57 protein-coding genes, 1 tRNA gene and 1 other RNA gene (2 of these 59 cut by a window edge) are annotated in these 54,480 nt (G+C 57.0%); 37 read left to right on the forward strand and 22 right to left on the reverse strand.

Annotation, left to right across the window (positions count from 1 at the left end):
- From AAC637_RS10935 to recN, 9 genes are all read left to right on the forward strand, one after another.
- On the forward strand, positions 1-264 hold the end of the coding sequence (locus tag AAC637_RS10935) for a hypothetical protein (RefSeq protein ID WP_340303590.1). It extends 1,248 nt beyond the left edge of the window; the window shows 264 of its 1,512 coding nt (coding positions 1,249-1,512); the start codon falls outside the window, past its left edge; it ends in the stop codon at positions 262-264.
- Positions 265-458: 194 nt separating this feature from the next.
- A complete protein-coding gene (murB, locus tag AAC637_RS10940) occupies positions 459-1,379 on the forward strand; it encodes a UDP-N-acetylmuramate dehydrogenase (RefSeq protein WP_340303591.1) in 921 nt (306 codons plus the stop codon).
- A gap of 147 nt (positions 1,380-1,526) precedes the next feature.
- A complete protein-coding gene (locus tag AAC637_RS10945) occupies positions 1,527-2,405 on the forward strand; it encodes a D-alanine--D-alanine ligase (RefSeq protein WP_445322735.1) in 879 nt (292 codons plus the stop codon).
- Positions 2,393-3,328 (forward strand): cell division protein FtsQ/DivIB, encoded by a 936-nt coding sequence (locus tag AAC637_RS10950; RefSeq protein WP_340303592.1) that lies wholly within the window; start codon positions 2,393-2,395, stop codon positions 3,326-3,328. Before AAC637_RS10945 ends, AAC637_RS10950 begins: the two co-directional genes overlap by 13 nt.
- On the forward strand, positions 3,328-4,662 hold the full coding sequence (gene ftsA, locus AAC637_RS10955; protein ID WP_340303678.1) for a cell division protein FtsA: 1,335 nt from the start codon (positions 3,328-3,330) through the stop codon (positions 4,660-4,662). The genes AAC637_RS10950 and ftsA overlap by 1 nt, the downstream gene beginning before the upstream one ends.
- Positions 4,663-4,912: 250 nt before the next feature.
- The gene (ftsZ, locus tag AAC637_RS10960; protein ID WP_340303593.1) at positions 4,913-6,493 is read left to right on the forward strand and encodes a cell division protein FtsZ; all 1,581 of its coding nucleotides are present in this window, start codon (positions 4,913-4,915) and stop codon (positions 6,491-6,493) included.
- Between the two features lie 249 nt (positions 6,494-6,742).
- A complete protein-coding gene (lpxC, locus tag AAC637_RS10965) occupies positions 6,743-7,663 on the forward strand; it encodes a UDP-3-O-acyl-N-acetylglucosamine deacetylase (protein ID WP_340303679.1) in 921 nt (306 codons plus the stop codon).
- Between the two features lie 97 nt (positions 7,664-7,760).
- Complete coding sequence (locus AAC637_RS10970) at positions 7,761-8,654, forward strand: outer membrane protein assembly factor BamD (protein WP_340303594.1); 894 nt, start codon at positions 7,761-7,763, stop codon at positions 8,652-8,654.
- A gap of 23 nt (positions 8,655-8,677) precedes the next feature.
- Positions 8,678-10,336: a DNA repair protein RecN gene (gene recN, locus AAC637_RS10975; RefSeq protein ID WP_340303595.1), complete on the forward strand. Its 1,659-nt coding sequence runs from the start codon at positions 8,678-8,680 to the stop codon at positions 10,334-10,336.
- Here the strand turns inward: recN and AAC637_RS10980 are convergent.
- A complete protein-coding gene (locus AAC637_RS10980) occupies positions 10,333-11,544 on the reverse strand; it encodes a UbiH/UbiF family hydroxylase (protein ID WP_445322736.1) in 1,212 nt (403 codons plus the stop codon). The genes recN and AAC637_RS10980 overlap by 4 nt on opposite strands.
- A gap of 283 nt (positions 11,545-11,827) precedes the next feature.
- Here AAC637_RS10980 and ftsY point away from each other — a divergent pair, with 283 nt between their 5' ends.
- From ftsY to AAC637_RS10995, 3 genes are read left to right on the forward strand one after another with little or no spacing between them, the layout of a single operon-like run.
- Positions 11,828-13,090: a signal recognition particle-docking protein FtsY gene (ftsY, locus tag AAC637_RS10985; protein ID WP_340303596.1), complete on the forward strand. Its 1,263-nt coding sequence runs from the start codon at positions 11,828-11,830 to the stop codon at positions 13,088-13,090.
- A gap of 18 nt (positions 13,091-13,108) precedes the next feature.
- Complete coding sequence (locus AAC637_RS10990) at positions 13,109-14,011, forward strand: EamA family transporter (protein ID WP_340303597.1); 903 nt, start codon at positions 13,109-13,111, stop codon at positions 14,009-14,011.
- 15 nt (positions 14,012-14,026) lie between these two features.
- Positions 14,027-14,632, forward strand: coding sequence for an inner membrane-spanning protein YciB (locus AAC637_RS10995; RefSeq protein WP_340303598.1), 606 nt, complete (start codon positions 14,027-14,029; stop codon positions 14,630-14,632).
- On the opposite strand, the gene AAC637_RS11000 is transcribed toward AAC637_RS10995, so the two are convergent.
- Complete coding sequence (locus tag AAC637_RS11000; RefSeq protein ID WP_340303599.1) at positions 14,607-15,482, reverse strand: pseudouridine synthase; 876 nt, start codon at positions 15,480-15,482, stop codon at positions 14,607-14,609. The two genes, AAC637_RS10995 and AAC637_RS11000, sit on opposite strands and share 26 nt — an antisense overlap.
- Before the next feature lie 63 nt (positions 15,483-15,545).
- Here AAC637_RS11000 and AAC637_RS11005 point away from each other — a divergent pair, with 63 nt between their 5' ends.
- Positions 15,546-16,001 carry a nucleoside deaminase gene (locus AAC637_RS11005; protein WP_340303600.1) on the forward strand — a complete coding sequence of 152 codons (456 nt, stop codon included), beginning with the start codon at positions 15,546-15,548 and terminating at the stop codon, positions 15,999-16,001.
- A gap of 13 nt (positions 16,002-16,014) precedes the next feature.
- On the opposite strand, the gene rnpB is transcribed toward AAC637_RS11005, so the two are convergent.
- The 5 genes from rnpB to gatC form a co-directional block, all read right to left on the reverse strand.
- Positions 16,015-16,396, reverse strand: an RNA gene (rnpB, locus tag AAC637_RS11010) — RNase P RNA component class A.
- A gap of 12 nt (positions 16,397-16,408) precedes the next feature.
- Positions 16,409-17,101 (reverse strand): N-acetylmuramoyl-L-alanine amidase, encoded by a 693-nt coding sequence (locus AAC637_RS11015; protein ID WP_340303601.1) that lies wholly within the window; start codon positions 17,099-17,101, stop codon positions 16,409-16,411.
- Positions 17,098-17,976 (reverse strand): hypothetical protein, encoded by an 879-nt coding sequence (locus AAC637_RS11020; RefSeq protein ID WP_340303602.1) that lies wholly within the window; start codon positions 17,974-17,976, stop codon positions 17,098-17,100. The genes AAC637_RS11015 and AAC637_RS11020 overlap by 4 nt, the downstream gene beginning before the upstream one ends.
- 15 nt (positions 17,977-17,991) lie before the next feature.
- Complete coding sequence (gene gatA, locus AAC637_RS11025) at positions 17,992-19,476, reverse strand: Asp-tRNA(Asn)/Glu-tRNA(Gln) amidotransferase subunit GatA (protein WP_340303603.1); 1,485 nt, start codon at positions 19,474-19,476, stop codon at positions 17,992-17,994.
- Positions 19,476-19,763, reverse strand: a complete 288-nt coding sequence (gene gatC / locus AAC637_RS11030; protein ID WP_317655207.1) for an Asp-tRNA(Asn)/Glu-tRNA(Gln) amidotransferase subunit GatC — start codon at positions 19,761-19,763, stop codon at positions 19,476-19,478. The genes gatA and gatC overlap by 1 nt, the downstream gene beginning before the upstream one ends.
- A gap of 167 nt (positions 19,764-19,930) precedes the next feature.
- Between gatC and chrA the strand changes: the two genes are divergently transcribed.
- Positions 19,931-21,196 carry a chromate efflux transporter gene (chrA, locus tag AAC637_RS11035; protein ID WP_340303604.1) on the forward strand — a complete coding sequence of 422 codons (1,266 nt, stop codon included), beginning with the start codon at positions 19,931-19,933 and terminating at the stop codon, positions 21,194-21,196.
- Between the two features lie 90 nt (positions 21,197-21,286).
- Complete coding sequence (gene rpmG / locus AAC637_RS11040; protein ID WP_111731977.1) at positions 21,287-21,454, forward strand: 50S ribosomal protein L33; 168 nt, start codon at positions 21,287-21,289, stop codon at positions 21,452-21,454.
- A gap of 132 nt (positions 21,455-21,586) precedes the next feature.
- Here the strand turns inward: rpmG and AAC637_RS11045 are convergent, their stop codons facing one another.
- Complete coding sequence (locus tag AAC637_RS11045) at positions 21,587-22,327, reverse strand: Bax inhibitor-1/YccA family protein (protein ID WP_340303605.1); 741 nt, start codon at positions 22,325-22,327, stop codon at positions 21,587-21,589.
- A gap of 194 nt (positions 22,328-22,521) precedes the next feature.
- Positions 22,522-23,493: an NADPH:quinone oxidoreductase family protein gene (locus AAC637_RS11050; protein WP_340303606.1), complete on the reverse strand. Its 972-nt coding sequence runs from the start codon at positions 23,491-23,493 to the stop codon at positions 22,522-22,524.
- A 313-nt stretch (positions 23,494-23,806) separates the two neighbouring features.
- On the opposite strand from AAC637_RS11050, the gene AAC637_RS11055 reads away from it, so the two are divergent.
- From AAC637_RS11055 to AAC637_RS11065, 3 genes are all read left to right on the forward strand, one after another.
- The gene (locus tag AAC637_RS11055) at positions 23,807-24,172 is read left to right on the forward strand and encodes a helix-turn-helix domain-containing protein (protein ID WP_317655204.1); all 366 of its coding nucleotides are present in this window, start codon (positions 23,807-23,809) and stop codon (positions 24,170-24,172) included.
- A gap of 72 nt (positions 24,173-24,244) precedes the next feature.
- The gene (gene hisN, locus AAC637_RS11060) at positions 24,245-25,069 is read left to right on the forward strand and encodes a histidinol-phosphatase (RefSeq protein ID WP_340303607.1); all 825 of its coding nucleotides are present in this window, start codon (positions 24,245-24,247) and stop codon (positions 25,067-25,069) included.
- 18 nt (positions 25,070-25,087) lie between these two features.
- Entirely contained in the window at positions 25,088-25,546 is a 459-nt protein-coding gene (locus AAC637_RS11065; protein WP_340303608.1) for a CAP domain-containing protein, read from the forward strand.
- Positions 25,547-25,551: 5 nt separating this feature from the next.
- Here AAC637_RS11065 and AAC637_RS11070 read toward each other — a convergent pair whose 3' ends face one another.
- Both AAC637_RS11070 and ilvC read right to left on the reverse strand, forming a co-directional pair.
- Complete coding sequence (locus tag AAC637_RS11070) at positions 25,552-26,466, reverse strand: DMT family transporter (protein WP_340303681.1); 915 nt, start codon at positions 26,464-26,466, stop codon at positions 25,552-25,554.
- 133 nt (positions 26,467-26,599) lie between these two features.
- On the reverse strand, positions 26,600-27,622 hold the full coding sequence (ilvC, locus tag AAC637_RS11075; protein ID WP_317655201.1) for a ketol-acid reductoisomerase: 1,023 nt from the start codon (positions 27,620-27,622) through the stop codon (positions 26,600-26,602).
- A 138-nt stretch (positions 27,623-27,760) separates the two neighbouring features.
- On the opposite strand from ilvC, the gene AAC637_RS11080 reads away from it, so the two are divergent.
- The 8 genes from AAC637_RS11080 (at position 27,761) to AAC637_RS11115 (ending at position 33,322) form a co-directional block, all read left to right on the forward strand.
- Complete coding sequence (locus AAC637_RS11080; protein ID WP_340242252.1) at positions 27,761-28,216, forward strand: Lrp/AsnC family transcriptional regulator; 456 nt, start codon at positions 27,761-27,763, stop codon at positions 28,214-28,216.
- Entirely contained in the window at positions 28,213-28,671 is a 459-nt protein-coding gene (locus tag AAC637_RS11085) for an Lrp/AsnC family transcriptional regulator (RefSeq protein WP_340303609.1), read from the forward strand. The genes AAC637_RS11080 and AAC637_RS11085 overlap by 4 nt, the downstream gene beginning before the upstream one ends.
- An 18-nt stretch (positions 28,672-28,689) precedes the next feature.
- On the forward strand, positions 28,690-28,845 hold the full coding sequence (locus AAC637_RS11090) for a DUF2256 domain-containing protein (protein ID WP_340303610.1): 156 nt from the start codon (positions 28,690-28,692) through the stop codon (positions 28,843-28,845).
- A 127-nt stretch (positions 28,846-28,972) separates the two neighbouring features.
- On the forward strand, positions 28,973-31,117 hold the full coding sequence (locus AAC637_RS11095) for a malate synthase G (protein ID WP_340303611.1): 2,145 nt from the start codon (positions 28,973-28,975) through the stop codon (positions 31,115-31,117).
- Positions 31,118-31,377: 260 nt separating this feature from the next.
- Positions 31,378-31,539, forward strand: coding sequence for a hypothetical protein (locus tag AAC637_RS11100; protein WP_340255481.1), 162 nt, complete (start codon positions 31,378-31,380; stop codon positions 31,537-31,539).
- A 63-nt stretch (positions 31,540-31,602) separates the two neighbouring features.
- On the forward strand, positions 31,603-32,022 hold the full coding sequence (locus AAC637_RS11105) for a GlcG/HbpS family heme-binding protein (RefSeq protein WP_340242257.1): 420 nt from the start codon (positions 31,603-31,605) through the stop codon (positions 32,020-32,022).
- Positions 32,019-32,423 carry a RidA family protein gene (locus AAC637_RS11110; RefSeq protein WP_340301153.1) on the forward strand — a complete coding sequence of 135 codons (405 nt, stop codon included), beginning with the start codon at positions 32,019-32,021 and terminating at the stop codon, positions 32,421-32,423. The genes AAC637_RS11105 and AAC637_RS11110 overlap by 4 nt, the downstream gene beginning before the upstream one ends.
- Positions 32,424-32,542: 119 nt before the next feature.
- The gene (locus AAC637_RS11115) at positions 32,543-33,322 is read left to right on the forward strand and encodes a gamma-glutamyl-gamma-aminobutyrate hydrolase family protein (RefSeq protein WP_340303612.1); all 780 of its coding nucleotides are present in this window, start codon (positions 32,543-32,545) and stop codon (positions 33,320-33,322) included.
- Here AAC637_RS11115 and AAC637_RS11120 read toward each other — a convergent pair.
- Positions 33,319-33,984 (reverse strand): pyrimidine 5'-nucleotidase, encoded by a 666-nt coding sequence (locus AAC637_RS11120; protein ID WP_340303613.1) that lies wholly within the window; start codon positions 33,982-33,984, stop codon positions 33,319-33,321. The two genes, AAC637_RS11115 and AAC637_RS11120, sit on opposite strands and share 4 nt — an antisense overlap.
- A 92-nt stretch (positions 33,985-34,076) precedes the next feature.
- On the opposite strand from AAC637_RS11120, the gene AAC637_RS11125 reads away from it, so the two are divergent.
- Positions 34,077-34,718: a GntR family transcriptional regulator gene (locus AAC637_RS11125; RefSeq protein ID WP_317655191.1), complete on the forward strand. Its 642-nt coding sequence runs from the start codon at positions 34,077-34,079 to the stop codon at positions 34,716-34,718.
- A gap of 227 nt (positions 34,719-34,945) precedes the next feature.
- On the opposite strand, the gene carA is transcribed toward AAC637_RS11125, so the two are convergent.
- Positions 34,946-36,085, reverse strand: a complete 1,140-nt coding sequence (gene carA, locus AAC637_RS11130; protein ID WP_340303614.1) for a glutamine-hydrolyzing carbamoyl-phosphate synthase small subunit — start codon at positions 36,083-36,085, stop codon at positions 34,946-34,948.
- Positions 36,086-36,281: 196 nt separating this feature from the next.
- Between carA and AAC637_RS11135 the strand changes: the two genes are divergently transcribed.
- Positions 36,282-36,740: a GatB/YqeY domain-containing protein gene (locus tag AAC637_RS11135; protein WP_340301148.1), complete on the forward strand. Its 459-nt coding sequence runs from the start codon at positions 36,282-36,284 to the stop codon at positions 36,738-36,740.
- Between the two features lie 14 nt (positions 36,741-36,754).
- Here AAC637_RS11135 and AAC637_RS11140 read toward each other — a convergent pair whose 3' ends face one another.
- The 3 genes from AAC637_RS11140 to lipB form a co-directional block, all read right to left on the reverse strand.
- Entirely contained in the window at positions 36,755-37,300 is a 546-nt protein-coding gene (locus AAC637_RS11140) for a DUF2244 domain-containing protein (RefSeq protein ID WP_340303615.1), read from the reverse strand.
- A 32-nt stretch (positions 37,301-37,332) separates the two neighbouring features.
- Positions 37,333-38,997: a cytochrome c oxidase subunit I gene (ctaD, locus tag AAC637_RS11145; protein ID WP_340303616.1), complete on the reverse strand. Its 1,665-nt coding sequence runs from the start codon at positions 38,995-38,997 to the stop codon at positions 37,333-37,335.
- A gap of 204 nt (positions 38,998-39,201) precedes the next feature.
- Positions 39,202-39,954 carry a lipoyl(octanoyl) transferase LipB gene (gene lipB, locus AAC637_RS11150; protein ID WP_340303617.1) on the reverse strand — a complete coding sequence of 251 codons (753 nt, stop codon included), beginning with the start codon at positions 39,952-39,954 and terminating at the stop codon, positions 39,202-39,204.
- A gap of 144 nt (positions 39,955-40,098) precedes the next feature.
- On the opposite strand from lipB, the gene AAC637_RS11155 reads away from it, so the two are divergent.
- A tRNA-Leu gene (locus AAC637_RS11155) sits at positions 40,099-40,185 on the forward strand.
- A 366-nt stretch (positions 40,186-40,551) separates the two neighbouring features.
- Here the strand turns inward: AAC637_RS11155 and AAC637_RS11160 are convergent.
- From AAC637_RS11160 to AAC637_RS11175, 4 genes are all read right to left on the reverse strand, one after another.
- Positions 40,552-41,790, reverse strand: coding sequence for an aspartate kinase (locus tag AAC637_RS11160; protein ID WP_340303618.1), 1,239 nt, complete (start codon positions 41,788-41,790; stop codon positions 40,552-40,554).
- Between the two features lie 68 nt (positions 41,791-41,858).
- Positions 41,859-43,667 carry a glutamine--fructose-6-phosphate transaminase (isomerizing) gene (glmS, locus tag AAC637_RS11165; protein WP_340303619.1) on the reverse strand — a complete coding sequence of 603 codons (1,809 nt, stop codon included), beginning with the start codon at positions 43,665-43,667 and terminating at the stop codon, positions 41,859-41,861.
- A 5-nt stretch (positions 43,668-43,672) separates the two neighbouring features.
- Complete coding sequence (gene glmU, locus AAC637_RS11170; RefSeq protein WP_340303620.1) at positions 43,673-45,025, reverse strand: bifunctional UDP-N-acetylglucosamine diphosphorylase/glucosamine-1-phosphate N-acetyltransferase GlmU; 1,353 nt, start codon at positions 45,023-45,025, stop codon at positions 43,673-43,675.
- 39 nt (positions 45,026-45,064) lie between these two features.
- The gene (locus AAC637_RS11175) at positions 45,065-45,211 is read right to left on the reverse strand and encodes a hypothetical protein (protein WP_340303621.1); all 147 of its coding nucleotides are present in this window, start codon (positions 45,209-45,211) and stop codon (positions 45,065-45,067) included.
- Here AAC637_RS11175 and AAC637_RS11180 point away from each other — a divergent pair.
- The 5 genes from AAC637_RS11180 to AAC637_RS11200 all read left to right on the forward strand — a co-directional run bounded on the left by AAC637_RS11180 (position 45,200) and on the right by AAC637_RS11200 (position 50,101).
- The gene (locus tag AAC637_RS11180; RefSeq protein WP_340303622.1) at positions 45,200-45,928 is read left to right on the forward strand and encodes an HAD hydrolase-like protein; all 729 of its coding nucleotides are present in this window, start codon (positions 45,200-45,202) and stop codon (positions 45,926-45,928) included. The two genes, AAC637_RS11175 and AAC637_RS11180, sit on opposite strands and share 12 nt — an antisense overlap.
- Before the next feature lie 41 nt (positions 45,929-45,969).
- On the forward strand, positions 45,970-47,169 hold the full coding sequence (locus AAC637_RS11185) for a DegT/DnrJ/EryC1/StrS family aminotransferase (protein WP_340303623.1): 1,200 nt from the start codon (positions 45,970-45,972) through the stop codon (positions 47,167-47,169).
- Positions 47,170-47,367: 198 nt separating this feature from the next.
- Entirely contained in the window at positions 47,368-47,682 is a 315-nt protein-coding gene (locus AAC637_RS11190; protein WP_340303624.1) for a DUF3572 family protein, read from the forward strand.
- Between the two features lie 31 nt (positions 47,683-47,713).
- Positions 47,714-48,415, forward strand: a complete 702-nt coding sequence (locus AAC637_RS11195; RefSeq protein WP_340303625.1) for an HAD family hydrolase — start codon at positions 47,714-47,716, stop codon at positions 48,413-48,415.
- Positions 48,416-48,538: 123 nt separating this feature from the next.
- Positions 48,539-50,101 (forward strand): trimethylamine methyltransferase family protein, encoded by a 1,563-nt coding sequence (locus AAC637_RS11200; RefSeq protein ID WP_340303626.1) that lies wholly within the window; start codon positions 48,539-48,541, stop codon positions 50,099-50,101.
- Positions 50,102-50,306: 205 nt separating this feature from the next.
- Here AAC637_RS11200 and AAC637_RS11205 read toward each other — a convergent pair whose 3' ends face one another.
- Complete coding sequence (locus AAC637_RS11205) at positions 50,307-50,669, reverse strand: OB-fold nucleic acid binding domain-containing protein (RefSeq protein WP_340303627.1); 363 nt, start codon at positions 50,667-50,669, stop codon at positions 50,307-50,309.
- Between the two features lie 147 nt (positions 50,670-50,816).
- On the opposite strand from AAC637_RS11205, the gene AAC637_RS11210 reads away from it, so the two are divergent.
- The 3 genes from AAC637_RS11210 to AAC637_RS11220 all read left to right on the forward strand — a co-directional run bounded on the left by AAC637_RS11210 (position 50,817) and on the right by AAC637_RS11220 (position 53,845).
- Positions 50,817-51,140, forward strand: coding sequence for a 2Fe-2S iron-sulfur cluster-binding protein (locus AAC637_RS11210; RefSeq protein WP_340255532.1), 324 nt, complete (start codon positions 50,817-50,819; stop codon positions 51,138-51,140).
- A 149-nt stretch (positions 51,141-51,289) separates the two neighbouring features.
- Positions 51,290-53,068: an aspartate--tRNA ligase gene (aspS, locus tag AAC637_RS11215; protein WP_340303682.1), complete on the forward strand. Its 1,779-nt coding sequence runs from the start codon at positions 51,290-51,292 to the stop codon at positions 53,066-53,068.
- Positions 53,069-53,134: 66 nt separating this feature from the next.
- Positions 53,135-53,845: a GNAT family N-acetyltransferase gene (locus AAC637_RS11220; protein ID WP_340303628.1), complete on the forward strand. Its 711-nt coding sequence runs from the start codon at positions 53,135-53,137 to the stop codon at positions 53,843-53,845.
- Here AAC637_RS11220 and AAC637_RS11225 read toward each other — a convergent pair.
- Positions 53,840-54,480, reverse strand: partial view of a response regulator gene (locus AAC637_RS11225; protein ID WP_340303629.1) — the 3' portion only. It continues 55 nt past the right edge of the window; only the last 641 of its 696 coding nucleotides appear in the window; its start codon lies beyond the right edge, outside the window; it ends in the stop codon at positions 53,840-53,842. The genes AAC637_RS11220 and AAC637_RS11225 overlap by 6 nt on opposite strands.

Here is a 54,480-nt window from a genome sequence, read left to right on the forward strand (position 1 = left end):
GAGGGGCAGGCGATCTTGGCTGATATGTTGCGCGAGTTATTCGAATGGCGCGCGCGCGTCTCTCAGGCGTCAGACGATCAAATGCGTGAAATTTTCGATCAGCGATTCGCAGAAGCAACGGGTGCCACGGGTTTGGCATTGTTGAGGTTTTGGCAGAAGCGGGCGCCTCAAATTGGGAAACTTGCTGATGGGATGGTGAAGATTGGAAACGCGGCTAATGCCCTTGGCGATATCGTTGAAAGTGTGACGAACTTGTCCAACTAAATGATCGTGGCAGCCTAACAATAAAACCCGCTCAAAGCGGGTTTTGTCGCGCACGACCTGCCCCTACGGGGCGGGCGCGGCAGTGCCGCTCCCACCCCTCGGGCCGTGCGCCACAAAACCCTAAAGGGGGCGCAAACTCCTACCTCTCTGCCAAAACCCTTGCGCGGGGGAATCGCAACCGCTACTTCCCCTATATGACCCAAAGCCTTCCAATCCCGCGCGGCACTTTGACCCCAGATCGCCCTTTAGCGGATCTGACTTGGCTGCGCGTGGGTGGGCCTGCGGAGTATCTGTTTCAGCCTGCGGATCTTGACGATCTGCAATCCTTCTTTGCCGCGCTTGATCCCGCCATTCCTGTTTTTCCCATCGGTGTCGGCTCCAACCTCATCATCCGCGATGGCGGGATGCGCGGTGTGGTGATCCGTTTGGGGCGCGGGTTTAACGATATTCGCATCGAAGGGGATCAGGTCATTACAGGGGCGGCGGCGCTTGATGCCCATGTCGCGCGGCGCGCGGGCGAGGCGGGGTTAGACCTGACCTTTCTGCGCACCATTCCTGGCACCATCGGCGGGGCCTGCCGCATGAATGCGGGCTGCTATGGGGCCTATGTGGCGGATCATTTGACCACGGCCCGCGCGGTGACGCGGGCGGGCAGGGTGGTCACGCTTGCCCCTGATGATTTCCAATTTGCCTATCGCCAGACGGGGCTTGACTCCGATCTGATCTTGATCGAGGCGCGGTTCACCGCGCCGCGCGCCAAACCCGATGAACTGGCCGCCAAGATGGACGACCAACTGGCGCGCCGCGATGCCAGCCAACCGACCAAAGACCGCACGGCAGGCTCGACCTTTCGCAACCCTGCGGGGTTTTCCTCGACTGGGCGCACCGATGACAGCCACGAGATGAAAGCGTGGAAGCTGATCGAGGATGCAGGTCTGCGCGGGCATCGTCTGGGCGGCGCGGTGATGAATGAGAAACATCCCAACTTCCTGACCAATGCAGGCGGGGCCACCGCCAAGGAATTGGAAGATTTGGGCGAATATGTGCGAAAAAAGGTTTTCCAAAACAGCGGATTGCAGCTAGAATGGGAAATTATGCGCGTGGGTGATCCGTAACGGATCGTAAGCGCGCCAATAACAGCCCGCCGCAAGATGCGGGCAACGCGGTGGCCAAGGGGCGCAAAGACCCTGAAGGCCGATTGAGGCAAGAGGCAAGATTTGGGTGGTTCTGCTGCAAAAGCATCCCCCCGTATTGCGTTATTGATGGGTGGCCCCTCGGCAGAGCGCGAGGTGTCTCTTTCATCGGGGCGCGAATGTGCCAAGGCACTGGCGGGCGAAGGCTATGAGGTGATCGAGGTCGATGCAGGCCCCGATTTGGCTATGCGTCTGTCTGAAATTTCCCCTGATGTTGTGTTCAACGCGCTTCATGGCCGCTTTGGCGAAGATGGTGTGGTGCAAGGCATGTTGGAATGGATGCGTCTGCCCTACACCCATTCGGGCGTTTTGGCCTCTGCGCTTGCCATGGATAAACAGCGCACCAAAGATGTGTTGCGCGCCGCAAACCTGCCCGTCATGGACAGCCAGATCGTGGCGCGGGACGATGTCGCGCGCGCCCATGTGATGCCGCCGCCCTATGTGGTAAAGCCCAATAACGAGGGCAGTTCGGTCGGGGTGTATCTGGTGATGGACGGGACCAATAGCCCCCCCGTGCTTGGCCCTGAGATGCCAGATCAGGTGATGGTGGAAACCTATGCGCCCGGTCGTGAATTGACCACCACAGTGGTGGGGGATCGCGCCCTTGGCGTGACCGAGATTATCACGACAGGGTGGTATGATTACGATGCGAAATACAAGCCCGGCGGGTCGCGTCATGTGATCCCTGCCGATATTCCCGCTGAGATTACGCAAGCCTGCCTTGATATGGCGATTGCCGCGCATCGCGCGCTGGGTCTGCGGGGGGTCTCGCGCAGCGATTTCCGTTGGGACGATGCGCGCGGCTTGGCTGGTTTGGTGATGCTTGAGGTCAATACGCAACCCGGCATGACCCCAACCTCACTGGCACCCGAACAGGCGCAGGCCGTAGGGATCAGTTTTGGCGCTCTGTGTCGTTGGATGGTGGAGGATGCCTCATGCGACCGCTAGGCCCCGCGCAGCGCCCAAGCGCGCCGCAACATGGCGCAAGCGCCTCAAGCCCGCGCCAAAAGCGCGACCCCGCCCCATCGGTGATGGCCTATCGTTTTCAGCGCCTTTGGCTGACGCCCGTCTTTCGCGTTTTTATGCGCTATGGTCTGCCTTTGATCATCATCGTTGGGGGCAGCGCCGCCTATCTGTCGAACCCGCGCAATATGGATCAGCTGACCGCGCAGGTGGAAGATCTGCGCCGCACCATTGAGGCGCGCCCAGAATTTCGAGTGACGCTGTTGTCAGTGAATGGTGCAAGTCCCGCTTTGGCGGATGAAATCCGCGGGCGTTTGTCGCTTGATTTCCCGCTCTCCTCCTTCGATCTCGACTTGCCCCAGATAAAGGCGCAGATCGAAGAAATACCCGCAGTGCGCAACGCCCAACTGCGCATCGCGGCAGATGGGGTCTTGCAATTGGATATTGAGGAGCGGATGCCTGAATTGATCTGGCAAACGCGCGAGGCGTTCTTGTTGATTGATGGCGATGGCGTGGTCATTGATGATTTGATCAGCCGACCCATTTCGCAGGCCTTACCGTTGATCGGCGGGGAAGGGGCGGATCTTGCCGCGCGCGAGGCCTTGAACCTTGTGCGTATCGCGGCCCCTTTGGCCGATCAGTTGCGCGGTTTCGTGCGTGTGGGCGAGCGGCGCTGGGATGTCATCCTTTCTGATGGGCGCAAGATTATGCTGCCCGAGGAAAATGCCAGTTTTGTCTTAGATCGGGTGATCGCCTTGGATCAGGCGCAGGATATCCTGAGCCGCGATATCCTCAGTATAGATATGCGCAGGCCAGACCGGCCCACATTACGCCTCAGCGCAGGGGCCAAAGATAATTTCGACATGTTGCGTGGTCAGTTGGTGGTGAGTGGAGAACGGCAAGGATGATGAACAATCTGTATCATATGCAGCGCGCAATGCGCGCCAAACGCCAAGAGGCTCTCAGGCGCGGTGTCATGGCGGTTTTGGATGTGGGCAGTTATAAAATCTCCTGCCTCGTGCTGCGGTTTGATGAGACGGGCATGGCCTATTCCACAGATCGCCAAGCGGCCCTTGCGGGGCAGTCTGCCTTTCGGGTGATTGGCATGGGCACAACGCGCTCGCGCGGTGTGCGTTTTGGCGAGATCGACACGGTTCAAGAAACCGAACGCGCCATTCGCACCGCTGTCCAGACCGCGCAAAAAATGGCCCATACCCGCGTGGATCACGTAATGGTGGCTTTTGCAGGGGCGCGTCCGCGCTCCTATGGCATGGCGGGCGAGACGATTGTTCAAGACAAGACTGTGCAAGATGATGATGTGGCCCGCGCCTTGGCCAGTTGTGATTTGCCTGATTTGGGCGAAGGACGCGAGGTTTTGCACGCGCAGCCTGTCAATTTCTCATTGGATCATCGCACAGGCCTATACGACCCCCGTGGTCAGGTTGGCGAACGTCTGGCGGTGGATATGCATCTTCTGTCGGTCGAGGCCAATGCCATTGAGGCGCTGCTCTACTGCGTGAAACGCTGTGATTTGGAACTCGCAGGTCTGGCCTCTTCGCCCTATGTGGCGGGGGTGTCGAGCCTTGTCGAGGATGAACAGGAATTGGGCGCGGCTTGTTTGGATATGGGCGGCGGTGCCACGGGCCTGTCTATTTTCATGAAAAAGCATATGATCTATGCCGATACCGTGCGCATGGGCGGGGATCATGTCACCTCGGATATTTCGCAGGCGTTGCAAATTCCCATGACCCATGCCGAGCGGATCAAGACCCGCTTTGGGGGGCTTGTTGCCACGGGCATGGATGATCGCGAAATGATCGAATTGCATGGCAATACAGGCGATTGGAATTACGACCGCCGTCATGTCAGCCGTGCGGAATTGATCGGTGTGATGCGCCCGCGCGTTGAGGAAATCCTTGAAGAGGTGCGCGCCCGCCTTGATGCCGCAGGGTTTGATCATCTGCCCAGTCAGCGCATTGTTTTGACAGGTGGGGGCAGTCAGGTGCCGGGTCTTGATGGTTTGGCTTCACGCATTTTGGGCAATCAGGTGCGGCTTGGCCGCCCGATGCGGGTGCAAGGTTTGCCGCAATCGGCCTGTGGCCCCGCGTTTTCAACATCGGTTGGTCTGTCGCTGTTTGCGGCCTATCCACAAGATGAATGGTGGGATTTCGACATTCCCGCCGAAAGCTATCCTGCCCGCTCGCTGAAGCGCGCGGTGCGTTGGTTCCGCGACAATTGGTGAGAAACCGCCCCGCTTGACGCGTCAAACACTAGCGAAATTGCCCCCTCGCACCACAGAATGCGGGGGGTGTCGGCAAGATCACGCCGAAGGTCACAGATAAGCCACTCTATTTTGTGGTAAATTCGCAATTTTCTGATGACGCGGCGCAGATTTATCGTTACTGTGATCCAAAAGAAACACGAGGCAGTCAAACCCCAAGGTATCTGGCGCAAGATCAGATCAGGGACGACAAAACAGGTGGACCGAGCAGATGACCTTGAACCTTTCCATGCCCGACACAGGGACAGAGCTAAAACCACGGATCACCGTGTTCGGTGTGGGTGGCGCAGGCGGCAATGCCGTGAACAACATGATTGAGCAGGCCCTTGATGGCTGCGAATTCGTTGTCGCGAATACCGATGCCCAAGCCTTGCAGCAATCCAAAGCACCGCAGCGCATCCAGATCGGTGCGCGCGTGACCGAGGGTCTTGGGGCAGGGGCGCGCCCTTCTGTTGGGGCAAGCGCGGCAGAAGAATCCATCGAAGAGATCGTGGATCAATTGGCAGGCTCACATATGTGCTTCATCACCGCGGGCATGGGCGGTGGCACAGGCACGGGTGCGGCGCCAATCATCGCGCAAGCGGCGCGTGAACTGGGCGTATTGACAGTGGGTGTGGTGACAAAGCCCTTCCAATTCGAAGGCGCTAAGCGGATGCGCCAAGCCGAAGAGGGCATTGAGCAGCTGCAAAAGGTTGTTGATACGCTGATCATCATTCCGAACCAAAACCTGTTCCGTTTGGCCAATGAGAAAACCACCTTCACCGAAGCCTTCGCGATGGCGGATGATGTTCTCTATCAGGGCGTCAAAGGTGTGACGGATCTGATGGTGCGTCCGGGCCTGATCAACCTTGACTTCGCGGATGTCCGCGCCGTCATGAACGAGATGGGCAAGGCCATGATGGGCACGGGCGAAGCCGAAGGTGAAACACGCGCCATTCAGGCCGCTGAAAAGGCGATCGCCAACCCGCTCTTGGATGAAATCAGCCTCAAAGGTGCAAAAGGCGTCTTGATCAATATCACAGGCGGCTATGATCTGACCCTGTTTGAATTGGACGAGGCCGCAAACCGCATTCGTGAAGAGGTTGACCCTGACGCGAATATCATCGTCGGCTCGACCCTTGATACCTCGATGGAAGGTCGGATGCGTGTGTCTGTTGTGGCAACAGGTATCGATGTTTCTGAAATGCAGATGTACCAGCCAGAGCGCAGCTACACAGCCACGCCTCAGCCTGTTGCAGAAGTTGTTGAAGAACAGCCTGCACCTGCCGAAGAATTCGCAGCAGATCAATCGCCTGAGCCGTTCTTGTTCGATGATCTTGACCGTGAAGTTACCTCTGAGCCCGCCCCGATGATGGAGGTGGATCACAACGAGGTTCCCGTGCCTTTGTATGACAGCGCGATGAGCAGCCCCGCCCCTGTCGCGGCTGACCCTGAGCCTGTTTATGAACAAGAAGCGGCCAGCTTTACCGCCCCGATGCGTCCTGCAGCAGGCACACCAAGCCCGCAGGCCTTGGATCGTCTGAAAAATGCAATCGCAACGCATAATGCAACGACAGCACGCCCAACTGCGCCGCGCCCCGCATTGACGGAGAAACCCGCCGGGCCCCGCCGTGCCTTTGGGATTAATTCGCTGCTTGAGCGGATGACGGGTCAAAGCAACACAGACGCCCCCGTGAATCGCAGTCGCCCTGACCTCAGCGCGCAGCATCAGCCGATAATGGAGGATGACGCAGTCGACCCAGAACAGGAGCGCATCGAAGTTCCTGCATTCCTGCGCCGCCAAGCGAATTAAATTTTCGAAAATATGACAGCGAAAAGGCCGATCTTGTGTCGGCCTTTTTCGTTTTTAATCAAATGATTAGATGAGTATCCTGTGGTCTTTGGCAAGATTTTGCCGATGCGTTTTTGCATTGTTGCAGAGAGTCACAAAGCTTGAATTGTCTCGCCCCCGCTCAGTTTGTATCACAGACTTGCAGTCAGATGGGGTGGCGGTATTGGGGGCGCCCACGATTGTGGGCACATGACGACAGAAAGGTTTGCTGTGCAAGCAACGCTGAAAAAATCTGCAAGTTTCAAAGGTGTAGGCCTTCATGGGGGAAAGCCTGTTACCTTGACCATCCATCCAAGCGTGGCCGATAGCGGCATTTGGTTCAATCGGGTGGATGTGCGCGATGCTGATCCGCTGATCGCCGCGCGCTATGATGCGGTTCCAGAAAGCCGCCTTTGCACAAAGATTTGCAACGCTGATGGGGTGTCCGTTTCGACCATTGAACATTTGATGGCGGCACTGGCGGGCTGTGGTATCCACAATGCGCGTGTCGATATTGATGCCGAGGAAGTGCCCATTTTGGATGGCTCGGCGGTTGAATTTGTACGCGGCCTTCTTGCTGCGGGTATCGCGCCGCAAGATCGCCCCATCTATGCGATTGAAATCCTGAAGAAAGTGACTGTGCGTGATGGCGATAGCGAAGCATCGCTTTCTCCTGCCTCGCATCTGACAATGGCGTTTTCGATTGATTTCCCTGACCCCGCGATTGGGGTGCAGCATCGCCACGCGGATTTGGCCAATGGGCGTTTCGTGCGCGAACTCTGTGACAGCCGCACATTCTGTCGCCAATCCGATGTTGAGGCGATGTGGAATGCGGGTCTGGCCCTTGGTGGATCCTATGACAACGCTGTGGTTGTGGATGGTGATGATGTGCTGTCCCCCGGTGGTTTCCGTCATGCGGATGAGGCTGTGCGCCACAAAATGCTTGATGCTCTTGGTGATTTGGCCTTGGCAGGCAATCCGATCCTTGGCCATTACGAAGGCGTGCGTGCAGGCCATATGTTGACCAATCGCCTGCTGCGCGCGCTATTTGCGATGCCTGCTGCGATGCGTTTGGTGCAATGTGACGCCAAGACGGCCGCCCATTTGCTCGGCATGGGGGTTGGCCAACATGATTTGGCGCATGTTGCCTGAGGCAATCTGACGTTTTGCCCTTCCGATTAATGTGCTAACACCCTAGGAATAAGATACCCAAGATTTGGGGTTGGGCGGATTTCTACAGGGTAGATAGATGAACGACACGTCACGCGCGCATGGATTTTCACGAAAGCTTGGGCTTGGTCTGCTGATCCTGTCGCTTGGGGTGACGGCCTGTGGCCCGCGCGCCGATGGTGAGCCGCGCCGTGGTCTCTTTGGGCCGCGTGTGGTGGAACAGCCCCTTGAGGCCCTGACCGCCGAAGAAATTTACAACCGGGCCGAGTTTGAGCTTGAAAATAACGATGATCCAGAGGCAGCCGCGCCTTTGTTCCTAGAGGTTGAACGCCTGCATCCCTATTCGGAATGGGCCAAGCGCGGGTTGATCATGGCCGCCTTCAGCCATCACGAGGCGCGCCAATACGAAGAGGCGCGGGTTGCCGCACAGCGCTTTATCGAATTTTACCCTGCCGATGATGATGCCGCCTATGCGCAATATCTTTTGGCGTTGAGCTATTATGATCAGATTGAACAGGTAGGCCGTGACCAAGGTTTGACCTTTCAAGCCCTGCAAGCCTTGCGCGCGGTGATCGAACTTTACCCTGATAGCGAATTCGCCAATTCCGCCGCTTTGAAATTCGATTTGGCTTTTGATCATTTGGCAGCAAAAGAAATGGAAATTGGCCGCTACTATCTTGAGCGCCAACATTACATAGCGGCAATCAACCGCTTTCGTGTTGTTGTCGAAGAGTTCCAAACAACATCGCACACGCCTGAGGCGCTGATGCGCTTGGTTGAGGCCTATCTTTCTTTGGGTCTGCCGGATGAGGCGCAAACCGCGGGCGCGATATTGGGCTATAACTTCCAATCTTCGCCCTTCTACGAAGATGCTTATCGTCAATTGCAGGGGCAGGGCCTCGAGCCTGAACCGCAAGGCGAGGGTTGGTTGCGCGGCATTTGGAACAACACGATCCGTGGGGCGTGGCTCTAGGTCACTGAACGGGGGCATGGCCGATGCTGCGGCATCTCGAAATTCGCGATCTTCTGTTGATTGATCATCTCAGCCTTGAGTTTCAGGCGGGGTTGAATGTTTTGACGGGGGAAACAGGCGCGGGGAAATCCATTCTTCTTGACGCGCTTGGCTTTGTCTTGGGCTGGAGGGGCCGTGCCGATTTGGTGCGCCAAGGTGCAGAACAGGGCGAGGTATCCGCCGTATTTGATCTGCCCAGGGATCACCCTGTTCAGGCGATTTTGGCGGAGGCGGGCCTGCCCTCTGGCCCCGAATTGATCTTGCGCCGTATCAACACCCAAGACGGGCGCAAGACCGCATGGGTGAATGATCGCCGCGCAAGCGGTGATGTTCTGCGTGCCCTGTCGGATGTTTTGGTGGAATTGCACGGCCAACATGATGATCGCGGTCTGCTTGACCCGCGCGGACATCGTGCGCTGCTCGATGAGTTTGGCGGCCATGGCGATGATTTGGCCGCGTTGAGCGCGCTGTGGCGGGCGCGCAGCAAGGCCGCATCCGCCCATAAAGCGGCGCTAGACGATCTCGAAAAAATTCGCGCTGAGGAAGATTTCCTGCGCCACGCTGTAGCCGAGTTCGAATCCCTCGCCCCCGTAGTCGGTGAGGAAGATGCGCTTGATGCCAAACGCCGCCTCATGCAAGGGGCGGAGCGGTTGCGGGAAGATGTGGCACGGCTTATCGCCACCTTGTCGGATCAGGGGGCAGAGGGCCAGATCGGCGATGCGCTGCGGCTTGTCGCGGGCCTGTCGGATCGCAGTGATGGTGCATTGGACGAGGCACTGGCCGCCCTAGAGCGCGCCAATCTGGAATTGGGCGAAGCGCAGCGGGTGGTGGGCGATTTCGCAGATCGTTTGATTTTTAATCCGCAGGATTTGGAAGAAACAGAAGATCGTCTTTTTGCCTTGCGCGCTTTGGCCCGCAAACATGGCGTTCTATGTGATGCCTTGCCAGAGATGTGGCAGGATTTGCAAACTCGCCTGAGCGCGATTGAAGGGGGGGATGCGCATTTGGCTGCCCTTGCCGCCGCCGAGGCCGCCGCAGATCAGTCCTATCACGCGGCAGCCGTTGCCTTGCGCAGCAAACGTGAGGCTGCGGCGCGCGCCCTTGATGCGGCGATGGCGGGGGAATTGACCCCGTTGAAAATGGAACGCGCGGTCTTCACCACCGCGCTCACCGATGCCCCCGCAGGGCCAGAGGGGATTGATGCCGTGACCTTCACTGTGGCCACCAATCCTGGCGCGCCTGCAGGGCCCTTGAACAAGATCGCTTCGGGCGGGGAATTGTCGCGGTTTCTCTTAGCGTTAAGAGTGTGTCTCACGCGGCAAGCATCCGATATAACAATGATTTTTGATGAAATCGACCGCGGTGTTGGCGGGGCGACCGCCGATGCCGTAGGGCGCCGTTTGGCCGCGTTGGCGCAAGGGGGGCAGGTCTTGGTTGTGACCCACAGCCCGCAGGTTGCGGCCCTTGGCGCGCATCATTGGCGCGTCTCAAAGGCGGTTGAAAATGAGACCACACTCAGCACCGTGACACCGCTCGATGCGGGTGCCCGTGTCGATGAGATTGCGCGCATGATTTCTGGGGATGTCATTACAGATGCCGCGCGCGAGGCGGCGCGGGCCTTAGTGTTCCAAGCCCAGCTTTAGCGCGCTGCCCGCGCGCCAAGCCCCGCGCGCATCAAGATTTGGCGCACAGGTTTCACCGAGTAGAAACTGTTCAGCGCCTTCATCCGCAAATCGCGCAAGCCTTGATCATCGGCCATCGAGGCACGATTGAGCGCATCCACCCCCGCCACGCGGGCGGCAATCTCGGCATGGCGTGCGCGTTCATATTTTTGCAACATGGCAGCCTCACCCAATCGGTCAGGCGCGGCCTTGGCCAGATCAAGCAGGGACGCCATATCGGCAAGGCTCATATTGAGGCCCTGCGCGCCAATCGGGGGAACCACATGCGCGGCCTCGGCCACCAAGGCCAGACGCTCGCCTGTCAGGCGATGCGCCACTTGCGAAATGATCGGCCAGATCGTGCGCTGTGAAATCAGATGCAGCGGCCCATAAAGGTCGGCAGAGCGCGTGCGCATTTCATCCTCAAACGCGGATTGAGGGAGGGCATAGAGGCGTTCCGCCTCTGGCCCGCGCTCCATCCAAACCACGGCGGAGGAGGGTTTGCCTTCGTAATCTGGCAATGGCACAAGGGTAAATGGCCCGCCCGAGCGATGCACCTCGGTCGAGATATTATCATGCGGGTGATTATGGCTGACCGCAAAGGCCAAGGCCTTTTGGCCATAGCGCAAGGTCGTCACAGGGATGCCTGCGGCCTTGCGCATGGGGGAATTGCGCCCGTCTGCGGCAATCACCAGACGCGCGCGCGCACGGGTGCCATCGGTGAGGGTGACGCGCGCCTCTGCGCTGCGGGTAAGCAAGGATTTCGTGCCAACGCCCGCCCGAAAGGTGACATGATCCAATTCGGCAATCCGTGCCAAACCTTCACGGCGCAACATCCAATTGGGCAGGTTCCACCCAAATGGCAAATCCGAGATATCGCTTGCGTTGAAATCATGCGCGCTGCGCGCCACGGCCTCGACCCCGCCTGCGTCCACGATGCGCATGATCTGCAAGGGCATCGCATGCGGTGCAAAATGCCGCCACAGCCCCGCCTGATCGAGAAAGTCGCGCGAGGGCTGCAAAAACGCGGTGCTGCGCAGATCGGAACCTTTTGCATCGCGGGTGGTAATCGGCGCGCTTGGGTCTACGCAAAGAACGGAAAAACCTGCTGCACCAAAGGCAGAGGCGGCAATCAGCCCTGCAATGCCGCCACCCGAAATCAGAATATCTGTGTCGATCATATCGCTCATGATCTCTTAAATAGGCCGCGCCCTGCCGGGCGTCCAAGCGTCATTTTCGCGCGGCCTATCGTGCTGCACGCGGATCCATCACGCGCCGCCACAGCGGCAGCAGCGTTGCGCCTGCGAATAGAACAATGGGCGGAAGCTTCATTCCCGCAAAACCCCGTTTGTGATCTGGCCAAATCAACTGCTGAAAACTTACCCGCAGGGGCCAATCAGTGCAAAGCCTTTGCAATGCCCCGCGCGGCGTATTAGGGGAAGGGGCGGAAGGTAAAAGGCGGTTTTTGAGCGAATGTCATTTTTCAAGAAAATGAAAGAGCGGCTCTTTAAGTCTTCGTCCAAGATTGACGAAGGGTTAGAGGCTTTGGTGGCCGAAGGCGCCACTGACGATATGGCCCCTGAGATAGTCGAAGAAACTGCCGAAGTAGTTGAGCGCGGAAGTGAGGTGCTGAAGGCACCAGAGCATGAACCTGCGCTCGAGGAACCTGAAACACAAGTCGACCCAGAGCCAGAGCAAAGCCAAGACCCTGAGGATGCCCCTGCGGATGCTGCAGAACCTCCCACGGTGGAAGAACCGCAGCCTCAACCAGCAGCCCGCCCCGCGACTGAGGGCGCGAAGGCAGAGGCGGCGAAAGCACCTAAATCTGCGCCCGAACCTGCACCAAAGCCAAGCCTGTTGCGCCGCTTGGTAGGGGGGGGCGCTGCACCTGTTGCCAAGCGCGTGATTGATGATGAGATGATCGAGGAATTGGAAGAAATCCTCATCAGTGCGGATTTGGGGGTGGAAACCGCCCTTGCGCTTTCGTCAAATCTGGCCTCCGAACATTTTGGCCGCCGCATGAGCGTGGCCGAGATCAAAGCGGCGCTTGCCCGCGATGTGGCCCGCGTTATGGAAGCTGTGGCCAAGCCGATGCCGATTTACCCCAAACGGCCGCAGGTGGTGTTGGTGGTTGGTGTAAACGGGTCTGGCAAGACGACAACCATCGGTAAATTGGCCAGTCAATTCAAAGCTGCGGGGAAATCCGTTGTCATTGCCGCCTGCGATACATTTCGTGCGGCAGCGGTTGAGCAATTGGAGATTTGGGGCAATCGCGCGGGCGTACCCGTGCTGCGTGCCGAAACGGGTGGCGACCCCGCGGCCTTGGCCTTTGATGCAATGGCACGGGCCGAAGCCGATGGGGCCGATTTGCTGCTTATCGATACGGCGGGGCGGTTGCAGAACCGCGCGGATTTGATGGAAGAATTGGCCAAAATCGTGCGAGTGATCCGCAAAAAAGACCCTGATGCGCCGCATAACACGCTGTTGGTTCTTGATGCGACCACGGGCCAAAACGCGCTCAGACAGGTCGAAGAATTCCGTAAGATATCGGATGTCAGCGGGCTTATCATGACCAAGCTTGATGGCACAGCCAAGGGCGGTATTCTTGTGGCATTGGCCGATAAATTTGGCCTGCCCATTCACGCCATTGGTTTGGGCGAGCAGATTGACGACCTTGCCCCCTTTGATCCCGAAGAATTTGCAAACGCTCTTATGGGGTTGGAGAGCAATGCGTAACAGGGTGGAGGGTCGCCCTTGGGGGATCTGATCATCGCCCTTGAGGGCACGGCGGCGGGTGAACAATTGGCCCTGATCTTGGCCTTATGCGCGGCGCTGCTGCATGCGATATTTGGCGCGTTGCAAAAGGGGCGGCATGACCCCCTGTTGTCACGCGGTGCGATTGATGCGGCGATGGTGGTTTTGGCAGGGCCTGTTGCCCTGTTCATCGTGCCATGGCCCGAGCCGCATATGTGGCCTATTTTTGCGGGCATGTTCATCATCCATGCAGGCTATAAATGGGCGGTGCTGTCGGCCTATTGGCGTGGGGCCTATACGGTGGTTTATCCCGTGATGCGTGGCACAGGCCCGCTCTTTACTGTGATCGGAGCGGGCATCTTGTTTGGCGAGGTCTTTACCCTTGGCCAATGGATCGGGGTGGGCGTTTTGATCACGGGGCTTTATGGGCTTGCCGCCTATAATATCGCCACGGTGACGATTGACCGCGAAACGCTGATCCCCGCCTTCGGATTTGCAGTGCTGACAGGGTTATTTGTGGCGCTTTACACCAATTATGATGCCTACGGCATTCGCGCCACCGCCGACCCTTTTACCTTTCTGGCATGGTTTTTCTTTATTGATGGCTTTGCCATGCCTGGTTTTGCCTATGTCGCGTGGCGGCGTATGGCAAACCCGCCTGCGCTCTCAGGTTTGGCTTTGCGCGGGGTCATCGGGGCCTTGGTGGCATTCGGGTCTTTCGGGTCGGTCATGTTGGCCACGCGCCTTGATCATGTGGGCGAGGCGGCTGTGCTGCGCGAGACATCCACCGTGTTTGCCGCGCTGATTGGTTGGATTTTCCTCAAGGAAACCGTTGGCCCGCGGCGTTTGGCCCTTATGGGGTTGATTGCAGCGGGCGCGGTGATAGTTGAGGCAGCAGGCTAGAAAAGGAACAGACCCATGCAAAACGGAAAACCCATCGCGCCATGGTTAAAAACCACGCTAGAGCTTGGGCCTGTTCTGGGGTTTTTCGTGCTGTATCTGTGGATCAAAGATCAGACCTTCACCATTGCGGGGGTGGAGTATTCAGGCTTCATCATGGCGACCGCGCTGTTCATCCCTGTGATTGGCGCGGCAATCGCGGCCCTTTGGTATCTGACCGGGCATATCTCGCGCATGCAGATTTTCACCTTGGTTATGGTCGTGTTCTTTGGGGGGCTGACCATCTGGTTCAATGACGAGCGGTTTTTCAAGATGAAAACCACGCTTGTTTACGCAGTGTTTGCGGCCTTGTTGGGGATTGGCCTTCTGCGCGGGCAAAGCTGGCTGAAGGTGTTGATGGGTGAATTTCTCAAGATGCGGGATGAAGGTTGGATGATCATCACCCGCCGTTTGACAGCCGTTTTCGCCGCAATGGCAGTTGCCAATGAGATCGTCTGGCGCAATTTTTCGGAACAGTTTTGGGTAACCTTTGAAACCTTCGCGCTGCCCGCCTTTTTGTTCCTGGCCTTTATGGCGCAGGCAAAGGTGATTGAGCGCTTCAGCGAACCTTCGGACGAGGCTTAAACCCGCCCCGTTTGGCCGTCCCACCATCGCGCGTGGGGGGCGCAGATTTTTTGGGCGGCGCTTTGCGCAGCTTTCCCGTTTTGGGGCCAGTTTTGGCCTTCGCATGCCCCTCAACCCGCACTTCTAGGCCCAGTTGATCCGCCAAAACGCGCGGTTTGATCTCTTCAACCTCGCCCGCTTTGAGTTCGCCCAAGCGAAACGGGCCGTAAGAGATACGGATCAACCGGTTCACCTCAAAACCAATCGCCTCCATCGCGCGGCGAATTTCGCGGTTCTTTCCTTCGCGCAGGCCAATGGTGAGCCATGCATTGGCCCCTTGTTGGCGATCCAGTGAGACGCTCATGGGTTGAAATGTTTCGCCCTCGATGCTAAGGCCCTTGCGCAGAGGGGCAAAGGCCTCATCATTGGGTTTTCCCTTAATGCGCACGCGATATTTGCGAAGCCATCCTGTGGAAGGCAATTCAAGTTTGCGCTTTAGGCCGCCATCATTCGTCAATAAAAGCAGACCTTCGGAATTCAGGTCGAGCCGCCCTACGGACATCACCCGCGGCAGTGTATCTGGCAAAGCGTCAAAGACGGTCTTACGCCCCTTTTCATCCGCGGCGCTTGTGATCAGCCCCGCAGGTTTGTGATAGAGCCACAGGCGCGGGGCGGCGATCTCCGGCAGGGGGGCGTTGTCCACCTCAATGCGATCTTGCGCGGTCACATTCAGGGCAGGGCTGTCGATGACTTTGCCATTCACGCTGACGCGACCCTCGGCAATCATCCGCTCCGCCTCGCGGCGCGAGGCAATCCCTGCGCGGGACAGGCGTTTGGCGATCCGCTCGCCCTGTGGTGTGCTTGTGTTCATGTGTCCTCCCTAAGGGTTTGGCTTCTGCTTGGAAAGAGGCAGAAACTGGGGCATGAAGGGAATATGAACGAATTTCACAGCCATATGCCCCGCGCGCTTGATCTGGCGCGACAGGCCGCCTTGCAGGGTGAGGTGCCTGTTGGTGCCGTGATCATCAAGGATGGCTTTGTGATCGCCGAAGCCTGCAACGAGATGCGCGCGCGTCATGACCCGACCGCCCATGCCGAGATGCTCGCCATTCGTGCCGCTTGTGCCGCATTGGGGCACGAACGCCTTACAGGCTGCGATATTTGGGTCAGTCTTGAGCCTTGCCCTGCCTGTGCGGGGGCCATTGCCGCAGCGCGCCTGTCTCGCCTCTATTACGCGGCTTCTGATCCGAAATCGGGCGGCGTGGCGCAGGGGCCATGTGTCTTTGATCACCCCCAATCGCATTGGAAGCCTGAGATATATTCTGGCATAATGGAGAATGAGGCAGCCGCACTCTTGCGCGCGTTCTTCGCAGCCAAGCGAGACGGGTGATGGCCGACAGAATATGCGCGGAGGGCCTATAAGCCGGATTCTGTCTTGCCCCTTTCGGGGCATGGATGACCATTCCTCTGGGCGATCTGTTGCCAGATCACTCTAGCTGCCAACCCGGATCGCACGGGGCAGAAGCGGCCCTGAAAGGTTGCCCTTTCCAACGATCCCTATTTGGCATTGCTCCCGGTGGGGCTTGCCGTGCCGCCCGTGTCACCACGCGCGCGGTGGGCTCTTACCCCACCGTTTCACCTTTTCCCAAGGCCGAAGTCTTGGGTAGTTTCATTTCTGTGGCGCTTTCCGTCAGATTGCTCTGCCTAGGCGTTACCTAGCACCGTTGCCTCTTGGAGTCCGGACTTTCCTCGAACATTGCTGCCCGCAGTCATCCAGCCCTCCGCGCAAGAGGCGCTTTAGGTGACGCGGCCCGCGCGGTCAACGCCAAAGCGCGCCGCCAAATCAGCCGCAATCGCGCAATCCCATCCGTCAAGCGGGGCGGCCTTTGTCAAAGCATGTGGACGATACCTGCGCCGCAGCGTGTCGCGCATGAGGTCAAGATCATCCACATGGTACCCAATTTGCGTGCAATCCCGCATAAAGCGCTGCGGGTCTATCGCCAAAGCCCCGCGCGCTTTCGGCATAACGGCGAGGCCTTCATGCGCAAGCCGTGCCCAGTCAAATCTTGGGCCTGGGTCAATCTTGCGCCCTGCGGCCAGATCAGAATGGCCGATAACGCCTTCGGGCGGAATATCCCAACGGGCCATGATCCCGCGTAGCAGATCACCGAGGCAGGCCATTTGTGGTTCGGAAAACGGGCTAAATCCGCAATTGTCCAATTCAATTCCGATAGAGTGGGAATTTACGTCCGCGATCCCGCGCCAAGCCCCTGCGCCCGCATGCCACGCCCGCATCGCCTCATCCACCAAAGCGTAGCATGCGCCGTCACGCCCAATAAGATAATGCGCCGAAACCTCGCGGGATGGGTCGCAGAGCGCGCGCGCTGCCCCCTCGCAATCCTCCATCGCGGTATAATGGATTACGATCAAAGAGGGGGTTGCCCCCTCGCGCCTTGGCCCGAAATTCGGGCTTTGGCGGGACAGGCTCATTGCGTCGCACGCGCGGCTTGGGCCGCCGCGCGATAGGGTGCAGGATCCCATCCGCAGGCATAGCCATCCCCATCAGGGTCAAGCACGATTGGGTCGCGATTGGGCCCGCCGCGCGCTAAGAAATCTTCTTGCGCGAGATCATCCCCGCGATAGGCCGCACAGTTTTCCGCATGTCGCCCCCGACCTAAGGGGGAACGGGCATAAACCCGTTGCCCTATCGGATGGTTCGTTGCCAAGGCGTAATTCAACACCGATGGCCCAACCGTTTGGGGGCGCTCAGGCACGGGTTCAGGTGCTACCACCACCAATTGTTGCTGCATCCGCGCGCGCCGTTCGGCGTCTGATTCAATCGTCTCACGCGCGGAGACCGCGTTGAAATCCTGTTCGTCAGAAATCCCACGGGGTGTTGCAGATGTCGGGGGTGCAGATACGGGTGCCGCAGAGGCAATTGTTGTCACCGCGACAGGTGGCGTGGATGCCGCAGGCGCGGGGGCGGCGATAGCGCGCGCGCCCTGTTGCGATGCCGCCTGTGGCGCGGCGGCGTCAATCGCCGCGCGGGCGCGGGCCGCCAAAATTTGATCTTGCGTCAAAACCGGTGCTGCGGATGGGGCAGCATTGGCCACGATCGGCGCCGTTTGTGGCGCGGTGATCACCTGTGGCGGTGTGCGCAAGGCCTCGCGCCGTGCGGCCTCGGCGGCGAGATAGCTTTGATAATCGTTGAACCCAACCCCTTGGGCGCCATCATTGGGGGCAGAGACGCATCCACCTCCCCCAATTCCTATGGCCACAGGCAATGCCCCCACGCGCAGCTTGTCCCGCAAATTTGCGGAATGCCCGACCTTAAACCCCATCACTGCCTCATAAGCTTTTTGCATATTTATGCAGAAAGCTTACCACCATTTATTGGGTTTGGCTACAAATCCCGCCGCAGTTTCCAGCGCATAGGCGGTGTTGAGCAAATCACCCTCTTCAAACGGGCGGCCGATCAATTGCAGACCCAAGGGCAGGCCCGCACTGCTCAACCCTGTCGGCAGGGCCACACCTGGCAGGCCCGCAAGGTTCACGGTGACTGTGAACACATCGTTGAGATACATCTCAACAGGGTCAGCCACCTCTTTACCCAACTCAAACGCCGCAGATGGAGTGGCGGGTGTCAGGATTGCATCAACGCCTGCGGCAAATACCTCGTCAAAGTCGCGTTTGATCAGGCTGCGCACACGGCGCGCGCGGTTGTAATAAGCATCGTAAAACCCTGCTGATAGCACATAGGTGCCGATCATGATCCGCCGCTTTACCTCGGCACCAAAGCCTTCGGCGCGGGTTTTCTCGTAGAGTTCTGTAATGCCGTCCCCTTGGGACAGCTCCGCGCGATAGCCAAAGCGCACCCCATCATAGCGCGCAAGGTTTGAGGAGGCCTCGGCTGGTGCGATCACGTAATAGGCGGGCAGGGCGTATTTTGTATGCGGCAGCGAGATGTCGCGCAGCTCCGCACCAGCATCTTTCAGCATCGCAGCGCCATCGGCCCAAAGTTTCTCAATCTCTTCGGGCATCCCATCGACCCGATATTCGCGCGGGATGCCGATGGTTTTGCCCCGAACGTCACCCGTCAGAAGCGCCTCGAAATCGGGAACGGGCAGATCGGCGGATGTGCTGTCTTTGGGGTCATGCCCCATCATCGCGGCCCCCATGATTGCGGCGTCCCGCACCGTTTTGGTCATTGGCCCTGCCTGATCAAGGCTAGAGGCAAAGGCAACAATCCCCCACCGCGAGCAGCGCCCATAGGTGGGTTTCAGACCCACTGTGCCGGTGAAGGCGGCGGGTTGGCGGATCGAGCCGCCCGTATCCGTGCCAGTGGCCCCAAGACAGAGGTCAGCCGCAACAGCGGCGGCCGATCCCCCAGAAGACCCACCGGGCGTCAGGTTTTGATCGCTGCTCTTTGCGCGCCACGGGTTAACCGCTGGCCCGTAAACAGAGGTTTCGTTGGACGACCCCATGGCAAACTCATCCATATTGAGTTTGCCCAACATGACCGCGCCTGCATCGCGCAATTGCGCTGAGACGGTCGATTCATATTCAGGCCGAAAGCCTGACAGAATTTTTGATGCGGCTTGGCTCTCGACCCCTTCGGTGCAGAACAGGTCTTTGATCCCAATCGGAATGCCGCAAAGGGCGGGCGTATCTCCCGATTTGATCCGCTGATCTGCGGCCTCGGCGCGGGCAAGCGCAAGATCGGGGGTGTTATGGACGAAGGCGCCAAGCGCGCTGCTGCCCCCAATCGCGCTGAGGCAGGCATTGGTCAATTCAACTGCTGTGGTCTCGCCACGGCGCAGGGCATCGCGCGCCTCGGCAATGGTCAATTTGTTCAGATCAGACATCACTCAACCACCTTTGGCACGGCAAAAAATCCTTCGCGCGCATCGGGCGCGTTCGACAAAACCTTGGATTGTTGATTGCCATCCGTCACCTCATCTACACGCGCCTTCAGGCGTTGTGGCGTGACCGATGTCATCGGCTCAACATCGCTGACATCCAGTTCTGAGAGTTGCTCAATAAAGCCCAAGATCGCGTTGAATTCGGACGCTAGGCTTGGCAATTCGGCAGGGTCAACCTTTATGCGGGCAAGTTTCGCCACGCGGGCTGCGGTGTCGGTGTCAATTGACATCGTGATATCCCTTCTGTTCTGTCAGGCGCGGGTTTAGCGGGGCAGGGGCAGCACTGCAAGCGGCCACGCACAGAAAACCCGTTAGGTAAACCGAACACTTGGCGGGTCGTCATCTGACTGTCACAGTGTCACGCCATAGCCGTGATCCGTAGTATAGGTGCGCCAGCATGAGCGAAAATCAACACCCCCCCAGTCTGAGCGCGCTTTTCGCGGTTTTTGCGCGCATTGGGGTTTTGTCCTTTGGCGGGCCTGCCGCGCAAATCGCCTTGATGCATCGTGAGTTGGTCGAGCAGCGCAATTGGTTGAGCGAACGACAATTTCTTGCGGCACTGTCCTTCACCATGCTTTTGCCCGGGCCAGAGGCTATGCAACTGGCGACCTATGCAGGGTGGCGCTTGCGCGGCACTTTGGGTGGCTTGATCGGTGGGGGGCTTTTCGTCTTACCGGGTGCGGCGGTGATCATGGCCTTAAGCGCGCTTTATGTGGGCTTTGGTCAGCTGCCGCTTATGGCGGCGCTGTTCTTGGGCATCAAGGCAGCGGTGATTGTGATTGTCATCCAAGCCTTTTTGAACCTGTCAAAGCGCGCCTTAAAGGGGGCCGTTGCCGTGTGGATTGCGGGACTGGCATTTACGGCACTGTTCGTATTAGATCTGCCCTTTCCTTTGGTGATCGCAGGGGCGGCGCTGATTGGCTATTTGGGTTGGATCACGCCGATTGCGGCGGTGGCAGACCTGCCGCAAAGGCGCCCGTCCAACAGCCTTGCTCATCTCGCGATCTGGGGCGGGTTGTGGGCCGCGCCCTTGGGGCTTTTATACCTGATTGCGCCTGAGGGGCTGTTGTTGGAGGTTGGGCTTTTCTTCTCGAAACTGGCGCTTGTGACCTTTGGCGGGGCTTACGCGGTCTTGGCCTATATGGTGCAGCAAGTTGTCGGGGATTTTGGATGGCTCACCACAGGGCAGATGATGGATGCTTTGGGCTTGGCTGAAACCACGCCCGGGCCGCTGATATTGGTGACGCAATTTGTGGGCTTCCTTGCGGGGTTTGGCGCCTATGGGTGGGCAGGTGCGGTCACTGCCGCGCTTTTGACCCTTTGGGTGACGTTCATACCCTGCTTCTTGTGGATATTCCTATTCGCGCCACAAGTGGATCGCTTAGTTGCATGGCCCAAGCTACAGGCCGCGCTTGACGGGGTTACGGCGGCGGTTGTTGGGGTTATTGCCAATTTGTCTGTGTGGTTCGCGCTGCATGTCTGGTTTGAAACGGTCACGCGCGACAGCGGGCTGTGGCTGCCTGATTGGGCGAGCCTTGATTTGGCTGCCGTGATCTTGACCCTTCTCGCGGCAATCTTACTGCTGTGGCAGAAGATAGGCCTGATCCGCGTTCTTGTGATTATGGCGGGGGCGGGCGCGCTTATTTCCCCGTTTTTCGGTTGACACCTGCCGTCCCGTCAGTAAAAGCGCCCAAACATAGTTATCTCGCGCGCGGATTCTCGCGCCGATCAACGCCGTTCAAGGAGCAACGCCATGGCGAAGCCGACCACGATTAAAATCCGCCTGAACTCCACGGCGGGCACGGGCCACTTCTATGTGACCAAGAAAAACGCACGCACAATGACCGAGAAAATGACAGCGCGCAAATACGACCCAGTCGTGCGCAAGCATGTCGAATACAAAGAAGGTAAGATCAAATAAGATCTGCCTCTCTCGGATATACATAAAAAAGCCGCGCCTGATTGCGCGGCTTTTTTATTGGCGTGATACAGCAATGAAAAAGGGCCGCACTGTTCATGCGGCCCTTCATTTTTGGATATGTGCCCTGCAGGCTTATTCGCGGTTGCCCAAGAATTGCAGCAGGAACATGAACATATTGATAAAGTCGAGATAGAGGCGCAACGCCCCCATAATCGCGGATTTGTTCAGCCATTCCTGATCGCCATGCACGGCATGGTCGACATATTCTTGTTTGATGGACTGGGTGTCATAGGCAGTCAGACCTGCGAAGATCAGCACGCCCAAGATGGTGATCGCGAAATGGATCGCGGGTGAGCCCAAGAAAATATTGATGATCGAGGCTACAATCAGGCCAATCACACCCATCATCAAGAATGTGCCCAAGCCGCTGAGATCCTTTTTGGTTGTATAGCCGTAAAGGCTAAGCCCCGCAAAGGCGATGGCGGTGGTCAGGAAGGTCTGTGTAATGGACACGCCTGTGAACACAGCAAAGATCCACGAGATGGAGATACCCATCACGGCAGCGAAGGCATAGAAGAACAACTGCGCTGCTGCGGCAGACAAGCGGTTCACCGCCGCGCCAAAGGCAAAGACCATGATCAGCGGCGCGAACATGGCAATCCAGCCAAGGATATTGGGCTGCATCGTGATCGGGTCGCGGAACAGGGCGTTCAGCGCAGGGTTGCTGCCGATTGCCCAAGCAGCGCCTGCGGTCATGACCATGCCTACGGACATGGTGCCGTAGACCTTGTTCATATGGGCGCGCAAGCCCTGATCAATCTGCGCTGCATTGGCCGAGGCCGCCGCTGAGCGCATCGTTTGATATGGTGCCATTGATCCCTCCTACAGAGATGGCTGTGACGATCAAAAAGGGTGGCAGAGCCGACCCTTGGGGTCGCAGGCGGCACTCTGCCGCCCGTCCTAGGCCTTAATATTGGCAACAAAGGCTATTTTTTCAAGTGAAAGCTATGCAAAACACACTCAAAGGTTTGATAGTTTTTTCCTATCACGTAAGCCTGTGATAGGTGTTAAAGGGTCTTTGCAATTTCGATCACCACTTTGCCCGTGGATTTGCGCGATCTAAGTGCGTCAAGGGCTGCAGGCAGGGCGTCAAACGGGTAAGTTGCACCAATATGAGGCTTGAGGCCGCCTTGTGTGTAAAGGCCAAAAACCTGCTCAAGGGAGTGTTGCAAGGCCTCTGGATTAAAGCGCAGATACCCGCCCCAATACAGGCCCATAACATCAAGATTTTTGACAAGCAGATGATTGGCGGGGATTTGCGGAACGGTGCCGCTGGCAAAGCCGATGCTTAAAATCCGCCCTTCGGGCCGCATAGCGCGAAATCCTGCCTCAAATCCCGCGCCGCCAACCGCATCATAAAGCACATCAACACCGCCAAGGGCGCGCAATTGGTCGCGCAGATCGGGGGCGTCTGCGTCAATCACATGATCCGCACCAGCGCGTTTGGCAATTTCAAGCTTGGCTTGCCCGCGTGCCACCGCGATGACCTTGGCCCCAAGGCTTGCGCCGATTTCCACCGCGGTCAGGCCGACCCCACCTGCCGCACCTAGCACGGCAAGGGTTTCCCCCGCAGCCAGACGCGCACGCCGCGTCAATGCCAGATGCGAGGTGCCATAGGCGATCAAAAATCCTGCGGCCTCGGTCAAGGGCATGTGATCTGGCAGGCGCAGGGCGCGCTGTGCGGGAAAGCATCCATATTCTGCCAAACCGCCTTGGCCCGCATAAACGGCCACAGGATCCCCCACCGCGTGGGTTGTCACCCCACCCCCAAGCGCATCCACCACGCCTGCCAATTCCAACCCCATTACCAAGGGCGGGGTCGGGGTGTCTTGGTATTTTCCCTCAATCATAAGCAGATCGGCAAAGTTCAGACCACAGGCCGCAATGCGTACCCTGATCTCGCCTTTGTTAGGGCGTGGCATCGGAAGTTCACGGATTTCTGGCGCGGTGTTAAAGGCGCTCAACTCCCATGCTTGCATGGCAAAATCCTTTCCCAATCATCCAAGCCCCTGATCTTGCACAGTTAAGACATCGCGCCAAGCCGTCAAAGCGCCGCGCGCTTTTTCGTTAGGAAAAATTCGCCTTATGCGGTATCATGGGGCTCCGAGCGCAGGTTGTGTGACCGGCTTTGGCGCGTGAATTATCGGGTCTGCCTCTCCCCTTTCTTGACCGATATTCGTTGCGCCCTATCTTGCAATCGGTGCCGCATGGGTTGAGTGATGTCTTGCGAACTCGCTTGGCTTTTGTGGTCGTTTGTTGCCAAACACCAATCGCAGTCGCAGGAGTAACCAAGTGACACATCCCGTAGACATTCATGTCGGCAAGCGCGTTCGTCATCGCCGTTGGATGGTGGGTATGACCCAGCAACAGCTCGCGGCCCATGTTGGGATCAAATTCCAACAGATCCAAAAATACGAAACTGGCATGAACCGCATCAGCGCCTCGCGCCTTTGGGATATTGCGGCAACGCTTGGCGTGCCTGTGCAGTATTTCTTTGAGGGATTGGACGAAGCCAACACCACCGCCGCAAATCAGCCCGATGATCTTTTGGCGGATAAGGAAGCGTTGGATTTGATCCGCTCTTATTACGCGATCCCAGAAAATCAGCGCCGCCGTTTGTTTGATTTGGCGCGGGTTCTGTCGGACGCGGCCGCTTGACCTAGGGCGGTTTTGCGTGGCACTGCGCGGGGGCGGGGCAGAAGGCCCTGCTGCCACCAGTGAGATGCCATCATGACCGCGACCCGCAATTTGCCCAATGTGACCGATGTCGAAGCGGCCGAGCTGATTGCCTTGGCCCATGATCTGGCGGATGCTGCGCGCAAAGCGACCTTGGCCCGATTTCGTCAAGCGGGGCTTTCAACCGAAAACAAGGCCAACGCGGGATTTGATCCCGTAACCGAAGCCGACCGCGAGGCCGAGGCAGCGATGCGCGCCTTAATCGAGGCACGCCGCCCGCAAGATGCGATATTGGGCGAGGAATTTGGCGCAAAATCGGGGCAATCGGGCCTGACATGGGTGCTAGACCCAATTGACGGCACGCGTGGATTTATGACGGGCACACCCAGTTGGGGGGTGTTGATTGCCCTGTTGAATGAGACAGGCCCAATTTTCGGGGTCATTGACCAACCCTATATTGGCGAGCGTTTTATCGGCGGTTTGAGGCAAAATTACATGACTGGCCCGCAAGGCGAAATGATCTTGCGGACAAGCGCGCGCAAATCTTTGGCCGAAGCGCGGCTCTTTTCGACTTTTCCAGAAATCGGCGCGATCTCCGAGCGTCTCGCCTTCGAAGCAGTGCGCGATCAGGTGCTTTTGACGCGCTATGGGATGGATTGCTACGCCTATGGTTTGGTGGCCTTGGGGCAGGCAGATTTGGTGATTGAGGCGGGTCTCCAATCCTATGACATCGCCGCCCCGATTGCCGTGATTGAGGCGGCGGGGGGCATTGTCACCAATTGGCAAGGCGGCCCTGCCCATCAGGGCGGGCAGGTCTTGGCTGCAGCCAATCGCGATTTACATCAGGCGGCATTGGTGCTTTTGTCTGAGCAATCTTGATCTTTTATGGGGTGCGTCATGCGTAAATTTCTTTCGCTTGGTCTCGTGGTTGCGGCCCTTGCGGCCTGCGCGCCAAACGCGCCGCAAAACGGGCCTGATCAAGATGGTCGTCTCTCCCTGCGCCAATCCTCGGAAATTGGGCGTGTGGGCACCTATCTAGCCATCGCGCGCGCGGATGCGGGGCTGACCATTCCGCTGCGCCATTCACCGAAATTGCAAGGTGTCGCCGCCGCGCGTGCGGTTGATCTCGCTTCGGGTGGGCTGGCCCCCTTGTCGGATCGCATTGCGCAAGCGGGCTATTCTGCCTGTTTTAGCGCCGAGGCGGTGGCGCGCGATGCGGCCGATTTGCGCACGGGCGTAGATCAAATGTTGGCAGATCCCGCCGCCCGCGCAGCGATCCTATCCGCAAGCCCAAGCGAGTTTGGCTTCTTGCGCAATGGGGCAGAGCAAATTTTGATCCTTGCGCGCCCCTGCTAAGGGGATCAGGCGCGTGGGCCGAGGATACGGATCACGGTTTTCCATTGGCTGATTGCGACCCCGCACAAGATTAATCCAAGCGCCACAAAAAAGCGCAAAGGCAGATCTTCTGACAGGATCAGCCAGCCAAAGAACACCGACCACAGCGGCACTTGATAATTGACCAAGGTCATAAACACCGCGCCCGCGCTGCGGATCACAGACACCCGCAAAAGCGCGGCAAGCGCGGTGGGAAAGAGGCCAAGCACGATGATGGCCCCACCTGAGCGAAGGCCTTGCCATTGCGGCAAACCTTCAACGATCAGCATCGCAGGCAGGATCAAAACCGCCCCAACAGCAAGGGTCGTTCCCGCAAGGCTGATGGGGTCAACCGCAGGGCAGGTGCGGGTCATCACCGAGGACACGGCGTAGGAAATGGTCGCGGCCAAACAGGCGAGGGGGGCCAACACCTCCCATCCTTGTGAGGTGCCCGTTTGAAACGCCGCGCCAAGGTTTGGGCCCACCAAAGTTAGTGCGCCCAAAAAGCCCACAGTCACGCCAATCACGCGGCGGCGATCCATTTTTTCATCACTAGAGACATGTGCCAAAGGCAGCACGAACAGGGGCAGCGCGGCCATGGAAATACCTGCAAAGGCCGAAGGCACATATTGCTGGCCCCACGACAGAAGTGAGAAGGGCAGCGCGGAATTGAGCGCACCAATGATCAGAATATAGGGCCATGCGGCGCAGGTGGGCAGGGGGCGGCGAAGGGCCACCATCAATCCAAGCAAGGCCAACGCCCCCAATGTGGTGCGCGCAGCCGCAACAGTGAGCGGGCCATAGCCCTCAAGCGCGATGGAGACGACCATAAATGTGCCGCCCCAGATCACACCAAGCGCGGCGATCGAGGCCCAATTAGAGGCACTGGGGCTGTCGGATATACGGATTTCGGTCATGATGTTCTGCTCCTGCCAAAGCAGGTTCTGCCGCCTTCAGGGGGCATGTGCAATGGGGCGACAGAAAAAAGGCCCGTCTTTGCGGACGGGCCTTTGATCGGTTGAGCTGCTAAGCGATTTAGTTCTTCGCTTTGTCCACCATCTTCCCTGCGGAAATCCAAGGCATCATGCCGCGCAGTTTTTCGCCCACTTCTTCGATCTGGTGTGCGTCATTGATGCGGCGTGTCCCTTTGAAGAAGGGCTGGCCCACGGTGTTTTCGGTCATGAAGTCACGAACGAATTTACCTGTCTGAATATCAGTCAGGACCTCTTTCATCCGCGCCTTGGTTTCATCGTAAGGCAGGATGCGGGGGCCAGAGACATATTCGCCATATTCGGCCGTGTTCGAGATCGAGTAGTTCATGTTTGCGATGCCGCCTTCGTAGATCAGGTCAACGATCAGCTTCACCTCGTGCAAGCACTCGAAATAGGCCATCTCAGGGGCGTAGCCCGCTTCGACCAAAGTCTCAAAGCCCATGCGGATCAGTTCAACCAAGCCACCGCACAACACGGCCTGTTCACCGAAGAGGTCGGTTTCGCACTCTTCTTTGAAATTGGTTTCGATGATGCCCGAACGGCCACCGCCAATGGCGGAGCAATAGGACAAGCCGATTTCCAAGGCTTTGCCGCTTGCATCATTGTGAACGGCCACAAGGCAAGGCACGCCGCCGCCTTTGGTGTATTCGCCGCGCACTGTGTGGCCTGGGCCTTTGGGCGCCATCATGATTACATCAACGCCGGGCTTAGGCTCGATGAGGCCGAAATGCACGTTCAGGCCGTGGGCGAATGCAATCGCCGCGCCTTCGCGCAGATTGTCATGGACGTATTTCTTATAGGTTTCGGCCTGCAATTCATCGGGCATGGTGAACATGATCAGGTCGCACCAAGCGGCGGCTTCCGCGATCCCCATAACCTTGAGGCCTTCGCCCTCGGCCTTCTTGGCAGAAGGGGAGCCCTCGCGCAGGGCCACAACAACATTCTTCGCCCCGCTGTCGCGCAGGTTCAGCGCGTGCGCATGGCCTTGGCTGCCATAGCCCAAGATAGCAACTTTTTTGTCTTTGATTAGGTTCACATCGCAATCGCGATCGTAATAGACGCGCATCGGCTTTCTCCTTGCTGGCTGCAAATTACATCTGCCGTTGGTATAAGCGCGGTTTGCTGCGAAGTGCGGATGAATATTTGATTAATTTGAGTATTATATGATAAGATCATTCGTGTATATTTATATTTGGATTATTTCATGCTTGATGATCTAGATCGCCGCATTTTGCGTCATCTACAGTCTGACCCTGACCAACCTGTGGCGCGGGTGGCCAAAGCGGCGGGTGTGCCTGTGGCGACCTGCTATAAACGGCTTGATCGCATGCAGGCGATGGGCGCGTTGCGCGGGACGCGCGCTGTTATTGATTGGCGGGCACTTGGCTATGCGGTTCAGGTGTCGTTGCGGATCTCATTGGATAAAACAGATCCACGCGCCTTTGATGAATTTATCGCCGCCGCGCGCGCCGTGCCAGAGGTGACCGAAATTCAAACATTCTTGGGCCGTGTTGATGTGCGCCTTGAGGTGATTGCGCGCACCATGCCGCATTACCAAGAAATTTACCGCGACCGCATTCTAAGCCTGCCGCATATCGCAGATATCGAGGCCCTGATGCATGTCGCGGCAATCAAAGACAGCGAAAGCTTGCCCTTATGATTGATCTTGATCCGATTGACCGCCAAATTTTGCGCGCTTTGCAGGAGGACGCCACGCAAAAGGCCGCCGAGATCGGGCGGCGCTTTGGCTTAAGCCAACCCGCAGCATGGCGGCGCATCAAGCGCCTGACTGATGCAGGTGTGATCACCACCCGCCGTCTTGATCTTGATGCTGAAAAGCTGAGCTTTGGCGTGACAGTGTTTTTGGGGGTGAAATTGGCCACCAAGGGGCGCGTCAGCCTTGAGGATTTCGAGCGCGCGGTGACCGCCATCCCTGAGGTGCAGTTGGTGCAGCATGTTCTGGGCCTGTATGATTACAGGCTGCGCATCATTGCCCGCGATCTGCCAGATTTTGAGCGTGTGCTGCGCCGCCGTATCATGACCCTGCCTGGGGTTGGGAATGTCGAGGCGAATGTGCTGTTGTCAGAGGAACGCCGCCCTGGCCCCTTGGGATAAGCGCGCTAAATTTCAGCTATGCCCAAAATGAAACGCAAATCAGACCTGCCTCAAAAAACCTGTGCCACCTGTGGTCGTCCCTTCGTGTGGCGGCGCAAATGGGCCAAGGATTGGGAGGAGGTGCGCTATTGCTCGGACAAATGCCGCGCGGCGCGCAAGTCGGCCAAAGCGTAATTTACCTTTCCTTGATAATTGGTCTGTTTATTTTACCAGATCGCTTGCCTCTCGTCTGATTTTTGGCTAACGCGAGGGAAGGGACGCGGGCTGCTTTTGTGCAGCATGAAGAGAGGAGACCTCGCAAATGACCAAACGTGTAGAGCGTGCAGGCCTGCAAGTGGCGCAGGTTTTGGCGGATTTCATCGAGACTCGGGCCTTGGTTGGCACTGGCGTGGCCGCTGATGCATTTTGGACGGGGTTTTCTGATCTTTTGCATGGCAAAGTCGATAAAAACCGCGCCCTTTTGCAAAAGCGTGAAGATTTTCAGCGTCAGATTGATGATTGGCATATTGCGCGCCGTGGTCAGCCCCATGATGGCGATGCCTATCAGGCCTTTTTGCGTGAGATCGGGTATCTCTTGCCTGAGGGGGAACATTTCCAGATCGACACGGATCGCGTTGACCCTGAGATCGCCACAGTGGCAGGCCCACAATTGGTTGTGCCCATCACCAATGCGCGATTTGCCTTGAACGCGGCCAATGCGCGTTGGGGCAGTTTCTATGATGCGCTTTATGGCACGGATGCTATGGGCAGCCTGCCCCCCAAAGGTGGCTATGATCGCGGTCGTGGATCGCGCGTTGTGGCGCGCGCGCGGGTCTTCCTTGATGACAGCTTCCCCATTGAGGGGGCAAGCCATGCCGATATCCGCCGCTATAGCGTGGATAAGGGGCAGTTGATGATGGATGACAAGCCCCTCGCAGATCCTGCGCAGTTCAAGGGCTATACGGGCAATGCAAAGGCGCCTGATGCCATCCTTCTGTGCAACAATGGCCTGCATGTTGAATTGGTCTTTGACCGCGCCCATCCGATTGGCAGCCGTGATCAAGCCTTGCTTGCGGATATCCGTTTGGAATCTGCGGTTTCGGCTATCATGGATTGCGAAGATTCCGTGGCCTGTGTCGATGCCGAGGACAAGGTTTTGGCCTATTCCAATTGGCTTGGTTTGATGCAGGGCGATTTGGTGGAAAGCTTTAAGAAGGGTGGGCGAACCATGACCCGCCGCTTGGCCGCTGATAAAACCTATACCGCGCCCGATGGCAGCACGTTTGACGTGAAAGGCCGCGCTTTGATGCTGGTGCGCAACGTGGGTCATTTGATGACCAACCCTGCGATTTTGCTCAAAGATGGCAGCGACGCTTACGAGGGCATGATGGATGCGATGATCACCGCATTGATCGCTATGCATGACCTGAAGAAAGCGGATGGTCTGCGCAACAGTCATGCAGGGTCGGTCTATGTGGTGAAGCCCAAGATGCACGGGCCTGAGGAAGTTGCCTTTGCGGACGAGATCTTCACCCATGTTGAGGGCGTTTTGGGTCTGAAACCAAATACGGTCAAACTGGGTGTCATGGATGAAGAGCGCCGTACCTCGGTTAACCTCAAGGAATGTATCCGCGCAGCCAAGCATCGCTTGTGCTTTATCAACACAGGCTTCCTTGATCGCACGGGTGATGAAATTCACACCTCCATGGAGGCAGGGCCATTCAGCCGCAAGGATTTCATCAAGCGCAAATCGTGGATCACCGCCTATGAAAACCAGAATGTGGATATTGGTTTGGAATGCGGGTTGCGCGGTCGCGCGCAGATCGGCAAGGGAATGTGGGCTATGCCCGATGCCATGGCCGCGATGCTAGAGCAAAAGATCGAGCATCCGCGCGCGGGCGCAAATTGCGCTTGGGTTCCAAGCCCGACTGCCGCGACCCTGCACGCCACCCATTATCACCGCGTGAATGTGGCTGCGGTGCAGGAGAAACTGGCCGCAGGTGGTCGCCGTGCCTATGTGACGGGTCTGTTGGATATTCCAATGGCCAGCTATCGCCGTTGGTCGCAAGACCAGATCACCCGTGAATTGGACAATAACGCCCAAGGGATTTTGGGCTATGTTGTGCGTTGGGTGGATCAGGGTGTTGGCTGCTCGAAAGTGCCAGACATTAACAATGTGGGCCTGATGGAAGACCGCGCCACCTGCCGCATTAGCGCGCAGCATATCGCGAATTGGCTGCATCATGGTGTCGTCAGCGAGGATCAGGTCATGGCCGCCATGCGCCGTATGGCCGAGGTGGTTGATCGCCAAAATGCAGGCGACCCTGCCTATAGCCCAATGGCGCCCGGGTTTAACGGCATCGCCTTTGCGGCGGCTTGTGATCTGGTATTCAAGGGCCGTGTGCAACCCTCTGGCTATACTGAGCCAGTCTTACACGCCCGCCGCCTTGAATGGAAAGCGGCCTAACGCGACCCGATTTTATCGGTTTATCTCTGCCTCCCGTGCCTGTCGGATCGCTGGCACGGGGGTTATTTTATCGTGGAACCCGCGCGAAAAAGGGGGGGCTTGCCTGCCACAAGACGGGTGTCTTTACTTTCGATAGACCGCCGCGCGTCTTTTGAGGGGTCGTGATACCTCTGCGCGGCAGACCTAACCCTCCGCCCATCTGCACAAAGCCCGAAAATGTCGTTGTCACTGTCAAACACTGTGTTTGAAGAGTGCAAGTCATGGATCGTCTTGCCTTTCAGCTAGAGGGGCTATCGGTGATGGAGGCGTTGAGCCTCTCGTGCGAAGAAACGGATTTGATTTTGAACTACGGCCTAGGCTCGGTCGTTTTATCAGGTCAGGCTGAGGCAGAGCTGACAGAAGACCATTTCCTCTTTGTTTGAACGTGCTATCTGAAGAGGCGGGGGCTATGGCCCCAAGATCAAGACAAGAGGGACAAGACCAAGATGATCACACTCGATCAGGCACGCACAATCATTTCTGCAACCCGCGCCAAAGGCGGCGAGATGGGGCTAAAGCCCCTTTCGGTCGTTGTTCTCGATGCAGGCGGCAATATTCAAGCCTTTGAGCGCGAGGATGGCGCAAGCCCAGGTCGGTTTGAGATTGCGCGCGCCAAGGCCTATGGCGCGGTTATGTTGGGCATGGGCGGCAAGGCGCAAATGGCGCGGGCCGAGGCGCAGGCCTATTTCGTCAATGCGGTCAACGGGGCCTTTGGGGGCCGTGTCGTGCCTGTGCCCGGTGGTGTTCTGGTCAAGCGGGATGGCGTTGTGATCGGCGCAGTTGGGGTCACGGGTGACACATCCGATAATGACAGCGATGCAGCTGTGGCGGGTATTGCCGCAGCAGGGCTTGACGCAGAACCATGAGCGCGGATGCCCCATCAGGGCGGCGCCTGATTTCCTCAGGCTCGCCCTTTGAAGCCGAGATCGGATATAGTCGGGCAGTTGTGCAAGGTGATTGGATTTTCGTGTCGGGAACCACGGGATTTGATTACAGCACCATGCAAATTGATGCCGATATCGCGGCCCAAGCCGAGCAATGCTTTGCCAATATTGACACCGCCCTGCGGGCAGGCGGTGCGTCAATCTCCGATGTGGTGCGGGTGCATTACATCGTGAACGATGCCGCCCTTTGGCCCGCGTGCTGGCCTGTCACGCAAAAATGGCTTGGCGCAGTGCGCCCTGCGGCCACAATGTTTGTGGCAGGCCTGCAAGACCCACGCATGAAGATTGAGATCGAGGTGACAGCCTATCTTGGCTCAAAATGAGGATAAATTTATCGAAAGCCGCCCCGCTAAATTCTTGCGGTGAGTTGGGCGAAGGCCTATAGATTTGAGGAACAGATTTTTCCTAACGGCGTCCCCAAAAGCCTGAAGGAGAGGATATCATGGCCCGCCCGGTCATTGGAATTATTGGAAATTTTCATCTGATCAATGATCAATACCCCGCGCATACAGTGGGGACTATGGACTGTTGTGCTGTATCGGATGTCGCCAAATGCACGCCCTTGGCCATTCCTGCCAATCCAAATTTCGTCAATTACGAAGACCTGCTTGAGATTTGTGATGGGTTTTTGTTCACGGGCGGTCGCCCGAATGTTCATCCCGAGGAATATGGCGAGGAAGAAACAGAGGCGCATGGCGCCTTTGATCGCAACCGTGATGCTGTGACATTGCCCCTGATCCGCGCGGCGGTCGAGCGGGGCTTGCCTATCCTTGGTGTTTGCCGTGGGTTCCAAGAGGTGAACGTGGCCATGGGGGGCAGTCTTTACCCCGAAATCCGCGATTTACCCGGACGGATGAACCACCGCATGCCGCCCGATGGCACCTTGGAGGAAAAATTCGCACCGCGCCATGTCGTGCGCTTCACGCAAGGAGGGCCGTTTCAGCGGCTCTATAACAGCGCCGAGGTGACCACCAACAGCTTGCATGGTCAGGGGTTAAAGACCTTAGGCCGTGATGTGGTGGTTGATGGATGGGCCCCTGATGACACGCCTGAGGCCATCTACATCAAAGGCGCGCGGGGGTTTACCCTCTCGGTGCAATGGCATCCTGAATATCGCGCCGCAGAAGACCCTGTCTCGCGCCTATTATACGAGGCTTTTGGTTGCGCGGCCCATGCATGGCAGGCCGATGGCAAGCCCATGCCAGTCGCGGATGTGGCTTAATCGAGATCACCCAATATATGGCCTAAAAACCATGGTAGATCGTGGGTCTGGTGATGGATGTGGGCACTTGGGCCCTCATGGCTACCCTCTTCGTCAATCAAGATCGTCCGCAGGCCCAATTCATGCGGCACGGCCAGATTGCGCGGGTCATCCTCGAACATCGCGGCGCGCGTTGGGCTGAGCCCGTCTTTGCCAAATATCATTGCAAAGGCATCAGGGTCTGGTTTTGGGCGATAATTGGCGTCCTCGACCCCGTAAATCGCGTCGAATAGGCCCGACAAACCCCGATGGTGCAAAACATTACGGGCATAATCAGCGGTGCCATTGGTGTAGACGATACGCCGCCCCCTCAGGCGCGTGATACGGTCTGCCAAAATCGGATCTGGTTTGAGGATGCTAAAATCTATCTCATGCACCTCGTCCAAATACGGATAGGGCGGGATATTATGCTGTGCCATCAGCCCCGCCAGGGTTGTGCCATGGGCGCGCCAATAGGTGTGGCGGATACGATCCGCCTCCTGCGCATCGACATTCAAGGCGCGCATGACAAACGCGGACATGCGGATATTGATCTGATCAAACAGTGCCATTGAGGCGGGATAAAGCGTGTGATCGAGATCGAACACCCATGTGTCGACATGTTGGAAATCTGCGTGTTTCATGGCCGCTACACTAGCCTTAGGTGCTTTTGCTTGCCAAGGGGGGCGGGGCTGCTTAGCTTTGGCAGCGTTAAGAATTGGAAAGACCCCACGCGATGCACAGCAAGCCACAGCAAAAAGACGCCTATGATATGATTTTGGATGCGATAGATGGCGGCATCTATCGCCCTGGATCGCGTTTGGTGGAATCGGAATTGGCCGAGCGGTTCGGTGTCAGCCGCACACCCGTGCGCGAGGCGTTGCAGCGGTTGGAAACCCAAAGCCTGCTCACCCGCGATGGGCGCAGTCTGATTGTGGCCTCATTGGATCATGCACAGATGGCCGAACTTTATGCCGTGCGCACCGAGTTAGAGGCCTTGGCCGCCCGTTTGGCCGCGCAACATGCCGCAACCGAGGAGGTGCGCGTCTTGCGCGAAATGGCACAGGCGGATCGCAAATTATTGAATGATCCGCAGGCGCTGAGCCGTGCAAACCGCCGCTTTCATAAGCAAATCCATCTTGCCAGCCATAATCGTTATTTGGTGCAGCAATTGGATCTTGTTCATCGCTCAATGGCGTTGATGGCCACCACATCCTTGGCCGCAAAAGGGCGGGGCGAAAAAGCCTTGGACGAGCATGATGATATCGTCAACGCCATTGCCGCGCGTGATGGGGATGCAGCGGCCGATGCATTGCGGCGACATCTTTCCATTGCCTTTGAGGTGCGCCTCAAGGAGGAGGCGGGCGCGGTCAGCTAGGTTTGCGTGTCACCACCGTGCCACCAAAAACCCCATGCTTTGTTTTAGCCCAATGAAACGGGGGCCCGCACCCCTGATGGCCGACTTGAAATCTTCGCGTTTCAAGCCCCGTTAGGGAAGCGCTGCGATGGTTAACAAAATCCTAATCGCGGATAATTTTTTACGAAAATTCAAAGATTTCCGCGTTATACAGCCTTGGGTTTAGGGGGCTTTTACCCCCTTCAACTTTAGCGTGTTGCCATGGCGGCTGCGAAGCGCTCGAACAGGTAATAGCTGTCTTGTGGGCCGGGGCTGGCTTCGGGGTGGTGCTGAACGGAAAAGATCGGGCGATCCTTGACGCGGATGCCGCAATTTGACCCATCAAACAAGCTGACATGAGTTTCCAAAACATCATAAGGCAGGGTTTGGCTGTCGACAGTGAACCCGTGGTTCATCGAGGTGATTTCGACTTTGCCCGTTTCCAAATCTTTGACAGGGTGGTTTGCGCCATGATGCCCGTGGTTCATTTTCACGGTTTTCGCCCCAAGCGCCAAAGCCAGCATTTGGTGGCCAAGGCAAATCCCAAAAACGGGCAGGTCTTTTTCCAAAATCGCACGGATCATCGGCACGGCATATTCCCCCGTTGCGGCAGGGTCGCCTGGCCCGTTCGACAGAAATACACCATCGGGGTTTTGCGCAAGGATTTCTTCGGCGGTGGTGCTGGCGGGCATCACGGTGACATCACATCCGGCACTTGCGAGACAGCGCAGGATATTGCGCTTGGCACCGTAATCAATCGCCACCACTTTGGGGCCAGTGCCCGTGCGCTTGCTATAGCCCTCAGGCCATGACCAACGCATCTCGTCCCAACGATAGGATTGCGCGCAAGTCACCTCACGGGCGAGGTCGAGCCCCTCCAGACCCTGCCATGCGCGCGCCTCCTTCAGCATCGCCTCAATGTCGAAATTACCCTCAGGATCATGCGACAAGCAGACATGTGGCGCGCCTTGTTGGCGGATCGCGCGGGTGAGGCGGCGGGTGTCAACATCGCCCATTCCGATGCGGCCCCGTGCGGACAGCCATGTGGTCAGGTTCTGCTCCATCCGCCAATTGGAGGGCTCTGTTGGATCCCGTTTCACAATCATCCCTGCCGCAACTGGATCGGCGGTCTCGTCATCCTCGGCGGTGATGCCTGTGTTGCCAATATGCGGGAAGGTGAAGGTTACGACCTGCCCAGCATAGGAGGGGTCGGTCATAATCTCTTGATAGCCCGTCATCGCGGTGTTGAAGCACAGCTCGGCAACGGTCTGGCCTGTGGCGCCAAAACCCTTGCCGTAGAACACGGTTCCATCAGCCAAAACAAGACATGCAGTGGGGCGTTCAGTCATGGCGCTGCTCCGATTACGGCGATGTTGAAATTCGCGGCAACCTAAGTGTCCAAGCGTGCAGGGTCAAGCACCTTGCGACACCAAGTTGCAACCACCAATCTGCCCCCTATTTCAAAGGTTGTTGCGCGGCAAAAAATGCCTTAAACGGGCGGTCTGGTGCGGGTCAGATGGCCCGTTGCAATCTGGGGATAAGACCATGAGTTTGCGAGAGCGTATCACCAACGGCCTAAAAGACGCGATGCGCGAAAAGGATGCTGCGCGTTTATCAACCCTGCGTTTGATCAATGCGGCGATCAAGGATCAGGACATTGCCGCGCGCGGCGCAGGCAAGACCGAGGGTGTCGATGAAGGTGAGATTCTCGCCATCCTTGCCAAAATGGTGAAACAACGGATCGACAGCGCCAATGTCTATGAAGAGGGCGGGCGCCTTGAATTGGCCGAAAAAGAGCTTGCAGAGATCAAAGTGATCGAAGGGTTCTTGCCGCGCCAACTGTCCGAGGCGGAAATCGCCGCAGCGATTGATGCCGCGATTGACCAGACAGGGGCGAGCAGTATTCGCGATATGGGCCGTGTGATGGGGGCGCTGAAAGCGGCCTATGCAGGGCAGATGGATTTCGGTGCTGCAGGGGCGCTGATCAAGGAGCGGTTGGCCTAAACCGCCCCTGACCCTTAGGCCTTTGCCTGTGCCAAGGCCTCTTCCAATGCGAATTTCAGCTTGACCCTTTCGCTGGGCGTCAGAAACGCGCCAAGCTCGATTTCGCGTGTTGCCTTATCGCCGCGCAAGGTCAGGTAATTGGGCACAGGCCCGCCCGTTTTATGCAAGGTCAGCCGCACCCAATAGGGGTTTGCTTCCCAGATTTTCGTTTCTTTGCGGGGCTCTTTGCGTTCAACCCTTATGTGATCGGGCCACAATGTCAGGGTTTCTGCGATTTCCTTATCGCGCCATGAGCGTTTCAGCGCGGCCCAAATGGCCCAAATCGCCGCCAATAGAAAGGGCAGCAGCGCCCAGAACACCGCCGTGCCTAGAATGCCGAAAAGCGGCAGGGCAATTAACGCGGCGGTCGCACCGACAAACCAAACGAACCCTTCAGGTGTCAGCGATTTATGCGGCGTAATCTGCATCAGCATGTGAGGTGTGCCGCGATCAGGATGAGAAAAGGCCCCGAATTTCTCCGGGGCCTTTTCTATTTGCGGCGTCTCGATATGAAACGGCATATTCTCTCTCAACAGTTCAAAAAGCGGCCAGATTAGTGGCTTGGCTGTTTGTCCCACATTTCGCGTGTGGGCAGTTCCTCGAACGTGTGCTCGGGTGGTGGGTTCGGTAATGTCCATTCCAAGGTATCGGCATGCTCGCCCCAGTAGGCAGGTTCGCTCAGTTTGCGGCCTGCAAGCAGCGTGTAGGCGACAATGCCAAGGAAGAAGAGGAAGGACGCGAATGCGATAAACGCACCGATCGAGCTGACGTAGTTCCACGTTGCAAATGCATCAGGATAATCGATGTAGCGGCGTGGCATGCCCTGACGACCCAAGAAGTGCTGTGGGAAGAAGGTCAGGTTTGCGCCGATGAAGAACAACCAGAAATGCAGCTTGCCCGCCCATTCAGGGTATTGGCGACCTGACATTTTGCCGATCCAGTAATAGATGCCTGCGAAGATACCGAATACGGCACCCAAGCTCATTACGTAGTGGAAGTGCGCTACTACATAGTAGGTGTCGTGATAGGCACGGTCAACGCCGGCTTGGCTAAGTACAATCCCAGTTACACCGCCAACGGTGAAGAGAAAGATGAAGCCAATCGCAAACAGCATTGGTGCTTCAAAGGTTATCGAACCTTGCCACATCGTTGCAATCCATGAGAAGATTTTGACGCCTGTTGGCACCGCAATTACCATGGTTGCGACCATGAAATAGGCCTGCTGGTTCAGCGTCATGCCCGTTGTATACATGTGGTGTGCCCACACTACAAAGCCCAAGCCGCCAATCGCGATCAACGCCCAAACCATCGGCAGATATCCAAAGACGGGCTTGCGCGAGAAGGTCGCGATCACATGGCTGACAATACCAAATGCGGGCAGGATCACGATGTAAACTTCGGGGTGGCCGAAGAACCAGAAGATGTGTTGGAACAACAGTGGATCACCGCCGCCTGCCACGTCAAAGAAAGTTGTGCCAAAATTACGGTCAGTGAGAAGCATGGTGATTGCACCCGCCAAAACGGGTAGCGACAAAAGCAGCAACCAAGCTGTCACGAAGATCGACCATGCAAACAAAGGCACTTTGAACAGGCTCATGCCAGGTGCACGCATGTTGAGGAAGGTCGTGATGATATTAATCGAGCCCAAGATGGAGCTTGCACCAGACACATGAACCGCGAAAATCGCGAAGTCTACAGCGCGACTAGTAGGGGCGTCTTGCCATGATATGGGCGGATAAAAGGTCCAACCCGGTCCGGCACCACCATCTACAAATACGGAGCAAAAGGCCAAACATGTGCCTGCAACATACAGCCAGTAGGACAAGTTGTTAAGGCGAGGGAAGGCCATATCAGGCGCGCCGATCATCAGCGGCATGAAGAAGTTACCAAAACCACCGAACAGGGCAGGAATGACAACAAAGAACATCATCAATACGCCATGGCCCGTGATCAACACGTTCCACAAATGCCCATCAGGGGTACATTCGCCCGCAGCAGCTTGGCTCAAGACGCGTGCGCCTTCGGCACACATGTATTGAACGCCAGGCTCCATCAACTCGAGGCGCATGTAAACGGTGAAAGCAACCGATACGAGACCCACCAAACCTGCAGTGATGAGGTAGAGAATCCCGATATCTTTATGGTTTGTGGACATGAACCAGCGGGTAAAGAAGCCCGGCCGTTCGTGATCATGTCCAGAAATGGCTGCATCGGCCATGTCTGTCTCCTGTTCATAATTATGAGGGGCAGGGGTCTGGCCACCCGTCCCTTTGACGTTCCACTGACCCCCGTTCTAGTGCGCCTCGCGCGTGCGATCAATTGCGATCACGCCTTTTAGGTGGGAAAAATTGCCTCATGCCAGATCAGCAAGTTTCGCGCCGAAATCTTACGAAAATGGAAAAGGGGGCGGTTGCAATGATCTTTAGGGGTTAGCTGGGTCAGCCAGATCCGCGTCCTGCGTTGGCCCAAAGCGCCGTTCAAATTCTTGGCGCAAAGCGACATCAAGGTCATCTAGGCTCACGGGTAGGCCTAAATCCACAAGGCTTGTCACGCCGTGATCACGGATCCCGCAAGGCACGATTCCCTCAAAATGGCTCAGTTCAGGATCGTGATTGATCGAGATGCCATGAAAGGACACCCATTTGCGCAAGCGAATCCCGATGGCTGCAATCTTGTCCTCACGCGGGCTGCCATCGGGCAGGGCGGCTTTGTCGGGCCGCGCAATCCAGACTCCAACGCGCCCCTCTCGAATTTCCCCGCGCAAGTTAAAGCTTGCAAGCGTGTCAATCACCCAATTTTCCAGATCTTCGACAAAACGGCGAACATCACGACCGCGTTTGTTGAGATCTAGCATGACGTATATAACCCGCTGACCTGGGCCGTGGTAGGTATATTGCCCCCCGCGGCGCGCCTCGTAGACAGGAAAGCGATCAGGGTCAGTTAAATCGTCGGGCTTGGCCGAAGTGCCTGCGGTGTAAATCGGTGGATGCTCCAGCAGCCAAATCGCTTCGGCTGCATCCCCTGAAAAAATTTTTGCGATGCGAGCCTCCATAACGCGAAGTGCATCCTCATAATCGGTCAGCTTCTCTGATATTATCCAATCAACCAATTTAAGGCTCTTTAACTTAATAATTTCTTTGCAATGATGTATGCGGGAGACGAGAGGCACGATCATCCCCTTTCAGTCATACCCTTGCTTTAATAGCAGGTAGGCGATTCATACTAAACAGAAAAATCAGCTTGGCCAAAATCCACAATTTTAACCCTTGAGCACGGCGCCTGCTTGGTCTAGACAGCGCCATATTCAGCGTCAGACAGTGCGGTCGTGGCGGAATTGGTAGACGCGCAGCGTTGAGGTCGCTGTGGGGTAACTCCCGTGGAAGTTCGAGTCTTCTCGACCGCACCATTCCCTTCAGAAGTTACCTAAAGATCGCGCCGCAATCATTTGATAAAATTTATAATTTTAAAAATGCATGCTTAAATTTTGTCGGGATTTTAATTGATACAAAGATTAAACGGCTTCTCCGTATGTATAAGTGTGGGGCCTTTTTTGCTACTTCCGTCGAGTTCAGCAACGCCTGCTTAAACAAAAATCGTGCGGCTGCATTGTTTAGCCTCATTCTATAAAAACTAGTCGTTCGTGCCCAGCGAATTTGCGTGTACGTAATAGCAGTAAGAAACGCCTCTGTGGCGGGGCTGGTACAAAGTCAACAAACCAAGGCCGCCAAAAGACGGGCCCGAGCAAACAGCGTAAAATCAGCCTAAGGTGAAATCAGGCTGTGCGATCTAGATCGAAGGCGTCATGCAGGGCCTGCACAGCCAATTCCAGATATTTGCGATCCACTAGAACCGAAACTTTGATTTCGGATGTGGTGATGACTTTGATATTGATGCCTTCATCGCGCAAAGTTGCAAACATCTTCGCGGCCACGCCTGCATGGCTGCGCATCCCGATCCCTACGATTGACACTTTGCAAACATCGCTGTCGATCAGCAATTCGGAAAAGCCGATTTCATTGCGGGCTTTCGCCTCTTCAAGGGCCTTTTCAGCGCGTTTGACCTGATCAATCGGCAGCGAGAAGGTCATATCAGTTTTGCCTTCTTCCGAGATATTTTGCACGATCATGTCGACATTGACCGCGGCCTCGGCGAGGGGGCCGAAAATAGCGGCTGCAATGCCCGGGCGATCTTCGACCTCGGTCAGGGTCATTTTTGCTTCATCGCGCGAATAGGCCACGCCCGCCACAGCTTTGCTTTCCACGATTTCCTCCTCGTCACAGACCAATGTGCCCGCGCTGTCATCCATTTCTTCAAAACTCGACAAAACCCGTAAGCGCACCTTGTAGCGCATCGCCAGTTCAACCGAGCGCGTTTGCAGAACCTTCGCACCGAGGCTTGCAAGCTCAAGCATCTCTTCAAACGAGATTTTCTCAAGTTTGCGAGCCTTGTTGGTGATGCGCGGGTCGGTCGTGTAGACCCCGTCAACATCTGTGTAGATATCGCAGCGCTCGGCATCGAAAGCGGCGGCAAAGGCCACGGCAGTCGTGTCTGACCCGCCACGGCCCAATGTGGTGATACGCCCTTCAGTGCTGATGCCTTGGAACCCCGCAACCACGGCAACCTTCATCCCTTCGCCAAATTTGGCCATGATGTTATCGGTTGGGATTTCTTCAATCCGCGCGCTTGCATGGGCAGAGGTGGTTTTGACGGGCACCTGCCATCCTTGCCATGACCGCGCGGGGATATCCATTTCTTGCAAGGTCAGCGCCATCAGGCCGGCTGTAACATTCTCGCCCGAGGAGACGACCGCATCATATTCGCGCGCGTCATAGAGCGGCGAGGTTTCGCCTACATATCCCACAAGTTTGTTGGTTTCGCCCGACATGGCCGAGACAATCACGATCACATCATACCCATTGGCCACCTCGCGCCCCACCCGTTTTGCGGCGCGGCGGATGCGATCAAGAGTGGCCACTGATGTGCCCCCGAATTTCATGACCAAAAGCGGCATAGCACTTCCCACTTATAAAGTTGCGCCGAGGCTTTACGCGCCAACGCAGGCGGGCGCAAGTGGAAGCGCTACTCCACCGTGACCGATTTTGCCAAATTGCGGGGTTGGTCCACATCGGTGCCTTTGGCAATCGCGCTGTGATAGGCCAAAAGCTGCGCGGGTAAGGCATAGAGGATGGGCGCGCTCAGCGACGTGGTTGAGGGCAGGGCCAATGTGACAACGGTGCCTTCAGCGGCGGCTTTGCGCCCCATCTCATCGGTGACCAGTGTCACTTGGCCGTGGCGCGCCATAACCTCCTGCATGTTTGAGATGGTTTTATCAAACAGCGAATCATGCGGCGCGAATACCACCACAGGAAGGTTACGATCAATCAGGGCGATCGGGCCATGTTTTAGCTCACCTGACGCATAAGCTTCGGCGTGTATATAACTGATTTCTTTTAATTTTAATGCCGCCTCTAGGGCTGTGGCATACATCACGCCACGGCCCAGAAACAGCGCGGATTTTGCATCACTCAAGCCTTCGGCCAGATCGGCAATTTCGCCCTCCATCGTCAGAACTTGTCGCATTTGATCGGGCAATTTTTCCAAGCTTTGGATGTGATCCCGCACCTCACGGGCGGACAGGGCGCCGCGCTGCGTCGCGGCCTGCACCGCCATCAGCGCAAGGATGGTCAATTGGTTCACATAGGCCTTGGTCGAGGCCACCGAGACCTCAACCCCTGCTAGAATGGCCAAGGCCAGATCGCTTTCGCGGGCGATGGACGATGTGCCAACATTGACAAGGCTTGCCACCATGGCAGCGCGTCCGCGCATATATCGTAGGGCCGCCAATGTGTCGGCCGTCTCGCCAGATTGACTGACGAAAAGCGCAAGGGTGCGGGGCGCCACGGGCGGTTCACGATAACGGAATTCCGATGCGATATCGACATCGCAAGGCATGCCTGCCACCTGTTCGAACCAGTATTTGGCAGTCAGGCAGGAATAATAGCCTGTCCCGCAGGCCACCATCACAACGCGGTCGAATTGGGCGAAATCCAAGGCTTCGGGGAAGGCGGGCGCACCTCTGGGGGCATAGCGCCCCAGGGCCTCGCCCACGGTTCGGGGCTGTTCATGGATTTCTTTTTCCATGAAATGCTTATAACCCGCCTTGTCGATTACGGCGGCCCCTTGTTCAATGCGGGTTTTGGCGCGGCTGACAGCGTGGCCCGCCTCATCAAAAATCTTGATGCTGCTGCGGGTCAGGATGGCGCAATCGCCCTCCTCAAGATAGGTGATTTCATGGGTGAGGGGGCCAAGCGCGATTGCATCCGAACCGACATAGGTTTCACCATCGCCATGACCAATGGCCAAGGGCGACCCTTTGCGCGCGGCGATCATCAGATCATCTTCGCCCTCAAAGAGGAAACAAAGCGCAAACGCGCCTTCAAGCCGTGACAAGGTTTTTCGTGCGGCCTCAGCGGGGCTTAGACCTTGGGCAAGGTAATGCGCGCAAAGCTGAGAGACGGTTTCCGTATCGGTTTCGCTTTCAAAATTGCGGTCTTTTAATTCAGCGCGTAATTCGCGGAAATTCTCGATAATGCCATTATGCACCACCGCAACCTGCCCCGATTTATGCGGATGCGCATTGGTTACAGTGGGCGCGCCATGCGTGGCCCAACGGGTGTGCCCGATACCAGACTTGCCTGCCAAAGGGTGATGCACCAATTCATCCGACAGGTTCACAAGCTTACCCACCGCGCGGCGGCGATCAAGCGCACCATTTTGCACAGTCGCAATGCCTGCGCTGTCATAGCCGCGATATTCCAGACGTTTAAGCGCCTCAACCAATGTGGGCGCAACCTCGTGGCTGCCCAAAATGCCAACGATCCCGCACATAGCCCTTACCCCTTTTTGGTCTTTTCTTTCAGTGCCAGCAGCCGCGCACGCAGGCGTGTGGCAAGCCCCGCTTTGTTTTCTTGCCGTCCACGCGCCACCGCCAAAGCTCCCTCTGGCACGTTTTCGGTGATCACCGAACCTGATGCGGTCAGTGCATCCGCACCAATGGTAACAGGGGCCACAAGCATCGTGTTTGACCCAATAAAGGCCCGCGCGCCCACTTCGGTGTGATGTTTGAACACGCCATCATAATTGCAGGTGATGGTTCCTGCGCCGATATTGGCCCCTTCGCCGATGGTCGCATCCCCGATATAGGACAGGTGGTTGACCTTAGCCCCTTCTTGGATTTGCGCTGATTTTACCTCAACGAAATTGCCGATCCGCGCGCCATTGTCGATTTCAGCACCAGGGCGCAGGCGGGCATAAGGCCCCACAACCGCCCCTTGCGAGACATGCGCGCCCTCAAGATGGCTGAAGGCGCGGATATGCGCGCCCGATTCAACAGTCACATTGGGGCCGAAGACCACATATGGCTCGATCACCGCATCGCGGCCAATATAGGTGTCATGGGCAAAACAGACTGTCTCAGGCGCGTGCATGGTGACGCCCAAGTCTAGCATCTCGGCGCGGCGGGTGGCTTGAAAAATCCCTTCGGCGCGCGCCAGTTCCGCACGGCTATTGATCCCCAAGGTTTCCGCTTCTGTGCACGTCACATAGCCTGCTTTCAGGCCCGCCTTATGCGCCAAAGCAGGCACATCTGTCAGGTAATACTCGCCCGCTGCATTCGCGTTATCGACCTGTTCCAAAAGGTCGAATAATTGCGCGGCATCTGCGGCCATGAGGCCAGAATTACACAAGGTTATAGCAAGCTCGTCTGGGGTCGCATCCTTGGCCTCGACAATTTTATGCAAGGCCGTGCCCTTGGTCACCAAGCGGCCATAGCGCGCAGGGGTGTCTGCCTCAAATCCCAAAACGACCACATCATGATCAGCGCGGGCCGCGATCAATTTGGTCAGGCTGTCCTCGCTGACAAAAGGCGTATCGCCGAACAACACCACCGCATCGCCCGCGAAATCCGCCAAAGCGGCGCGGGCCTGCGCCACGGCATGACCTGTACCCAATTGTTCATTTTGGCGAATGCAGATCACAGGGTGGTCGGCCAAGGCCGCCTCAACTTGATCCGCGCCATGACCTGTGATCACCACAACCCGCGCAGGCTCAAGGCTGAGGCCGCTGGCAAGGCTGTGTTCAATCATCGGAACGCCGCCCAAAGGATGCAGCACCTTGGGCAGGTCGGAATTCATCCGCGTCCCTTGGCCTGCGGCCAGAATGATCAGGGCAACGGGGCGTTTGCTCATGAGGGTGCCTTTTGGGATTTATGCCTGTTTGGTGTTCTCTTAACCTTCTTCACTTGATCTGCAAAGCCCGCAGGTGGTCACTTCCTCTTTCGATTTGTTACGATGTGCCATCGGCCCTTGGCGAAAATCCGCCTTTAGGTCATAAGCGGGGCAAATCTCAGGCAAGAGGACGGAATGGGCGCGCATATTATCGTTTTCGATTTGGATGGCACTTTGGCCGATACCAGCGCCGATCTTCTTGCTGCGGCCAATCAAGCGGTGGCAGAGGCGGGATGGCCCCCGATGTTGTCTCATCCAAAAGACGCGCTTTGTGCCTTTCGGGGCGGGCGGGCGATGTTGAAGCTTTCCTATGCGCGGCTTGCGGCGCAGGGTAGGTCTGACCTGCCACAGGAGGAGGCCTTCATCGAGGCGGGCTATCCCCGTCTGCTTGCGGCCTATGGGGCCGCGATTGACACGCATACAAGGCTCTATGAGGGCGCAGTTCAGGCGGTGCAGGCGTTGCGTGTCGCAGGCTATGCAACGGCGATTTGCACCAATAAGCCCGAGGCGCTGGCCGTGGATTTGGTCGCAAAATTGGGTGTTTCTGATCTTTTTGATGCTTTGGTCGGGGCCGATACATTGCCCACACGAAAGCCAGATGTGGCCCCCTATCATGAAACGCTGCGCCGTGCGGCCAAGCGGCGCTTTGGCGTGGATTTGGGGGCGGATGTGCGCGATTTTCCGCAATCCTGTTTGATCGGGGATACAGTCACTGACCGCGAAACGGCGCGCGCGGCAGGGGTGCCTTCTATTCTCGTGGGCTTCGGGCCAGAGGGGGGCGATATTGCACGGCTCAGCCCTGAGGCGATTTTGGATCATTACAGCGATCTGCCTGCGCTGATTGAGCGGGTCTTATCGGCGTGAATTCAATTGACCTGCCGCGCGAGAACCCTAACCTGTGCGCTATGAGCGACAAACCCATTTTCACCCGGTCTTTCACCCAACAAGAGCCAATCCCAGAGGCGGCGATTGAGGCGGCCAATCGGGTTTTGCGAACGGGCAGGTTGCACCGCTATAACACCGCCCCTGATGAGATTGCCGAAACCGCCCTTTTGGAGGAGGAATTCGCGGCGATGACAGGGGCGAAATATGCGCTTGCCGTGGCATCGGGTGGCTATGCAATGGGGGCGGCCTTGCGTGCAATTGGCGTGGGGCAGGGGGATTTGGTTCTCTCAAACGGATTTACGCTTGCGCCTGTGCCCGGTGCCATCGCCTCGGTGGGCGCTGTGCCTGTCTTTGTCGAGGTGACCGAAAACTTAACAATTGATCTTGAGGATTTGAACACCAAAGCCCAAGCCAGCGGTGCGCGCGTGTTGCTGTTGTCCCACATGCGCGGGCATATCTGCGATATGGGCCGCCTGATGGAAATATGCGATGCGGCGGGCATCACTGTGATTGAGGATTGCGCCCACACAATGGGGGGGAAATGGGATGGTCTGGCCTCAGGGCGGCATGGCAAAATCGCCTGCTATTCCACCCAGACCTATAAACACATCAACTCAGGCGAAGGTGGTTTCCTCACCAGTGATGATGCCGATGTGATGGCGCGGGCCATTCTGCTGTCGGGCAGTTATATGCTTTATTCGCGCCACCGCGCCGCCCCTCCGCCCGAGGCTTTTGCCCAAGCGCGTTTTGAGACGCCCAATGTTTCGGGGCGGATGGATAATTTACGCGCCGCCATCCTGCGCCCGCAATTGGCCGATCTGCCGCGTCAGGTGGCACGTTGGCGCAAGCTTTACGAGCGGATGGAGGCGGGGCTTGCCAATCTGCCCCATCTGCGCTTGAGCAAGCGCGATCCGCGCGAGGATTATGTCGGATCATCCTTTCAATTCCTTTTGCCTGATTGGTCGCCCGACAAAATCACTGCATTTGTCCAAACGGCTGCGCGGCGGGGTGTTGAGCTCAAATGGTTTGGCGCTGCAGAGCCAGTCGCTTTTACCTCGCGCTATGACAGTTGGCGCTATGCGCCTGCGCAAACCTTGGCAAAAACAGATCACATTTTGGCAGGGTTGATTGATTTGAGGCTACCTTTGACCTTTACGCCTGAAGATGTGGATCTCCTCGCAGAGATTTTGCGCGATGAAATAATAGCACATTTCGACTGATGCCTCAGGGGGAGGTGGTATGACTTGTGCCATTTCGACCATCGTGTAAGATCAAAGTATCATCGCGCTTTTAACCTCTATCTTTGTGGAGTTGCTGACAGTCTTCGTGCTCATCCCCTAAAATGTGGCATACGGTATTGCCTTAAGCTCTGCATGGCCGAATTGACATCTGAAGTCATACAAGAGGAATGGCTAACAATGTCTCTAGATACGCCCGGAATGCTTGGAATGAAGAAAGAAATCGCACAGGAAAAGGCGATTGCAGCCTTTGTGTGGCTTTCGTCTGATGACGCGCTCACGGGGCAGTTCTTGGGCGCATCTGGCCTGTCGCTCGAAGATATGCGCAGCGTTGTCGCGAAAGGCGATCATGCATTTTTATCAGCCGTGGTGGAATTTATCTCGCAAAACGATGCTTGGGTGGTTGATGCGGCGGGGGCGATTGGCCTCCGTCCAGATGAATTTGTCACCCTAAGGCAGGTCATGCTCGGGCGCTCCGCCACCCACTGGACATAAATTCATCGTCGTCCTTGAGGGTTATAAAAATATGCAACAAAATTACTTTAAATTGCTAATTTTTGACAAAGACGGAACACTCTTTGACTTTTCTAGATCTTGGAACAATTGGGCGAAATCGGCTCTATTGGCGTTAGCGGACGACGATGAAACATTATTTCGCACCCTCGCTGATCGCTTGTCCTTTGATCCCGATCGGGGCGTTTTTTTGCCCGATAGTATCGCTATTGCGGGCACGCTTGATGAGACTGCTCACCACCTGGCCCCGCTTTTCGGAGCCGATTTTACCCCGCAGCAGATCGCAGCACTGCTGAATCAGCTTGCACAATCTGCTGTCATGGTCGAGGCGGCCCCGTTGGCGTCGCTGCTTACGGGTTTGCAGAAGGCGGGCTATCTTTTGGCCGTGGCGACCAACGGGCAAAAGGGCGAGGCCGAGGCACATCTGGCAACCCATGAAATCCGCCCCTATTTCCACGAAGTCATCGGGTGCGACAGTGGGCATGGTGCGAAACCTAACCCTGCCATGTGCGCCCATATCGCACAGGTCTGCGGTGTTGCGCCTGCGCGCGCTGTGATGGTGGGCGATAGCCTGCATGATTTACGGGCGGGCCGCGCCGCTGGCATGGCGACAGTGGGCGTTCTCACGGGCCTTGCCGATCATGGCACGCTCGTGCCGCATGCTGACGCCGTGTTGCCAGACATTGGCCATCTTCCTGCTTGGCTGGGGCATTGAAGCTGCGTTTGTCTATTCGCGTCAAAATGGCGGGGTGTTTGGTCGGAATTCGTCGGGTTTTTCCCGCCCTCGCGCGGGCAGTCTAAAGGGGCTTTGATCTTCCTTTTTGTAGGACCTGATCCTATGACCGAAACCACAGTTGATCCAAAACGCCGCCGTTCCGGGGGCGCGCGCGCCAAGCATCAAGGTGTCAGCCAACATGCGATTGCGCAAATGCCGTGGCGTATTCCGCAAAACATAGATCAACCAACCGAACCCTTGCCGGCTGAGGGTGTCTTGGCCATCCACAACAACGCTCTGCGGATTCTGTCTGAGCTCGGGCTTGAGATGCTGCACCCTGAGGCGCGACAAATATTGGTGCAGGCGGGCTGTCGCCAAGAGGGCGAGACGATCTTTTTTGATCCTAATTTTGTGATCGAGATGGTAGCGCATGCGCCTCAAAGCTTTACAGTGACGCCGCGAAACCCTGCGCGTCAGCTGACCATTGGCGACGGGAATATTCTATTTGGCAATGTGTCCTCCCCCCCCAATGCATGGGATATGGCACGCGGCAAACGGGCCGGCGATTTTGCGGCCTTTCGCGAATTCATTAAATTGACGCAATATTTTAACTGTATCCACTTTGCAGGCGGCTACCCCGTTGAGCCGATAGATATTCATCCCTCAATCCGCCATTTGGATTGCTTGCATGAAAAGCTCATCGCGACTGACAAGGTGGTGCATACCTACTGCCTTGGCAAAGAGCGGGTCGAAGACGCTATGGAGATGGTGCGGATCGCCGCAGGTCTAAGCCATGAGGAATTCGAGGCGACACCGCGGTTTTACACCAATATCAACTCGGTCAGCCCGCTGAAACATGACTATCCAATGTTGGACGGGGCGATGCGTATGGCGCGGCGCGGGCAGCCTGTGGTGGTTACACCCTTCACCTTGGCGGGGGCGATGGCGCCTGTGACCCTTGCGGGGGCTGTGTCCTTGTCCATCGCCGAGGCTTTGGGGGCGATTGCCTTGTTGCAATATATCGCGCCGCACGCGCCTGTGGTGATTGGCACGTTCACCTCAAATGTCGATATGAAATCAGGTGCGCCTGCCTTTGGTACACCTGAATATATTCGTGCCACCCAGATGACAGGGCAGATGGCTCGCTTTTATGGGCTGCCTCTGCGCTCCAGCGGGGTTTGCGCCGCCAATGTGCCCGATGGGCAGGCACAAGCCGAAACTCTACAAAGCCTTTGGGCGGCGGTGCAATCTGGCACAAATATGGTCTATCATGCCGCGGGTTGGCTGGAAGGTGGGCTGATTGCAAGCCCCGAGAAATTCGTGATGGATTGCGAATTGCTGCAACAATTCCAACGCTATTTTGACCCCGTTTTGACCCAGACCAGTGATGACGAACTTGCCTTTGATGCGATGCGAGCTGTTGGGGCTGGTGGCCACTATTTTGGCACTGCACATACCCAAGCCCGCTATAGCACTGCCTTTTATCAGCCGTTTCATTCTGATTGGCGCAATTTTGAGGCTTGGGAAAAAGATGGGGCCGTTTGGAGCGCCGAGCGCGCGCATGGGATTTACAAGGCAATCTTGGCCGAAGCAAAAGATCCGCCGATTGATCCTGCAATTCGCGAGGAATTGGACACGTTTGTCGCCAAGCGCAAGGAGGAGGGCGGCGCGCCAACCGATTTCTAGCGCGGGTACCCGTTTGGCCTGATCTGCGTGTTCCTTTTGCAATATGTGGTGCATTTTGAACACGAGGTGTCGGCTCAATCTGGAAAGGTTTGCTCATGGCACAGCCCGAGAATCCAAATGTCACCCAACCATGCCGCAAGGTCATTCTTATTTCTCCGCAATATAGGCAAACCGCTTTGAATGGCTTCGCGCAAGCTTAGGCGCTCTAGGTGGCGGTGTGATGCAAAACAATCTCGTCCAGTAGTGGCGATATATCTTCGATCTGCTCAGCTATGATATGGGTGATGCCCGCTTGCCGTTGCAGCCGCCCCGTCACGCGCATTAAGCGCGCTGCGATGACAGCACGACGAAACTGCTTATATATTTTCTGCCAAATGATCAAATTGCAGGTGCCAAACTCATCTTCCAAGGTGATGAAAATCACACCTTTGGCCGTGCCTGGTCTTTGGCGCAGCACCACCAAGCCCGCCACCGCAACCTGCGCCCCCTCAGGGGGCAGATGCAGCAAATGATGGGGCAGGCAATCGGGCGGTTTGGGCCAAAAGCGTGGGGCGAGATCGGGTTCCATGGCAGATATCCTATTTGAGAACAAAAATAGAACACTTACCTTGAGATGCAAGTGCGCCTGCATGACATAAATTTCGGGGCTAGAAAGTGGTATCAGGGAACGCTACCTAGGCAGGATCCGAGGTTAACAGTAAGAAAGTGCGCGTTTATGGCTAAGATCACCTATATCGAACATAACGGAACCGAGCACGTCGTTGATGTGCCAAACGGGCTGACCGTGATGGAAGGCGCGCGCGACAATGGCATTCCTGGCATTGAGGCTGATTGCGGCGGCGCCTGCGCCTGTTCAACATGCCATGTTTATGTGCATCCTGATTGGGCAGCAAAACTGCCAAGCATGGACGCGATGGAACAGGACATGCTGGAATTCGCCTATAAACCAGACGAGGGGCGTTCGCGCCTGACCTGCCAGCTGAAGGTAACAGATGCGCTTGATGGTCTGGTAGTGCAGATGCCAGAAAAACAAATTTGAGCCAACAGGCCTCAAAATGACGCCAAAGCCCGCGCAGTGTAGTCGCGGGCTTTTCGCTGCTTGGGGTTGACTTCGCGCCCCGCTCAATGTGTATCGGCGGCACAGAGATGACAGGCCAAAAACAAGGTCAAAAGATAGGATATTTCGTGATGCACGCTTTCCGCAGCCATACCTGCGCAGACCTGACTAAGGAAAATGTCGGTCAAACGATCCGCCTCTCGGGCTGGGTTCATCGGGTGCGCGATCATGGTGGGGTTTTGTTCATTGACCTGCGCGACCATTATGGGATGACACAAGTGCTCTGTGATCCCGACAGCCCTGTGTTTGCAGAGGTTGAAAAACTGCGTGCGGAATGGTGTATCCGCATTGATGGCGAGGTGAAGGCCCGTGATGCCAGCCTTGTGAACCCAAAAATTCCTACAGGCGAAATCGAAGTTTTTATTCGGGATCTCGAGGTTCTGGGTGCGGCGAATGAATTGCCCCTTACGGTCTTTGGCGATCAGGAATATCCTGAGGAAACCCGCCTGCGCTATCGCTATCTCGATTTGCGCCGCGAGGTGATGCAAAAGAATATGACCTTGCGTTCTGATGTTGTGGCCTCAATTCGCAAGCGGATGTGGGACAAAGGCTTTCGCGAATTCCAGACCCCAATTATCACGGCCTCTAGCCCTGAGGGCGCGCGCGATTTCCTTGTGCCTTCGCGTCTGCATCCTGGCAAGTTTTACGCGCTGCCACAGGCACCGCAGCAGTTTAAGCAGCTGTTGATGGTTTCGGGCTTTGATAAATATTTCCAAATCGCCCCTTGTTTCCGCGATGAAGACCCGCGCGCGGATCGCTCGCCGACTGATTTCTATCAGCTCGACATGGAAATGAGCTTTGTGATACAGCAAGATGTGTTTGATACGATCCAACCCGTGCTCAAAGGCCTGTTCGAGGAATTTGGTGGCGGCAAGAAGGTCGATCAAGACTGGCCGCTGATTTCCTATAAAGATGCCGCGCTGTGGTATGGCACCGATAAGCCAGACCTGCGCAACCCGATCAAAATGGAAGTTGTAAGCGAGCATTTCAAAGACTCGGGCTTTGCAATTTTCGCAAAAATCCTTGAGCAGGGTGGCACCGAAGTGCGCGCCATTCCTGCCCCCACAGGCGGCAGCCGCAAATTCTGTGACCGCATGAATTCATGGGCGCAAGGTCAAGGCCTGCCTGGAATGGGCTATATGTTCTGGCGCGAAGGCGAGGATGGCACGATGGAGGCCGCAGGCCCCTTGGCCAAAAACATTGGCCCTGAACGCACCGAAGCCATCCGCACGCAATTGGGTCTTAGTGTCGGTGATGCGGTGTTCTTTATGGCAGGCAAGCCCGCGGATTTCGAGGCCGTTGCAGGGCGCGCGCGCACCGAAGTGGGCCGCGAATTGGGGCTGATTGATGAGAACCGCTTCGCCTTTGCGTGGATCGTGGATTTCCCGATGTATGAAAAGGACGAGGAAACGGGCAAAATTGATTTCAGCCATAACCCGTTCTCGATGCCCCAAGGCGGGATTGACGCACTTGCGGGTGACCCGCTTGAGGTGTTGGGATATCAATATGACCTGGCCTGTAACGGCTATGAATTGGTGTCGGGTGCGATCCGAAACCACAAGCTTGAGATCATGTTCAAGGCGTTTGAACTTGCAGGTTATGGTGAGGACGAAGTCCGCCGCCGTTTTGGTGGTATGGTCAATGCGTTCCAATTCGGCGCGCCGCCTCATGGCGGCTGTGCGGCGGGGATTGACCGCATCGTGATGCTCTTGGCGGAAACGGCGAATATCCGCGAGGTGATCCTCTTCCCGATGAACCAACGCGCGGAAGATGTGATGATGAATGCACCCTCCGAGCCGATGCCAGATCAGCTGATGGAATTGGGTCTGCGGTTTTTGCCGCGCGACTGATTCCGTTTCACCCTTGCCAATTTTTGCGGCCTCTGCCCTGATGGGCGGGGGCCTTTACGCGTTTTGATGGGGGTTACGATTCAGGATTTGTCAAAATATGTGCCGCCCGCGCGGCCCGAATTCCAACAGCGGCAAGGGCGCTATGCGCGGCTTGAACGGCTCAGGGCGCATTTGCACGCGGATGAGCTGTTTCGGGCCTATGACAGCGCGGAAGATTTGTGGCAGTTTCTGCCCTATGGCCCTTTCATTTCTGCCGCCGCCTATGATCGCTTTTTGCGCGGCTTTGAGGCGGGCGAAGATCCTGTGTTTTACGCAATCCGCGACATGGCGCGGGGCCAGGTGATGGGCGTGGCCTCTTATTTGCGTATCGCGCCTGAGAAAGGATCGATTGAATTGGGGCATATATGCCTTGGCCCCGCCTTGCAAAAAAGCCCCGCCGCGACCGAAGCATTTTTTATGATGATGTCATGGGCCTTTGAGGCGGGGTATCGGCGTTTTGAGTGGAAATGCGATGCGCGCAACCTGCCCTCGCGCCGCGCGGCGCAGCGTTTGGGGCTGAGTTACGAAGGGGTGTTTCGCCAAGACAATATCGTCAAAGGCAAAAATCGTGACACCGCATGGTTTGCCGCCATTGATGCGGAATATCCCGCGCTGAAAGAGGCCTTTACCGAATGGCTTTTACCGCAGAATTTCGATGCGACAGGGCGCCAGATCGAACGTCTTTCTGACCTGACGGGATTGGTGCGGGTGGCGCGCGACCCCACGCTTGGCTCATAGTCGTGGGCTGATTTCCGCGATTTTTTGTGTAAGAGCATGGTGCAGCGCCGCGCGGGTGTCGCGCATCAGGCCGCGCGCGGCTTCGGCCAATTCACGATCGCCAGCCTCCTGCGCGATGCCCATCAAGAAGGAGTGCAGATAGGGCAGGGGTGGGTCTGGCTGATCCAAGAGATCAATCGCATGGGTCAAATCCTCGCGATAGGCAATAGGGTCAGGGATCACGGTGTCGCCTGCCACAGCATGGGGGGTTTTGGGGGCCAAATCTGGGGGCAAATGGCGCAAGATTGTTTCTTGGAAATGCGCTAGGGTTTCGATGGGTTTGGCCAAAAACCCATCGGCACCTGCGGCCTTTGCCTCGGCGGCGCTGTCATGGGGGTCGGCGGCGGAACATGCCAAGATCACGGGCAAGCGGGGGCTTGCCATGGCCAAATCTTGGATCAAATCCAAGCCAGACCCATTTGGTAGACCGAGGTCGATAATGGCCACGCTGGGGTGATAGACCTGCAGGTGACGCCGCGCGGAGGACAGGCAATCGGCCCGCCTGATCCGCGCGCCCGAACGCAGGCTCAGCAATCGCAGCGATTCCGAGGCGTATCGGCTATCCTCAACGATTAAAATGGTCAGCCCCATCAGCG

The organism is Roseobacter sp. HKCCD7870, from assembly GCF_037830315.1.
Taxonomy (GTDB): Bacteria; Pseudomonadota; Alphaproteobacteria; order Rhodobacterales; family Rhodobacteraceae; genus M30B80.

What these genes read in the sequence shown, in the direction of transcription:
- murB (WP_340303591.1), top strand. Translation starts at nt 459, where the DNA reads ATGACCCAAAGCCTTCCAATCCCGCGCGGCACTTTGACCCCAGATCGC.
- AAC637_RS10945 (WP_445322735.1), top strand. Translation starts at nt 1,527, where the DNA reads ATGGGTGGCCCCTCGGCAGAGCGCGAGGTGTCTCTTTCATCGGGGCGC.
- AAC637_RS10950 (WP_340303592.1), top strand. Translation starts at nt 2,393, where the DNA reads ATGCGACCGCTAGGCCCCGCGCAGCGCCCAAGCGCGCCGCAACATGGC.
- ftsA (WP_340303678.1), top strand. Translation starts at nt 3,328, where the DNA reads ATGAACAATCTGTATCATATGCAGCGCGCAATGCGCGCCAAACGCCAA.
- ftsZ (WP_340303593.1), top strand. Translation starts at nt 4,913, where the DNA reads ATGACCTTGAACCTTTCCATGCCCGACACAGGGACAGAGCTAAAACCA.
- AAC637_RS10970 (WP_340303594.1), top strand. Translation starts at nt 7,761, where the DNA reads ATGAACGACACGTCACGCGCGCATGGATTTTCACGAAAGCTTGGGCTT.
- recN (WP_340303595.1), top strand. Translation starts at nt 8,678, where the DNA reads ATGCTGCGGCATCTCGAAATTCGCGATCTTCTGTTGATTGATCATCTC.
- AAC637_RS10980 (WP_445322736.1), bottom strand. Translation starts at nt 11,544, where the DNA reads ATGAGCGATATGATCGACACAGATATTCTGATTTCGGGTGGCGGCATT.
- ftsY (WP_340303596.1), top strand. Translation starts at nt 11,828, where the DNA reads ATGTCATTTTTCAAGAAAATGAAAGAGCGGCTCTTTAAGTCTTCGTCC.
- AAC637_RS10995 (WP_340303598.1), top strand. Translation starts at nt 14,027, where the DNA reads ATGCAAAACGGAAAACCCATCGCGCCATGGTTAAAAACCACGCTAGAG.
- AAC637_RS11000 (WP_340303599.1), bottom strand. Translation starts at nt 15,482, where the DNA reads ATGAACACAAGCACACCACAGGGCGAGCGGATCGCCAAACGCCTGTCC.
- AAC637_RS11005 (WP_340303600.1), top strand. Translation starts at nt 15,546, where the DNA reads ATGAACGAATTTCACAGCCATATGCCCCGCGCGCTTGATCTGGCGCGA.
- AAC637_RS11015 (WP_340303601.1), bottom strand. Translation starts at nt 17,101, where the DNA reads ATGAGCCTGTCCCGCCAAAGCCCGAATTTCGGGCCAAGGCGCGAGGGG.
- AAC637_RS11020 (WP_340303602.1), bottom strand. Translation starts at nt 17,976, where the DNA reads ATGCAAAAAGCTTATGAGGCAGTGATGGGGTTTAAGGTCGGGCATTCC.
- gatA (WP_340303603.1), bottom strand. Translation starts at nt 19,476, where the DNA reads ATGTCTGATCTGAACAAATTGACCATTGCCGAGGCGCGCGATGCCCTG.
- gatC (WP_317655207.1), bottom strand. Translation starts at nt 19,763, where the DNA reads ATGTCAATTGACACCGACACCGCAGCCCGCGTGGCGAAACTTGCCCGC.
- chrA (WP_340303604.1), top strand. Translation starts at nt 19,931, where the DNA reads ATGAGCGAAAATCAACACCCCCCCAGTCTGAGCGCGCTTTTCGCGGTT.
- rpmG (WP_111731977.1), top strand. Translation starts at nt 21,287, where the DNA reads ATGGCGAAGCCGACCACGATTAAAATCCGCCTGAACTCCACGGCGGGC.
- AAC637_RS11045 (WP_340303605.1), bottom strand. Translation starts at nt 22,327, where the DNA reads ATGGCACCATATCAAACGATGCGCTCAGCGGCGGCCTCGGCCAATGCA.
- AAC637_RS11050 (WP_340303606.1), bottom strand. Translation starts at nt 23,493, where the DNA reads ATGCAAGCATGGGAGTTGAGCGCCTTTAACACCGCGCCAGAAATCCGT.
- hisN (WP_340303607.1), top strand. Translation starts at nt 24,245, where the DNA reads ATGACCGCGACCCGCAATTTGCCCAATGTGACCGATGTCGAAGCGGCC.
- AAC637_RS11065 (WP_340303608.1), top strand. Translation starts at nt 25,088, where the DNA reads ATGCGTAAATTTCTTTCGCTTGGTCTCGTGGTTGCGGCCCTTGCGGCC.
- ilvC (WP_317655201.1), bottom strand. Translation starts at nt 27,622, where the DNA reads ATGCGCGTCTATTACGATCGCGATTGCGATGTGAACCTAATCAAAGAC.
- AAC637_RS11080 (WP_340242252.1), top strand. Translation starts at nt 27,761, where the DNA reads ATGCTTGATGATCTAGATCGCCGCATTTTGCGTCATCTACAGTCTGAC.
- AAC637_RS11085 (WP_340303609.1), top strand. Translation starts at nt 28,213, where the DNA reads ATGATTGATCTTGATCCGATTGACCGCCAAATTTTGCGCGCTTTGCAG.
- AAC637_RS11090 (WP_340303610.1), top strand. Translation starts at nt 28,690, where the DNA reads ATGCCCAAAATGAAACGCAAATCAGACCTGCCTCAAAAAACCTGTGCC.
- AAC637_RS11095 (WP_340303611.1), top strand. Translation starts at nt 28,973, where the DNA reads ATGACCAAACGTGTAGAGCGTGCAGGCCTGCAAGTGGCGCAGGTTTTG.
- AAC637_RS11100 (WP_340255481.1), top strand. Translation starts at nt 31,378, where the DNA reads ATGGATCGTCTTGCCTTTCAGCTAGAGGGGCTATCGGTGATGGAGGCG.
- AAC637_RS11105 (WP_340242257.1), top strand. Translation starts at nt 31,603, where the DNA reads ATGATCACACTCGATCAGGCACGCACAATCATTTCTGCAACCCGCGCC.
- AAC637_RS11110 (WP_340301153.1), top strand. Translation starts at nt 32,019, where the DNA reads ATGAGCGCGGATGCCCCATCAGGGCGGCGCCTGATTTCCTCAGGCTCG.
- AAC637_RS11115 (WP_340303612.1), top strand. Translation starts at nt 32,543, where the DNA reads ATGGCCCGCCCGGTCATTGGAATTATTGGAAATTTTCATCTGATCAAT.
- AAC637_RS11120 (WP_340303613.1), bottom strand. Translation starts at nt 33,984, where the DNA reads ATGAAACACGCAGATTTCCAACATGTCGACACATGGGTGTTCGATCTC.
- AAC637_RS11125 (WP_317655191.1), top strand. Translation starts at nt 34,077, where the DNA reads ATGCACAGCAAGCCACAGCAAAAAGACGCCTATGATATGATTTTGGAT.
- carA (WP_340303614.1), bottom strand. Translation starts at nt 36,085, where the DNA reads ATGACTGAACGCCCCACTGCATGTCTTGTTTTGGCTGATGGAACCGTG.
- AAC637_RS11135 (WP_340301148.1), top strand. Translation starts at nt 36,282, where the DNA reads ATGAGTTTGCGAGAGCGTATCACCAACGGCCTAAAAGACGCGATGCGC.
- AAC637_RS11140 (WP_340303615.1), bottom strand. Translation starts at nt 37,300, where the DNA reads ATGCCGTTTCATATCGAGACGCCGCAAATAGAAAAGGCCCCGGAGAAA.
- ctaD (WP_340303616.1), bottom strand. Translation starts at nt 38,997, where the DNA reads ATGGCCGATGCAGCCATTTCTGGACATGATCACGAACGGCCGGGCTTC.
- lipB (WP_340303617.1), bottom strand. Translation starts at nt 39,954, where the DNA reads ATGATCGTGCCTCTCGTCTCCCGCATACATCATTGCAAAGAAATTATT.
- AAC637_RS11160 (WP_340303618.1), bottom strand. Translation starts at nt 41,790, where the DNA reads ATGCCGCTTTTGGTCATGAAATTCGGGGGCACATCAGTGGCCACTCTT.
- glmS (WP_340303619.1), bottom strand. Translation starts at nt 43,667, where the DNA reads ATGTGCGGGATCGTTGGCATTTTGGGCAGCCACGAGGTTGCGCCCACA.
- glmU (WP_340303620.1), bottom strand. Translation starts at nt 45,025, where the DNA reads ATGAGCAAACGCCCCGTTGCCCTGATCATTCTGGCCGCAGGCCAAGGG.
- AAC637_RS11180 (WP_340303622.1), top strand. Translation starts at nt 45,200, where the DNA reads ATGGGCGCGCATATTATCGTTTTCGATTTGGATGGCACTTTGGCCGAT.
- AAC637_RS11175 (WP_340303621.1), bottom strand. Translation starts at nt 45,211, where the DNA reads ATGCGCGCCCATTCCGTCCTCTTGCCTGAGATTTGCCCCGCTTATGAC.
- AAC637_RS11185 (WP_340303623.1), top strand. Translation starts at nt 45,970, where the DNA reads ATGAGCGACAAACCCATTTTCACCCGGTCTTTCACCCAACAAGAGCCA.
- AAC637_RS11190 (WP_340303624.1), top strand. Translation starts at nt 47,368, where the DNA reads ATGTCTCTAGATACGCCCGGAATGCTTGGAATGAAGAAAGAAATCGCA.
- AAC637_RS11195 (WP_340303625.1), top strand. Translation starts at nt 47,714, where the DNA reads ATGCAACAAAATTACTTTAAATTGCTAATTTTTGACAAAGACGGAACA.
- AAC637_RS11200 (WP_340303626.1), top strand. Translation starts at nt 48,539, where the DNA reads ATGACCGAAACCACAGTTGATCCAAAACGCCGCCGTTCCGGGGGCGCG.
- AAC637_RS11205 (WP_340303627.1), bottom strand. Translation starts at nt 50,669, where the DNA reads ATGGAACCCGATCTCGCCCCACGCTTTTGGCCCAAACCGCCCGATTGC.
- AAC637_RS11210 (WP_340255532.1), top strand. Translation starts at nt 50,817, where the DNA reads ATGGCTAAGATCACCTATATCGAACATAACGGAACCGAGCACGTCGTT.
- aspS (WP_340303682.1), top strand. Translation starts at nt 51,290, where the DNA reads ATGCACGCTTTCCGCAGCCATACCTGCGCAGACCTGACTAAGGAAAAT.
- AAC637_RS11220 (WP_340303628.1), top strand. Translation starts at nt 53,135, where the DNA reads ATGGGGGTTACGATTCAGGATTTGTCAAAATATGTGCCGCCCGCGCGG.